42 protein-coding genes and 1 pseudogene (1 of these 43 only partly in view) are annotated in these 57,671 nt (G+C 68.8%); 22 read left to right on the top strand and 21 right to left on the bottom strand.

All coding sequences use genetic code 11. The features are described 5' to 3' along the window. Positions 1-294, top strand: partial view of an alpha/beta hydrolase gene (locus tag ACH413_RS21310; RefSeq protein ID WP_360035332.1) — the 3' end only. Its footprint begins 669 nt before the window's first position; 294 of the gene's 963 nt are visible here — the last part of the coding sequence; its start codon lies off the left edge, out of view; it ends in the stop codon at positions 292-294. Here the strand turns inward: ACH413_RS21310 and ACH413_RS21305 are convergent. Beyond that, positions 278-2,329 (bottom strand): cellulase family glycosylhydrolase, encoded by a 2,052-nt coding sequence (locus tag ACH413_RS21305; protein ID WP_360035335.1) that lies wholly within the window; start codon positions 2,327-2,329, stop codon positions 278-280. The two genes, ACH413_RS21310 and ACH413_RS21305, sit on opposite strands and share 17 nt — an antisense overlap. Positions 2,330-2,547: 218 nt before the next feature. On the opposite strand from ACH413_RS21305, the gene ACH413_RS21300 reads away from it, so the two are divergent. From ACH413_RS21300 to ACH413_RS21265, 8 genes are all read left to right on the top strand, one after another. Then, positions 2,548-5,190: a glycoside hydrolase family 9 protein gene (locus tag ACH413_RS21300; protein ID WP_360035338.1), complete on the top strand. Its 2,643-nt coding sequence runs from the start codon at positions 2,548-2,550 to the stop codon at positions 5,188-5,190. Between the two features lie 112 nt (positions 5,191-5,302). Further along, positions 5,303-6,325, top strand: coding sequence for a LacI family DNA-binding transcriptional regulator (locus ACH413_RS21295; protein ID WP_360035341.1), 1,023 nt, complete (start codon positions 5,303-5,305; stop codon positions 6,323-6,325). Between the two features lie 527 nt (positions 6,326-6,852). Then, positions 6,853-8,133 carry an ABC transporter substrate-binding protein gene (locus ACH413_RS21290; RefSeq protein WP_360035344.1) on the top strand — a complete coding sequence of 427 codons (1,281 nt, stop codon included), beginning with the start codon at positions 6,853-6,855 and terminating at the stop codon, positions 8,131-8,133. Between the two features lie 74 nt (positions 8,134-8,207). Next, on the top strand, positions 8,208-9,092 hold the full coding sequence (locus ACH413_RS21285; RefSeq protein ID WP_396425128.1) for a carbohydrate ABC transporter permease: 885 nt from the start codon (positions 8,208-8,210) through the stop codon (positions 9,090-9,092). Continuing rightward, the gene (locus tag ACH413_RS21280; protein ID WP_360035350.1) at positions 9,092-9,904 is read left to right on the top strand and encodes a carbohydrate ABC transporter permease; all 813 of its coding nucleotides are present in this window, start codon (positions 9,092-9,094) and stop codon (positions 9,902-9,904) included. Before ACH413_RS21285 ends, ACH413_RS21280 begins: the two co-directional genes overlap by 1 nt. Positions 9,905-9,906: 2 nt before the next feature. Continuing rightward, entirely contained in the window at positions 9,907-11,283 is a 1,377-nt protein-coding gene (locus ACH413_RS21275) for a GH1 family beta-glucosidase (protein ID WP_360035353.1), read from the top strand. Beyond that, positions 11,280-12,302: a LacI family DNA-binding transcriptional regulator gene (locus ACH413_RS21270; RefSeq protein ID WP_360035356.1), complete on the top strand. Its 1,023-nt coding sequence runs from the start codon at positions 11,280-11,282 to the stop codon at positions 12,300-12,302. Before ACH413_RS21275 ends, ACH413_RS21270 begins: the two co-directional genes overlap by 4 nt. 103 nt (positions 12,303-12,405) lie before the next feature. Further along, on the top strand, positions 12,406-12,714 hold the full coding sequence (locus ACH413_RS21265; RefSeq protein WP_360035359.1) for a hypothetical protein: 309 nt from the start codon (positions 12,406-12,408) through the stop codon (positions 12,712-12,714). Between the two features lie 3 nt (positions 12,715-12,717). Here the strand turns inward: ACH413_RS21265 and ACH413_RS21260 are convergent, their stop codons facing one another. After that, positions 12,718-13,275, bottom strand: coding sequence for an NADPH-dependent FMN reductase (locus tag ACH413_RS21260; protein WP_360035362.1), 558 nt, complete (start codon positions 13,273-13,275; stop codon positions 12,718-12,720). An 87-nt stretch (positions 13,276-13,362) separates the two neighbouring features. Between ACH413_RS21260 and ACH413_RS21255 the strand changes: the two genes are divergently transcribed. The 7 genes from ACH413_RS21255 to ACH413_RS21225 all read left to right on the top strand — a co-directional run bounded on the left by ACH413_RS21255 (position 13,363) and on the right by ACH413_RS21225 (position 24,870). Then, positions 13,363-13,962, top strand: a complete 600-nt coding sequence (locus ACH413_RS21255) for a helix-turn-helix domain-containing protein (RefSeq protein WP_360035365.1) — start codon at positions 13,363-13,365, stop codon at positions 13,960-13,962. Between the two features lie 122 nt (positions 13,963-14,084). After that, positions 14,085-16,649: a glycoside hydrolase family 9 protein gene (locus ACH413_RS21250; RefSeq protein WP_360035368.1), complete on the top strand. Its 2,565-nt coding sequence runs from the start codon at positions 14,085-14,087 to the stop codon at positions 16,647-16,649. 180 nt (positions 16,650-16,829) lie between these two features. Then, positions 16,830-17,915, top strand: a complete 1,086-nt coding sequence (gene chvE, locus ACH413_RS21245) for a multiple monosaccharide ABC transporter substrate-binding protein (RefSeq protein WP_093589882.1) — start codon at positions 16,830-16,832, stop codon at positions 17,913-17,915. Positions 17,916-17,942: 27 nt separating this feature from the next. Then, positions 17,943-19,445 (top strand): multiple monosaccharide ABC transporter ATP-binding protein, encoded by a 1,503-nt coding sequence (gene mmsA, locus ACH413_RS21240; protein ID WP_360036062.1) that lies wholly within the window; start codon positions 17,943-17,945, stop codon positions 19,443-19,445. After that, entirely contained in the window at positions 19,445-20,659 is a 1,215-nt protein-coding gene (mmsB, locus tag ACH413_RS21235) for a multiple monosaccharide ABC transporter permease (protein WP_360035371.1), read from the top strand. The genes mmsA and mmsB overlap by 1 nt, the downstream gene beginning before the upstream one ends. Before the next feature lie 76 nt (positions 20,660-20,735). Continuing rightward, entirely contained in the window at positions 20,736-23,771 is a 3,036-nt protein-coding gene (locus ACH413_RS21230) for a family 43 glycosylhydrolase (protein ID WP_360035374.1), read from the top strand. A 13-nt stretch (positions 23,772-23,784) separates the two neighbouring features. Further along, complete coding sequence (locus ACH413_RS21225; protein WP_360035377.1) at positions 23,785-24,870, top strand: aldose epimerase family protein; 1,086 nt, start codon at positions 23,785-23,787, stop codon at positions 24,868-24,870. A gap of 1 nt (position 24,871) precedes the next feature. On the opposite strand, the gene ACH413_RS21220 is transcribed toward ACH413_RS21225, so the two are convergent. Further along, positions 24,872-25,204, bottom strand: coding sequence for a hypothetical protein (locus tag ACH413_RS21220; protein ID WP_258951127.1), 333 nt, complete (start codon positions 25,202-25,204; stop codon positions 24,872-24,874). 207 nt (positions 25,205-25,411) lie between these two features. Between ACH413_RS21220 and ACH413_RS21215 the strand changes: the two genes are divergently transcribed. Both ACH413_RS21215 and ACH413_RS21210 read left to right on the top strand, forming a co-directional pair. Further along, positions 25,412-26,929, top strand: a complete 1,518-nt coding sequence (locus ACH413_RS21215) for an AMP-binding protein (RefSeq protein ID WP_360035380.1) — start codon at positions 25,412-25,414, stop codon at positions 26,927-26,929. Beyond that, positions 26,930-27,172, top strand: a complete 243-nt coding sequence (locus tag ACH413_RS21210; RefSeq protein WP_360035383.1) for a sigma factor-like helix-turn-helix DNA-binding protein — start codon at positions 26,930-26,932, stop codon at positions 27,170-27,172. Here ACH413_RS21210 and ACH413_RS21205 read toward each other — a convergent pair. From ACH413_RS21205 to ACH413_RS21185, 5 genes are all read right to left on the bottom strand, one after another. Next, positions 27,159-29,087, bottom strand: coding sequence for a family 43 glycosylhydrolase (locus ACH413_RS21205; RefSeq protein ID WP_360035386.1), 1,929 nt, complete (start codon positions 29,085-29,087; stop codon positions 27,159-27,161). The genes ACH413_RS21210 and ACH413_RS21205 overlap by 14 nt on opposite strands. After that, positions 29,084-30,721: an RICIN domain-containing protein gene (locus tag ACH413_RS21200; protein WP_360035388.1), complete on the bottom strand. Its 1,638-nt coding sequence runs from the start codon at positions 30,719-30,721 to the stop codon at positions 29,084-29,086. Before ACH413_RS21200 ends, ACH413_RS21205 begins: the two co-directional genes overlap by 4 nt. Positions 30,722-30,777: 56 nt before the next feature. Beyond that, positions 30,778-32,241, bottom strand: coding sequence for a non-reducing end alpha-L-arabinofuranosidase family hydrolase (locus ACH413_RS21195; RefSeq protein ID WP_360035390.1), 1,464 nt, complete (start codon positions 32,239-32,241; stop codon positions 30,778-30,780). Positions 32,242-32,447: 206 nt separating this feature from the next. Further along, entirely contained in the window at positions 32,448-33,494 is a 1,047-nt protein-coding gene (locus ACH413_RS21190; RefSeq protein ID WP_360035392.1) for a LacI family DNA-binding transcriptional regulator, read from the bottom strand. Between the two features lie 173 nt (positions 33,495-33,667). Beyond that, complete coding sequence (locus ACH413_RS21185) at positions 33,668-35,002, bottom strand: glycoside hydrolase family 6 protein (RefSeq protein ID WP_360035394.1); 1,335 nt, start codon at positions 35,000-35,002, stop codon at positions 33,668-33,670. A gap of 570 nt (positions 35,003-35,572) precedes the next feature. Between ACH413_RS21185 and ACH413_RS21180 the strand changes: the two genes are divergently transcribed. From ACH413_RS21180 to ACH413_RS21170, 3 genes are all read left to right on the top strand, one after another. Beyond that, positions 35,573-36,943: an endo-1,4-beta-xylanase gene (locus ACH413_RS21180; RefSeq protein WP_360035396.1), complete on the top strand. Its 1,371-nt coding sequence runs from the start codon at positions 35,573-35,575 to the stop codon at positions 36,941-36,943. A gap of 90 nt (positions 36,944-37,033) precedes the next feature. Next, positions 37,034-38,350, top strand: a complete 1,317-nt coding sequence (locus ACH413_RS21175) for a PHB depolymerase family esterase (RefSeq protein ID WP_360035398.1) — start codon at positions 37,034-37,036, stop codon at positions 38,348-38,350. Positions 38,351-38,373: 23 nt separating this feature from the next. Beyond that, positions 38,374-39,669 (top strand): cellulose binding domain-containing protein, encoded by a 1,296-nt coding sequence (locus tag ACH413_RS21170; protein WP_360035400.1) that lies wholly within the window; start codon positions 38,374-38,376, stop codon positions 39,667-39,669. Between the two features lie 63 nt (positions 39,670-39,732). Here the strand turns inward: ACH413_RS21170 and mmuM are convergent, their stop codons facing one another. The 7 genes from mmuM to ACH413_RS21135 form a co-directional block, all read right to left on the bottom strand. Then, complete coding sequence (gene mmuM, locus ACH413_RS21165) at positions 39,733-40,578, bottom strand: homocysteine S-methyltransferase (protein WP_396425127.1); 846 nt, start codon at positions 40,576-40,578, stop codon at positions 39,733-39,735. A gap of 190 nt (positions 40,579-40,768) precedes the next feature. Further along, complete coding sequence (locus tag ACH413_RS21160; protein WP_360035406.1) at positions 40,769-41,791, bottom strand: LacI family DNA-binding transcriptional regulator; 1,023 nt, start codon at positions 41,789-41,791, stop codon at positions 40,769-40,771. A 235-nt stretch (positions 41,792-42,026) separates the two neighbouring features. Next, the gene (locus tag ACH413_RS21155; protein ID WP_360035409.1) at positions 42,027-43,769 is read right to left on the bottom strand and encodes a glycoside hydrolase family 6 protein; all 1,743 of its coding nucleotides are present in this window, start codon (positions 43,767-43,769) and stop codon (positions 42,027-42,029) included. Positions 43,770-43,789: 20 nt separating this feature from the next. Beyond that, positions 43,790-44,242 (bottom strand): hypothetical protein, encoded by a 453-nt coding sequence (locus ACH413_RS21150; protein WP_360035412.1) that lies wholly within the window; start codon positions 44,240-44,242, stop codon positions 43,790-43,792. Continuing rightward, entirely contained in the window at positions 44,242-45,507 is a 1,266-nt protein-coding gene (locus tag ACH413_RS21145; protein WP_360035414.1) for a lytic polysaccharide monooxygenase, read from the bottom strand. Before ACH413_RS21145 ends, ACH413_RS21150 begins: the two co-directional genes overlap by 1 nt. Before the next feature lie 11 nt (positions 45,508-45,518). Further along, positions 45,519-48,395, bottom strand: a complete 2,877-nt coding sequence (locus tag ACH413_RS21140) for a glycoside hydrolase family 48 protein (protein WP_360035417.1) — start codon at positions 48,393-48,395, stop codon at positions 45,519-45,521. 244 nt (positions 48,396-48,639) lie between these two features. Then, the gene (locus ACH413_RS21135; RefSeq protein ID WP_360035420.1) at positions 48,640-49,551 is read right to left on the bottom strand and encodes a right-handed parallel beta-helix repeat-containing protein; all 912 of its coding nucleotides are present in this window, start codon (positions 49,549-49,551) and stop codon (positions 48,640-48,642) included. Between the two features lie 191 nt (positions 49,552-49,742). Here ACH413_RS21135 and ACH413_RS21130 point away from each other — a divergent pair. Continuing rightward, positions 49,743-50,500: pseudogene (locus ACH413_RS21130) on the top strand (pectate lyase). A 33-nt stretch (positions 50,501-50,533) separates the two neighbouring features. On the opposite strand, the gene ACH413_RS21125 reads toward ACH413_RS21130, so the two are convergent. The 6 genes from ACH413_RS21125 to ACH413_RS21100 all read right to left on the bottom strand — a co-directional run bounded on the left by ACH413_RS21125 (position 50,534) and on the right by ACH413_RS21100 (position 57,555). Next, positions 50,534-51,679, bottom strand: a complete 1,146-nt coding sequence (locus ACH413_RS21125; protein WP_360035423.1) for an enolase C-terminal domain-like protein — start codon at positions 51,677-51,679, stop codon at positions 50,534-50,536. After that, positions 51,676-52,944, bottom strand: coding sequence for a sugar ABC transporter substrate-binding protein (locus tag ACH413_RS21120; RefSeq protein WP_360035426.1), 1,269 nt, complete (start codon positions 52,942-52,944; stop codon positions 51,676-51,678). Before ACH413_RS21120 ends, ACH413_RS21125 begins: the two co-directional genes overlap by 4 nt. A 7-nt stretch (positions 52,945-52,951) precedes the next feature. Continuing rightward, on the bottom strand, positions 52,952-53,833 hold the full coding sequence (locus tag ACH413_RS21115; RefSeq protein ID WP_360035429.1) for a carbohydrate ABC transporter permease: 882 nt from the start codon (positions 53,831-53,833) through the stop codon (positions 52,952-52,954). Continuing rightward, positions 53,830-54,705 carry a sugar ABC transporter permease gene (locus tag ACH413_RS21110; RefSeq protein WP_360035432.1) on the bottom strand — a complete coding sequence of 292 codons (876 nt, stop codon included), beginning with the start codon at positions 54,703-54,705 and terminating at the stop codon, positions 53,830-53,832. The genes ACH413_RS21115 and ACH413_RS21110 overlap by 4 nt, the downstream gene beginning before the upstream one ends. Continuing rightward, positions 54,702-56,885 (bottom strand): pectinesterase family protein, encoded by a 2,184-nt coding sequence (locus ACH413_RS21105; protein WP_360035435.1) that lies wholly within the window; start codon positions 56,883-56,885, stop codon positions 54,702-54,704. Before ACH413_RS21105 ends, ACH413_RS21110 begins: the two co-directional genes overlap by 4 nt. A 184-nt stretch (positions 56,886-57,069) precedes the next feature. Beyond that, a complete protein-coding gene (locus ACH413_RS21100) occupies positions 57,070-57,555 on the bottom strand; it encodes a hypothetical protein (RefSeq protein WP_360035438.1) in 486 nt (161 codons plus the stop codon). Positions 57,556-57,671 lie beyond the last annotated feature (116 nt).

Raw genomic sequence — 57,671 nt, 5'->3', positions numbered from 1 at the left:
GGCACCGAACCGGGCGGGGACGACGTCTCGCCGTACGCCGCCCCGGCCCGCGCGACCGACCTCAGCGGCCTGCCGCCGACGTTCGTGTCGACGTGCCAGTTCGACCCGTTGCGCGACGAGGGCGTCGAGTACGCGCGCCGTCTCGCACACGCGGGCGTGCCGGTCGAGCTGCACCTCTACCCCGGCACGTTCCACGGTTCGTCGATGGTGGCGAGCGCGGAGATCTCGACCCGGATGTTCGCCGACGAGATCGCCGCGCTGCGCCGCGGGCTGAAGGTCACAAGCTCCCCGTGACCGCGCTGCCCGACCTGGTGACGTAGTAGGTGACGGTGGCGCCACTCCAGTAGTGGAACGTCAGCGTCACCCGCGCGTTGTCGTTGACCTCGGCGAAGAACTCCGGCGTGAGCGTCGTGGCGCCGGTGGTGTAGTTCGGCGCGAACGCCCGGTCGAACTCCTTGAAGGAAGTCCAGTTGTGCGGGCCGGCGTTCGACCCGTCCGCGTACTTCGCCTCCATCGTGGCGAGCAGGTCGCCGCGGAAGGTGGTCGGGATCGAGAACGCGGCGGTGGTGCCGGTCGCGGCGGACAGCACCGGGACGTCGTGGGTGATCAGGTTGATCCGCCACGGCACTCCGGCCGAGAACTGGGCCGACAGCACGGCGTTCGTGCCGTAGGCCCGTGATCCGCTCAGCCGGGTCATCGCCGCGGCGGTCAGCGTGAGCTGGTCGCCGGAGATCGTGTAGTCGGTGCCGCGCACCAGTTCTGTCGTGCCCTGACGCAGGCCGGTGAACGTGGTTCCGTTGGTGTTCAACGTGATCGTCTTGGCGGTGACGGCACTCGACTTCGCACTGAACACCTGGTCGCTCGACGCCGTGCCGGAACGGGTGGCCCAGCTCGACTTGATCTGCGCGATCAGCTCGGGATCACTCCACTGGAACGACGTGCGGCCGAGGTGCTGGCCGTTGTCCCACAGCATCGTGGTGATCTTCTTGGTGCGCGCGTAGTAACCGAGGTGCTCGAAGAACTTCAGCTTCTCGCCCTGCTCGATCGTGCCGGTGTGCCGGTCGAATCCGAGCAGCCCGTACTCGCCGAGGATCACCGGGACACCGCGGGCGACGAAGGTGTTGTAGACGCGGTCGAACGAGTCGGTCAGGTCCTTCTGGGCGGTCGCGTCATAACGCGTGCCGCCGGCCACGTTCACGCTGAACGGCCAGTACCCGTAGTAGTGCACGGTCGCGATCAGGTTGGGGTCGTTGAACCCGCGCATCGACGTCGCCAGCTCGTCGAGCCGCGCCTGGTCGGACGACGTGTGCAGGGTGGGCAGCACGAGGAGGCGGCTCGCGTTGTTGCCGCCGGAGCGCCGCACGATGTCGCGGAACGACGCGTTCAACTCGTGCAGCAGCTGGGCGCTCTGGGCGTCACCCGAGCTGCCGGTGAACTGCGGCTCGTTCACGCTCTCGAAGACGAGCTTTCCCGGCGAGTCCTTGAAAGCCGCGGCGAGCTGCGTCCAGATCGCGTTGTAGCGGGTGAGCACACCGGTCCGGTCGGACGGCATGGCCGAGATCCACTGCCACGAGTCGTGGTGGATGTTGATCATCACCTGGAAGCCGTCCGCGAGTGCCCAGCCGACGACCTCCTTGACGCGGTTGAGGTACGCCGCCTCGATCGTGTGGTCCGACGCCTGGTGCTGGCCCCACGTGACGGGGACGCGGATGCTCTTGAAGCCCTGCGCCTTCACGTTGTCCAGCAAGGCCTCCGTGACCCGCGGGTTGCCCCAGGACGTCTCGTCGCTCCCGGTCGAGTCCAGCGTGTTGCCGAGGTTCCAGCCCGGCTGCATCGCCGCGACCTGTGCCATCGCGTCGCCCGGCACCGGATTTCCCGTGGTGGTGGTCGTGGTGGTGGTTGTCGTCGGGGTCGGGCCGGTGCCGCCGGTGCAGGTGACCCCGTTGAGAGCGAACGACTCCGGCGCGGTGTTCGTGCCGGACCAGCTGCCGTTGAAGCCGAACGAGACCTTGGCGTTCGGCTCGATCACCTTGTTGTAGCCCGCGTCGGCGGCCGTGACCTGGCTGCCCGACGACGTGACGGTCGCGTTCCAGGCCTGCGTCACCTGCTGACCGGACGGCCACGTCCAGGTCAGCCGCCAGCCGTCGACCCGGTCACCGACGTTGGTCACCGACACGTTCGCGGTGAACCCGCCCTGCCACTGGCTCGGCACCGCGTAGTCCACCTTGCAGCCCGGTGCCGCGGCCGCGGGAGCCACGACCGCCAAGCCGATGCTCGCGGCCACCGACACGAACGCCGCGGTCAGCGCGACGATGCGCCTTCCGGTCATGACACCCACCTCCGCAACCTGGGAACGTTCCCAGTTCGGAGCCGGACTGTAACCAGCATCAACACGCTCGAAAAGTGAGTCGTCGAACTGTGGTCGATGCGCCGTCGAACGAGTTCACACCCCTGTCGGATCGCTTTCATGACCGTTACAGTCCCGATCTGGGAGCGCTCCCAGAAGAGTCCGAAACCCTGTCATCGGAGGCTGACGTGCAGAGTCGCATGTCGAGAGCTGTGGCAGCCGTCCTCGTCGCGGTGCTCGCGGGGATGGCCGGTCCACTGGCGCCACCATCGGCCGCCGCACCCGCGTTCAACTACGCGGAGGCGTTGCAGAAGTCGGTCTGGTTCTACGACGCCCAACGCTCGGGGGCACTGCCCGCGAGCAACCGCGTGAGCTGGCGCGCGGACTCGGCCGTGCGCGACGGCGCCGACGTCGGACTCGACCTGTCCGGCGGCTTCTACGACGCCGGTGACCACGTGAAGTTCGGGCTGCCCTTCGCGTTCAGCGTGTCGATGCTCGCCTGGGGAGCCGTGGAGAACCGGGCCGCCTACGCGGGTTCCGGCCAGCTCTCGCACCTGATGGCGAACCTGAGGCACGGCACCGACTGGATCATCAAGGCGCACCCGTCCCCGAACGTCGTCTACGGGCAGGTCGGCGCGGGCAACCCCGACCACGCCTGGTGGGGATCGGCTGAGGTCATGCCGATGGCCCGTCCGTCGTACAAAGTGGACAGTTCGTGTCCCGGCTCCGACCTCGCGGGCGAGTACGCGGCGGCGATGGCGTCGGCCTCCATGGTCTTCAAGGACACCGACCCGACCTACGCGGCCACTCTGCTCACGCACGCCAAACAGCTCTACAGCTTCGCGGACACCTATCGCGGCAAGTACAGCTCGTGCATCACGGACGCCGCGAACTACTACAACTCCTGGAGCGGCTACCAGGACGAGCTCGTCTGGGGTGCGATCTGGCTGCACCGCGCCACCGGTGACGCGAGCTACCTGACCAAGGCGAAGACGGAGTACCAGAAGCTCGGCACCGAACCGCAGAGCACCGAACGCTCCTACAAGTGGACCATCGCGTGGGACGACAAGTCCTACGGCGCCTACGTCCTGATGGCCAAGCTGACCGGCGAGCAGACCTACGTCACCGACGCCAACCGCTGGCTGGACTTCTGGACCACCGGCTACAACGGCAACCGGGTCCGATACTCCCCCGGCGGCCAGGCGGTGCTCGACAGCTGGGGTTCGCTGCGCTACGCCGCCAACACCGCGTTCGCCGCCCTGACCTACTCGGACTGGCTGTCCACACGCGACAGCGCGAGAGCCAAGACCTACCACGACTTCGGCGTACGGCAGGTGAACTACGCCCTCGGCGACAACCCGCGCAACTCCAGCTACGTCATCGGCTTCGGCACCAACCCGCCGCGCAACCCGCACCACCGCACCGCGCACGGCTCGTGGGCCGACAGCATCCAGGAGCCGACGACCAGCCGGCACGTGCTCTACGGCGCGTTGGTCGGCGGCCCCAGCACCAACAACGACGCCTACACCGACAGCCGCAGCGACTACGTGATGAACGAGGTCGCGCTCGACTACAACGCGGGCTTCACCGGCGCCCTGGCCCGCCTGTACGGCGAGTTCGGCGGCACCCCGCTCACCAACTTCCCGGTGGCCGAGACGCCCGACGGCCCCGAGCTGACCGTCCAGGCGTCGGTGAACCAGAGCGCCGCGCAGTTCACCGAGATCAAGGCGTTCGTGCTCAACAAGAGCGCGTGGCCGGCGCGGACGTTCAACGGCACGCTGCGCTACTACTTCACCCTCGACGGCGCCACCACGCCGAGCCAGATCACCGTCACCACGAACTACAACCAGTGCGGCACACCGAGTGCGCCCACGCAGTACCGCGGCGCGGTGTACTACGTGGAGATCCCGTGCCCCGGCGTGGCTCCGGCCGGGCAGTCCGCGTACCGCAAGGAGGTCCAGTTCCGGATCACCAGTTCCGGAACGTGGGACCCGGCCAACGACTGGTCCCACACGGGCCTGGGCAGCGGCAACACCGTCGCCCAGACCGACCGGATCGTGCTGCGCCAGGACGGCAGGACGGTGTGGGGCGCCGAACCCGGCGGCGTGACCGAGGACAGCGAGGCACCGTCGGTCCCGAGTGGACTGACCGCCTCGGGCGCCACGTCCACCAGCGTCACGCTGAGCTGGGCGGCCTCGACCGACAACGTCGGAGTCGCCGGGTACGACGTGCTCAACGGCACCGCAGTCGCCGGCACAGCGACCACGACCAGTCTGCGGGTCACCGGTCTCACGCCGGACACGCCGTACTCGTTCTCGGTGCGCGCGAGAGACGCTGCGGGCAACGTCTCCGCGGCCGGCACTCCGGTCGCCACGCGCACACTCCCCGGAACCGCAAGCACGCTCTCCGTGCAGCACAAGGGATCCGGCGCGGCCACGTCGAACCAGATCGGCGCCACCCTCCAGCTCACGAACCGGGGCACCTCGCCGGTCAGCCTGACCACCACGACGATCCGGTACTGGTTCACCGGCGACGCACCGGCGGCGACGTACCAGACCTGGTGCGACTGGGCGCAGATCGGCTGCGCCGGCATCCAGGTGCGGGTGGTCAAGCTCGCGACCGCACGCACCGGAGCCGACGCGTACCTGGAGGTGTCGTTCACCTCCGGCAGCCTCGCCACGGGCGCGAGCACAGGCGAAATACAGGTGAGGACCGCGAAGTCCGATTGGTCCACTTTCGTCCAGTCCGACGACCACAGCTACCGGATCAGCAGTGCTCTCACCGACTTCGACCGGATCACCGCCTACACAGGTGGCGTCCTCGCGTGGGGTGCCGAGCCCTGACGACTTCGGGACGGGACGTTCTGCGCGTGCAGGCGTCCCGCCCCGACCCCAGCCGCGTTCATGGCACAGCGTCGTGCCATGAACGCGCTCTCACGGCCCTACGATGGACGTCATGACGGAGATCGACCGGCAACGACGGCCCGGCCCCCGGATCGAGGAGGTCGCCCGACTGGCCGGGGTGTCCAAGTCCACGGTCTCCAGGGTGATCAACGACGAGCCGTACGTGAGCGCCAGGGCGCGTGACGCCGTGCACACGGCGATCACCCACCTGAAGTACAGCCCGAACCAGGCCGCGCGCTCGCTCGCGGGCAGCAAGGCGAACGCCATCGCGTTGATCGTCTCCGAGCAGAGCGGCCGGGTGCTCGGCGACCCGTTCTTCGCCGGGATGCTGCGCGGGGTGCACGCCGAACTGACCGGGCGGCAGATCCAGCTTCTGCTCATGCTCAGCCAGCCGGAGGGCCACGACGACCTCCTCACCTACCTGGCGAGCGGCCACGCCGACGGCGCGCTGCTGGTCAGCCTGCACGGCGACGACCCGTTGCCGCACCGGCTCCAGGAGATCGGCCTGCCGGTCGTCGTGGCCGGACGCCCCCTGGGCGCCGGCTCGGTCCCGTTCGTGGACTCGGACAACTTCACCGGCGGCCTGGACGCGGTGCGGCACCTGGTCTCGCTGGGGCGCACCAGGATCGCGACCGTCTCGGGCCCGCGCGACATGGCGGCGGGCCTCGACCGGCTCAGCGGCTGGCGGCGCGGGCTCGGCGAGGCGAGGCTGCCGGCGGACCTCGTCGCGGAGGCCGACTTCACACCGGAGAGCGGCGCTCGCGCGATGACCGAACTGCTCGACCGCGCGCCCGACGTCGACGCGGTGTTCGTCGCCGCCGACATCATCGCCCTGGGCGTGCTGCAGGTGCTGCACGCACGCGGCAAGCGCGTTCCCGAGGACGTGGCGGTCGTCGGATTCGACGACTCGCTGCTCGCGTCCACCGCCACTCCCCCGCTCACCACCGTCCGGCAGGACGTCGAGCAACTCGGCCGCACGATGACGTGGCGGCTGCTGGGCGAACTGGCGGGCGAGGACGGGCTTCCGCCGTCGCTGTTGCTGCCGACCTCCCTGGTGCGCCGCGCGAGCGCCTGACGCAGTGAGCGCCTGACGCCGTGAGTGCGGGACGCCGTGAGTGCGGGACACGGTGCGTGCCCGACGCGGTGCATGCCCGACGCGGTGCATGCGGGGCACGGTGCCTGCCCGACGCGGTGGGCGCGGGACGTGGTGCGCGCGGACGCCGTGAGTGCCAGACGCGGTGGGCGCCAGACTGCTACGAGCGCCAGACGCGACGAGGCCCTGACGGCTGTGCGCGCCTGACGCGGTGCGTGCCTGACGCGGCGAACACCTGACGTGGCGACCGCCTGAGGCAGCGCGTGCCTGACGCTGTGAGTGCCGGGTGCAGCACGCAGTGTTAACCCTTCGGACACACTTCCGGGAACGCTCCCAGGTTTCCCAACCGTGACCTGAGTCATGAACCACGAGGTCACCCGGCCGAGTGACGTCGAAAACGCCTGGTGCGGGCCGAAGTGTGTCTTGACACACGTTCGAAGCCAGTACGACACTCCTCCGCATCTGGGAGCGCTCCCAGACCTCGCCGCCGAGACCAGAGGAGTTCTCCCGTGCGACACCGTTGGATCAGCGTGCTGATCTGTGCCGCCACGACCGCCGCCGTCACCACAGCGTGCGGATCAGGCGGGGCAAGTCAGACCGCGGACGGAAAGACCGAACTGACGATCGCCACGTTCAACGAGTTCGGCTACGAAGAGCTGTTCACGGAGTACGAGGCGGCTCATCCGGACGTCAAGATCACGCAGCGCAAGACCGGACAGGGCCAGCCGCACCACCAGAACCTGTTCACCAAGCTGGGCGCCGGCTCCGGGCTCGCCGACATCGAGGGCGTCGAAGAGGGCTACCTCAGCCAGTTCATGTCGAAGGCCGGGCAGTTCAACGATCTCAAGGAGATCGGCCCGAAGGTCGAGGACGACCGCTGGCTGAAGTGGAAGACCGAGGCGGTCACCACCAAGGACGGCAAGCTCATGGGCTACGGGACCGACATCGGCCCGCTCGCCATGTGCTACCGCAAGGACCTGTTCGAGAAGGCCGGCCTGCCGTCCGACCCCGAGGGCGTCAAGGCGCTCTTCGCCACGTGGGACAGCTACTTCGCCGCCGGTGACCAGTTCATCGCCAAGTCTCCCGGCGTCGCCTGGTTCGACAGCGCAGCGCAGGTCTACAACGCCATGCACAACCAGCTCGAGACCGGCTACTACGACAAGTCCGACAAGCTGGTCGTCGACACCAACACCGCCATCAAGGCCAACTGGACCACGGTGACCGCGGCCGTCGCGAAGGGACAGTCGGCCCGGCTCGGCGCGTTCAGCAACGAGTGGAACACCGGCTTCAAGCTCGGCAAGTTCGCCACCAAGACCTGCCCGTCGTGGATGCTCGGCGTGGTCGAGTCCCAGGCCGGCCCCGAGAACAAGGGCCAGTGGGCGGTCACCGACGCGTTCCCGAACGGTGGCGGCAACTGGGGTGGCTCGTACCTGACCGTGCCGAAGCAGAGCAAGAACGCGAAGAAGGCCGCCGAGCTCGCCGCCTGGCTGACCGCGCCGGAGCAGCAGATCAAGGCGTTCAAGGCCAAGGGCACGTTCCCGAGCCAGGTGAAGGCGCTCGACGCGCCGGAGCTGCTGGACCAGACCAACGCCTACTTCGGTGACGTCAAGGCCGGCGCGCTGTTCGCCACGCAGGCCAAGAAGATCAAGGCCGCGCAGTACAAGGGCCCGGCCGACGGCCAGATCCAGGAGACGGTGTTCAGCCCGGCGCTGCAGTCGGTCGAGCAGGGCAAGAACGCCGACGAGGCCTGGAAGACCGCCGTCGAGGGCGCGCAGAAGGCGGCCAAGTAGTGACGGCCACTCTTTCCAAGGTGGACCGCGGGCGAGAGCAGGAGTCTCGCCCGCGGCCTCCGCGGCGGTACCGCATGTCCAATGTGGACGCCAGATTCTCGCCGTACCTGTTCGTGGCACCATTCTTCGTGCTCTTCGGGGCGATCGGGCTGTTCCCGTTGCTCTACACGGCCTACGTCTCCCTGTTCGACTGGGAGGTCGGCGCCGACGAGCCGGCGTTCATCGGCCTGGAGAACTACAGGACGCTGTTCGAGGACGACCAGTTCTGGAACGCGCTGTTCAACACCTTCAGCATCTTCGTGCTCTCCAGCGTTCCGCAGATCATCGTCGCGGTGGTGATCGCGGCGCTGCTGAACGCGAACCTGCGGGCCCGCACCGGTTGGCGGATGGGCGTGCTGCTGCCCTACGTGGCCAGCCTGGTGGCGTTGACGATCATCTTCGGCAACCTGTTCGGCCCGCAGTACGGCCTGGTGAACAGCGTGCTCACCACGGTGGGCATCGGCCCGATCGACTGGCAGGCCAGCACCTTCGGCAGCCACGTCGCCATCGCGTCGATGGTCAACTGGCGGTGGACCGGGTACAACGCGCTGATCGTCCTGGCGGCGATGCAGGCGATCCCGCGGGACGTCTACGAGGCCGCGCTGGTCGACGGCGCGAGCGCGTTGCGCCGGTTCTTCAGCATCACGCTCCCGATGCTGAAGCCGACGCTGATCTTCGTGATCGTCACCTCGACCATCGGCGGCCTGCAGATCTTCACCGAGCCGAAGCTGTTCGAGCCGGCCGGCGGCAGCGGCGGCGGCACGGAGCACCAGTACCAGACCGTCGTGCTCTACCTGTACCAGTCGGCCTTCCAGGGCCTCGACCTCGGCTACGCCTCCGCGATCGCGTGGGTGCTGTTCATGGTCGTGATCGCCGTGGCAGGCCTCAACTTCTTCATCACCAGGAGGGCCGTCCGATGATGAAACGTCCCTCCTTCGCGATCTACGGCTTCCTCGCCGCGTTCGTGCTCGGCTCCGCCTTCCCGTTCTACTGGTCGTTCCTGGTCGCCAGCCGCGACAACGCTGTCCTCACCGGCGACTTCACGCTGATCCCCGGCGGGAACTTCTTCACCAACGCGGCACGGGTGTTCGACACCGTCCCGTTCTGGAAGGCCCTGGGCAACAGCTTCATCGTGTCCGGCACCGTGACGTTCTCGGTGGTGCTGCTGTCGACGCTGGCCGGGTTCGCCTTCGCCAAGCTGAAGTTCCGCGGCCGGGGCGTGCTGTTCCTGTTCGTGGTGGCAACGTTGGCAGTGCCCACCCAGCTCGGGATCATCCCGCTGTACATGGCGATGGCCGAGTTCGGCTGGGCAGGCGAACTGGAAGCCGTGATCGTGCCGAACCTCGTCACCGCGTTCGGCGTGTTCTGGATGCGGCAGTACCTGCTCGACGCCATTCCCGACGAGCTCGTCGAGGCGGCGCGGATGGACGGCTGCAGCCTGTGGCGCGCGTTCTGGCACGTCGCACTGCCCGCCGCCCGACCGGCAGCCGCCATGCTCGGCGTGTTCACGTTCATGCAGTCCTGGAACGACTTCCTGTGGCCGCTGGTCGTGCTCAACGCCGACAACCCGACTCTCCAGGTCGCCCTGGAGAAGCTGCAGAGCGGCTACTACGTCGACTACTCGCTCGTCCTCGCCGGAACCACGCTCGCGACGGTTCCGGTGCTCATCGTCTTCCTCGTACTCGGGCGGCAGATCGTCGCCGGTGTCATGCAGGGCGCCGTCAAGGGGTGAAAATGGAGAACATTGTTTTCCCGCAGGGTTTTCTGTGGGGTGCCGCGACCGCGGCGTTCCAGGTGGAAGGTGCGACCGACGTGGACGGCCGCACCGACTCCATCTGGGACGAGTTCTGCCGGCAGCCCGGCAAGGTCGTGGGCGGCGACTGCGGTGAACCCGCCGCCGACCACTACCGCCGGTTCGAGCAGGACGTCGCCATGATGGCGGACCTCGGACTCAAGGCGTACCGGTTCTCGATCGCCTGGCCGCGGGTGCGGCCGGACGGCGGGAAGGTCAACCAGGCGGGGCTCGACTTCTACAAGCGGTTGATCGACTCGCTGCTGGCGCACGACATCGCGCCGTGGCCCACTCTGTACCACTGGGACCTCCCGCAGAAGCTGGAGGAGACCGGCGGCTGGGCGAACCGCGACACCGCGTTCCGGTTCGCCGACTACGCGGCCTCCACCGTCGAGGCGCTCGGTGACCGCGTCGGCACGTGGACGACGATGAACGAGCCGTGGTGCTCGGCGTTCCTCGGTTACGCGGGCGGAATCCACGCTCCCGGTCGCACCGAGCCCGCGGCGGCCGTCGCCGCGGTGCACCACCTGCTGCTCGCGCACGGGCTCGCGGCCGACACCATCCGCGCCGCCCAGCCGGACGCCAAGGTGGGCATCACGCTCAACATGTACCCGATCATCCCCGTGGATCCCGGCAACCCGGCGGACCTCGACGTCGCGCGCCGGCTCGACGGGCTGCAGCAGCGGATCTTCCTGGACCCGTTGCTGCGCGGTGAGTACCCGGCCGACATCGTCGCGGACCTCGAACCGTTCGGGTTCAGCGAGCACGTCAAGGACGGCGACCTCGGCGTCATCTCGGGTCCGATGGACATGCTCGGCGTCAACTACTACACCGAGCACTACGTCAGCTCGTCTCCCAACGGGGAGACTGGCCCGTCGCCGTGGGTCGGCGTGCAGCACGCGTCGTTCCCGCCGCGGGACGCCCCCATGACCGACATGGGCTGGGAGGTCAGGCCGGACGGGCTCACCACCGTGCTGATGCGGGTGCACCAGGACTACCCGCGGCTTCCGTTGTACATCACCGAGAACGGCGCCGCGTTCCGCGACGACTTCTCGGGCACCGGCGCGATCGACGACGTGGACCGCACCGGCTTCATCGCCTCCCACCTCCGGGCCGCCCACGCGGCCATCGAGGCGGGCGTCGACCTGCGCGGCTACTTCTGCTGGTCGCTGCTGGACAACTTCGAGTGGGCAGAGGGGTACGCGAAGCGGTTCGGCATCGTCCACGTCGACTACGACACCCAGATTCGCACGCCGAAGATGAGTGCGAGGTGGTACAGCAGGGTGGCGCGCGACAACGCGCTGGTCGCCGTCTCATGACGGAAGGCAGGAGTCGCCGCCCCGGCCCGCGCATCGAGGAGGTCGCGCGCGTGGCCGGGGTGTCGAAGTCCACCGTCTCCAGGGTGATCAACGGCGAGAAGTACGTGAGCGAGCGGTCGCGCCAGGCGGTGCACCGCGCGATCGCGCTGCTCGGGTACAGCCCGAGCCACGCCGCGCGCACCCTGGCCGGCAGCAGGGCGAACGCGATCGCGCTGGTGATCTCCGAGCAGGGCAGCCGGGTGCTCGCCGACCCGTTCTTCGCCCAGATGCTGCGCGGGGTGCACGCCGAGCTCGCGGGGCGGCACGTGCAGCTCCTGCTCATGATGAACCGGCCGCACGACGGCGAGGACCAGGTCGCGTACCTCACCGGCGGGCACGTCGACGGCGCCCTCGTGGTGAGTCTGCACGGCGACGACCCGCTGCCCAGGACGTTGCACGAGACGGGGCTGCCCATCGTGGTGGGCGGCCGTCCGCTCGCGGGCGGCGCCGTCCCGTTCGTCGACGCCGACAACTTCAACGGCGCGCTGGGAGCCGTGCGGTTCCTCATCTCCCTGGGCCGCGAGAAGATCGCCACGATCGCCGGGCCGCACGACATGGCGGTCGGCATGGATCGCCTGAGCGGCTGGCGGTGCGGGCTCGCCGAACACGGCATGCCGGTGGAACTCGTGGCGCACAGCAGCGACTTCACGCCCGAGAGCGGTGCGCTCGCGATGGAGGAGCTGTTGCTCAGAGCACCCGACCTCGACGCCGTCTTCGTGGCGGCGGACATCATGGCGCTGGGCGCGTTGCGGGTGCTCCAGGCGCGCGGCTACCGGATCCCGGACGACGTCGCGGTGGTGGGGTTCGACGACTCCGTGCTCGCCGCGACGGCCGTGCCGCCGCTCACCACCGTGCGGCAGGACGTGGAGGGGTTCGGCCGGACCATGACCTGGCGGCTGCTGGCCGAGCTGGCCGGTGAGGAGAAGCTGCCTCAGTCCATGCTGCTGCCCACGTCGCTCGTGCGCCGGACGAGCGCCTGAGCACGCTTGCATTCATCCCGGAAGTAATCGCCCGGAATCCTGAACCAGTGCCCCGACCAGGCCGTATTACGACGTACCAGTGAGAGACGGGCGGGGGTTGCGGATGCAGGCGGGCAGATTCTTCGACGAGTCACCGGACGATCCGGAACTGCCGGAAACCGCGATCCTGCGCGTGCTGTGGATGACCGCACAGGGAATGGTCTGGCCGTGGCTGCTGCAGAGCATGTGCCGCCGGGACGCGATCCGACAGGCGCTGGAAGCCGAGCTGATCACGGCACCCGTCGGCGATCATCTGGGCTACCACATCACCGACGCCGGGCGGCGCCGCATCGAGGACTGGTACCAGGACAACCGTCCCGGCACCGGTCCCCACGACGACGCGAAGGAATGGCGCGCCGTCACGATGCGCTGAGCGTCAGACGGTCGCGGCCGTGCGACCGGCCAGGCCCTCGATGACCGCGGCCAGCTTCTCGGTGACCTCCGGGTCGTCGACCGGGTGCAGCTCGGCGAAGCGGATCACGGAGCTGGGGATCGACAGGGTCAGGTCCTCGGCGGGCACGCCACCGGCGATCTTGACGGCCTTGCGCGCCTCGTCCTGCGCCCACACGCCGCCGTACTGGCCGAACGCGGTGCCGACGACGGCGACGGGCTTGCCGGACAGGGCGCCGGCGCCGTACGGACGCGACAGCCAGTCGATGGCGTTCTTCAGCACGGCCGGGATGGTGCCGTTGTACTCGGGCGACACCAGCAGCAGCGCGTCGGCCTGCGCGGCAGCCTCCCGCAGCTCGGCCGCGGCGGCGGGAACGGTGCCCTCGGCGTCGATGTCCTCGTTGTAGAACGGCACGGTCCCCAGGCCGTCGAACACGCCGATCTCGACGTGCTCCGGCGCGATCTGGACCGCGGCCTCGGCGAGCCTGCGGTTGTGCGAGCCCGCGCGAAGGCTGCCGACGAGCGTGAGGATGCGGACGGTCATGGCACGACTCCTGAGTACGCGGTGTGGTTGAACGACTACCACCCTAAACGGGACGCGTCCCGTTTATCTTCCGTCTAGGCTGCGGAGGTGATCGACGGCACATCCGTCCCGCTGACCGGGCCGGGGACGAACCTGCGCGCGGACGCCGTGCGCAACCGGGCCCTGCTGCTCGAAGTCGCGACGCGCATCGCGACCGAACGAGGCGCCGCGGCGATCACGATGGAGACCGTGGCCTCGGCGGCGGGCGTCGGCAAGGGCACTGTGTCGCGGCGCTTCGGCGACCGCAACGGGCTGCTGCGGGCATTGCTGGACCAGTCCGAGATCCGGTTCCAGGAGGCGTTCCTGAGCGGCCCTCCGCCGCTCGGACCGGGCGCCGACGCCGCCACGCGACTCAGGGCGTTCGGCCCGGCCCTGCTGCGCCACGAGCGCGAGCACCGCGACCTCTACCTGGCGGCCGAACCACCGCCGGAACGCCGCTTCGCGGTCCCGGCCGACCAGCTGCGCCACCGGCACCTGGTCGTGCTGCTGCGCGAGCTCCTCCCCGGCGCCGACGTCGAACTGCTCGCCCACACCCTGCTCGCCTCGGTCGACGTCGTCCTGGCCGACCACCTCGTGCGCGACCACGGCATGTCACCCGAACGACTCGAAGCCGGGTGGCACGACCTCCTCGACCGACTCCTGGGCTGACCTCCGCGTCGAATCGTCCGTCGAATGCCGCAGAGGGCTTGCCGCCGTCTGCCGACTCGCCCTACGGTCGCTCTGGGAGCGCTCCCAGACATTCGTCAACGTGGACGGAGAACCTCACGCTCATGAGATCCCCACGCCTGCTCGCCACGACCCTGCTCGTGGCGCTCGCCGCGTTCCCGCTCGCGGCGCCCGCCGCCGCGGCGGACTACGAGCGCGTGCTCAACGGAACGTTCGACAGCGGCTCCCCCGATCCGTGGTGGAGTGGCGCCGGGGTGACCAACCGGGTCACCGGCGGCGAGTTGTGCGCGGCGGTCACCGGTGGCACGACGAACCCGTGGGACGCGCTGATCGGCCAGAACGGCGTTCCGTTCGAAACAGGACAGTCCTACACGTTCTCGTTCGACGCCCACGCCACGACCGCGCAGCCCGTCACGGCCGCCGCGGGCGAGAGCGTAAGCCCGTACCGCGGGATCGCGAGCCAGCAGTTCACGCTCTCCCCTGAGAAGCAACACTTCTCGTTCACCTTCACGTCCACATTGGATTTCCCGGACGCGGGCAACGGCCAGGTCGCGTTCCAGCTGGGCGGCCAGGCGGCGGACAACACGATCTGCGTGGACAACGTCTCGCTGGTCGGCGGCGTGAAGCCGCCCGGTGGTGTCAATCCCAACCCGGCCAAGAAGGTCCAGGTCGACCTGGTCGGGTACGTGCCGGGTCTGCCCAAGCGCGCCACCCTCGTCTCCACGGCCACGACGCCGCAGACGTGGACGCTCAAGAACTCCGCGGGCACGGCCGTCGCCACCGGCCAGAGCACGCCGAAGGGCGCGGACGCCACGTCCGGCGACTCGGTGCACCAGATCGACTTCTCGTCGTTCGACACGGCCGGCACCGGCTACACGCTGTCCGTGGGCGAGGACAGCAGCTTCCCGTTCGACATCTCCGCCGACCCGATCAAGCGGCTGCGCTACGACTCGCTCGCGTTCTTCTACCACCAGCGCAGCGGCACGCCGATCGAGGCGCAGTACGTCGGCGACGAGTACTCCCGCCCGGCCGGTCATGTGAACGTCGCGCCCAACCAGGGCGACAACAACGTGCCGTGCCGCGCCGACCTCGCGTGCGGCTACACGCTCGACGTGCGCGGCGGCTGGTACGACGCGGGCGACCACGGCAAGTACGTGGTCAACGGCGGCATCGCGGCCTGGCAGTTGCTCAACTCCTACGAGCGGGCCACCCGTGTCGGTGACGCGTCCGCGTTCCGCGACGGCACGCTCGCCATCCCGGAGAAGACCAACGGCGTGCCGGACCTGCTCGACGAGGCGCGCTGGGAGGTCGACTTCCTGCTCAAGATGCAGGCACCGGACGGCATGGCGCACCACAAGATCCACGACGCGAACTGGACGGCCCTGCCGACCCGGCCCGAACTGGACGACCAGCCGCGCCGGCTGTCCGCGACCAGCACCGCCGCGACGCTGAACCTGGCCGCGGTCGCCGCGCAGGCGTCCCGGCTGTGGAAGGGCATCGACGCCACGTACTCCGCCACTCTGCTCACGGCGGCGCGCAAGGCGTACACGGCCGCCAAGGCGAATCCCGCCAAGCTCGCCGACCCGAACGACGGCACCGGCGGTGGCGCGTACAGCGACGACACCGTGAGCGACGAGTTCTACTGGGCGGCTTCGGAGCTGTACGCGACCACCGGCGACAGCGCCTACCGGACCGACGTGACCACCTCGCCGCACTACAAGGCGGCGAGCCTGAGCAGGGCGGGCTTCCACTGGGGCGGCACGGCCCCGCTGGGTGACATCACACTCGCCCTGGCGCCCAACGGACTGCCCGCCGCGGACGTCTCGGCGATCAAGGCCGCGTTCGCGACCGTCGCGGACCAGCACCTGACCGCCATGGCCGGGATGGGCTACGCCGCGCCGTACGACAACAGCACGGCCGGGTACGTCTGGGGCTCGAACTCCTCGGTGCTGAACAACGCCCAGGTGCTCGCGCTGGCCCACGACTTCACCGGCGCCGCGAAGTACCGCGACGGCGTTTTCGAGGCGCTGCACTACGTCCTCGGCCGCAACCCGCTGAGCACGTCGTACGTGGCGGGCTACGGCGACCAGGCGATGCGCAACGCGCACCACCGGTTCTGGGCGCACCAGAACGACCCGACGCTGCCGATCGCACCGGCCGGCTCGTTGTCCGGCGGTCCGAACAGCGCGCTGCAGGACCCGGTGGCGCAGCGGTTGCTCGTCGGCTGCCCGCAGCAGAAGTGCTGGGTGGACGACATCGGCGCGTACTCGGTGAACGAGGTCGCGGTGAACTGGAACTCCGCGCTCGCCTGGGTGTCGGGCTGGGCGGCGGAGAAGTCCGGGACCACCACGCCGAAGCCGGACTGCGAGGTCGGCTTCACCGCCGGCCGGTGGCCCGACGGCCTGTCCGCACAGGTGAAGATCACCAACATCGGCACCGCCGCGTGGACGTCGTGGAAGCTCGGGTTCGCGTTCCCCGGCACCCAGAAGGTCACCGCCGGGTGGTCGGCGACGTGGAGCCAGACCGGGCGTGACGTGACGGCGGCCAGCATGCCGTGGAACGGGCAGGTCCAGCCGGGCCAGACCATCCACATCGGATTCAACGGCTCCGGCTCCGGAGCCGACCCGGCCGCCTTCACCATCAACGGGAAGACCTGCAAGAAGGCCTGACCGAACCAGGGATGCGCCCGCTGTCACCTCGGTGGCAGCGGGCGCTCGGCGTTTACGACGTCTGTGAGCGCTAACAGGAACTACCTGCTGTTATCCAGATGAAACTTGACGGGCATGTTGTTAGCGATAACACTCGCCGCCTACAGCACTGTTGCCTGTCGGTGACATCGAGGAGAAGCAATGAGGCTTGCCAGGATCGCGGCCACCACCGCACTCGCCGTCACCCTCGCCGCCTGTGGTTCGGCGCAGAAGACGGTCGACCAGCAGACGAGCTCCAGCGAGGGTGCGCTGGTGGGCGTCACCATGCCGACGCGGTCGTCCGAACGCTGGATCCACGACGGCGACAACATCAAGAAGGCCCTGGAGGGCAAGGGGTACAAGGTCGACCTCCAGTACGCGGAGAACGACATCCCCACCCAGGCCAACCAGATCGAGAACCAGATCACCAAGGGCGCCAAGCTCCTGATCGTCGCCTCGATCGACGGCACCGCGATCACCTCTCAGCTGCAGCAGGCCGCCGACGCGAAGATCCCGGTGATCGCCTACGACCGGCTGATCCGCAAGAGCCCGAACGTCGACTACTACGCCACCTTCGACAACTTCAAGGTCGGCGTGGAGCAGGCGAACTCGCTGCTGGCCGGTCTGAAGACCAAGGGCGAGGGCCCGTTCAACGTCGAGCTGTTCGCCGGCTCGCCGGACGACAACAACGCCACGTTCTTCTTCAACGGCGCCATGTCCGTGCTCCAGCCGCTCGTCGACCAGGGCAAGCTCGTGGTGAAGTCGGGCCAGAAGGACTTCAAGACCGTCGCGATCCTGCGCTGGGACCCCGCGACCGCGCAGAAGCGCATGGAGGACCTGCTCACCTCGACCTACGGCGGTGCCAAGGTCGACGGCGTCCTGTCCCCCTACGACGGCATCTCGATCGGCATCCTCTCCGCGCTGCGCAGCGGCGGCTACGGCTCGGCCGGCCAGGCCTACCCGATCGTCACCGGTCAGGACGCCGAGGTCGCCTCGGTGAAGTCGATCATCGCCGGTGAGCAGTACTCGACCATCCACAAGGACACCCGCCTGCTCGCCGACGTCACGGTGAAGATGGCCGACGCGGTGCTCAAGGGCGGCAAGCCCGAGGTCAACAACACCAAGGACTACGACAACGGCAACAAGGTCGTGCCGTCGTTCCTGCTCCAGCCCGTCCCCGTGGACAAGGCGAACTACCAGAAAGAGCTGATCGACTCCGGTTACTACACCGCCGACCAGCTCAGGTAACTCGACGTGTCCGACGACATCCTGGTGATGCGCGGCATCACCAAGAGGTTCGCGGGTGTCACCGCGCTGCACGAGGTCTCGTTGACCGTGCGGCGCGGTGAGATCCATGCGATCTGCGGAGAGAACGGCGCGGGCAAGTCCACGCTGATGAAGGTGCTGTCCGGGGTCCACCCGCACGGCACGTACGACGGCGACATCCTCTTCGAGGGCGAGCCGTGCGCGTTCGACGGCATTCGCGACAGCGAGCGCCGCGGCATCGTGATCATCCACCAGGAGCTGGCGCTGTGCGGCCAGCTCTCCGTCGCGGAGAACCTGTTCCTGGGCAACGAGAGGTCCCGGCGCGGGTTCATCGACTGGAACCGCACCAACCACGAGGCCCAGGCGCTGCTCGACCGCGTGGGACTGCGGGCGAACCCGACTGCGCCGGTGAACGACCTCGGCGTCGGCAAGCAGCAGCTCGTCGAGATCGCCAAGGCGCTGTCCAAGGAGGTCAGCCTCCTGATCCTGGACGAGCCGACGGCCGCGTTGAACGACGACGACTCCCAGCACCTGCTGGACCTGCTCGAAGGCCTGCGGGACGAGGGCATCACCTCGGTGATCATCTCCCACAAGCTGGGCGAGGTCACCAGGATCGCCGACACCGTCACGGTGCTGCGCGACGGGAAGACCATCGAGACGTTGCCCGCCAAGGGACTCAGCGAAGAACGCATCATCTCCGGCATGGTCGGCCGCGACCTCGAGCACCGGTTCCCGCCGCGCACGCCCGACATCGGCGAGGAGGTGCTGCGCATCGAGGACTGGACGGTGCACAGTCCCGCCCAGCCGGACCGGGTGGTCGTCGACAACGCCACGTTGTCGTTGCGGCGCGGGGAGATCGTCGGTCTCGCGGGCCTGATGGGCGCGGGCCGCACCGAACTCGCGATGAGCGTCTTCGGCCGTTCGTACGGCGTCGGCATCTCCGGGCGCGTGGTCAAGGACGGCCAGGAGATCGACACGCGCACCGTGCGCGGCGCGATCCGGCACGGCCTCGCGTACGTGAGCGAGGACCGCAAGAAGTACGGGCTCAACCTGATCGAGGGCGTGCAGCGCAACGTCTCCGCGGCGGCGCTGGGCAAGCTCGCGAACCGCGGGTGGGTGAACGAGAACGAGGAGTACACCGTCGCGGAACGGTTCCGGAAGTCGATGGGCATCAGGACGTCCGCGGTGTCGACCGTGACCGGCACGCTCTCCGGCGGCAACCAGCAGAAGGTCGTGCTGGCGAAGTGGATGTTCACCGACCCGGACGTGCTGATCCTCGACGAACCGACGCGCGGCATCGACGTCGGCGCGAAGTACGAGATCTACTCGATCATCAACGAGCTCGCCGCCCAGGGCCGCGCGGTGCTGGTGATCTCCTCGGAGCTGCCGGAGCTCCTCGGCCTGTGCGACCGCGTGTACGCGCTGTCGGAGGGCCGCATCACCGGCGAGGTCACCCGTGCAGAGGCGACGCAGGAACGCTTGATGCAGTACATGACGCGAGGACAGAGCTGATGACCACGAAGATCGCGCCCGCTCCCGCCGCCGCCCCTGCGGCCCAGCCCCGGCGGTTCTCGATCAACCCGCGGCAGTCGGGCATCTACGTCGCGTTCGCGTTGATCGTCGTCCTGTTCGCGGTGCTGACCGACGGTGCCCTGCTGCAACCGCAGAACATCTCGAACATCATCGTGCAGAACTCCTACGTGCTGATCCTCGCGATCGGCATGATCCTGGTGATCATCGGCGGGCACATCGACCTGTCGGTCGGCTCGACCGTGGCGCTGACCGGGGCGATCTGCGCGGTGCTGACCGTCCAATGGGGACTGCCGTGGCCGGTGGCGGTGCTGCTGACGCTGCTCTCGGGCGCGTTGATCGGCGCGGCGCAGGGCTACTGGATCGCGTACTTCGGCATCCCGGCGTTCATCGTCACGCTGGCGGGCATGCTGGTGTTCCGCGCGCTCACGCTGACGACGCTGGGCAACCAGGGCATCGGGCCGTTCCCGGACGAGATCCGCTCGCTGGCGAACGGCTTCACGGGCGGCTACCTCGGCAACGTCGCTCTCGGCCCGCTCGGCGGCGCCGACCTGGTGAGCCTGCTCGCCGGCCTGACGTTCGTGGCCGGGTTCGCGTTGTCGCAGTGGCGCAAGCGCGCGGCCCGGCTCGGCTACGGCCAGGTCGTCGAGCCGATGCCGGTGTTCATCCTCAAGATCGTCGGCGTCGGTGTCGTCGTGATGGCCGTCGTGGTGCAGCTCGCCCGGTTCCGCAACCTGCCGTGGGTGCTGGTGCTGCTCGCGGCGCTCGCGCTCGGCTACTCGCTGATGGCCGGAAACTCCGTGTTCGGACGGCACATCTACTCGATCGGCGGCAACCTGCAGGCCGCCACGCTGTCCGGCGTGAAGGTCAAGGCCGTCACGTTCTGGGTGTTCGTGAACATGGGCGCGCTGGCCGCGCTGGCCGGCGTGATCTTCGCCGGCCGGCTCAACCAGGCGGGCCCGACGGCGGGCATGTCGTTCGAGCTGGACGCCATCGCGGCCGCCTTCATCGGCGGTGCGGCGGTGCAGGGCGGTGTCGGCAAGGTCGTCGGCGCCATCACCGGCGGCCTGATCATGGGCGTGATCAACAACGGCATGTCGCTGATCGGCGCGCCCAGTGAACGCGTGATGCTCGTGAAGGGTCTCGTCCTGCTCGCGGCGGTCGCCTACGACGTGTGGACCAAGCGCCGCGCCTGAAATCCCCTCTCTCCACCCCGGAAGGCGAACAACAACGATGTTGTTATCCCTGCGCCGTTTCGGCCTCGTGGTGGCCATGTCGGCTGCCCTGGTCCCCATCACCCCGGCCGCCGCCGAACCGCTCGTGCGGACAGCGGCGAACGCGCTGGACGTGCCGAACCTCGACGACGTCCGCGGGAATCTCACCCTCCCCGCGACCGGCGAGAACGACACGACCATCACGTGGAAGTCGTCCAACGCCAAGGTGATCACCGCGACCGGTGAGGTGAGCCGCCCTCCCGCGGGCGGCAAACCCACCAAGGTCGTGCTGACGGCGAAGGTGAGCCGTGGGCAGCAGAGCGCCACCCGCGCGCTCACCGCCACCGTGACCCCGTTGCCCGTCAAGGAGCCGCTGGCGGGCTACAGCTTCTTCTACTTCACGGGTGAAGGCAGCCCGATCGGCGAGCAGATCTACGCCGCCGCCAGCAACGGGAACAACCCGCTGGACTTCTCCGAGGTCAACGGTGGCCAGCCGGTCCTGAAGTCCAGCCTCGGCGAACTGGGCGTGCGCGACCCGTTCATCCTGCGCTCCCCCGACGGCGACAGGTTCTACCTGCTGGCAACGGATCTGAAGATCAACGGCGGACGTGGCTGGGACGCCGCGCAACGCAGCGGCAGCCGGTCGATCATGGTCTGGGAGTCGACGGATCTCCGGAACTGGTCGCGCCAGCGCAGCGTCCAGGTGTCACCGCCGACCGCGGGCAACACCTGGGCACCGGAGGCGTTCTGGGACGCCCAGCGCGGCAGCTACGTCGTCTACTGGGCCTCGAAGCTCTACGCGGAGACCGATCCCGGCCACACCGGCGACAGCTACAACCGGATGATGTACGCGACCACGCGCGACTTCGTGACGTTCAGTCCGGCGAAGGTGTGGATCGACCCCGGTTACTCGGTGATCGACTCGACGGTCATCGAGCACAACGGCACCTACTACCGGTACACCAAGGACGAACGGAACAACTCGTCGTCCTCGCCGTGCAGCAAGTACATCACCGCGGAGAAGTCGGCGGACCTGCTGAACCCGCGGTACGACTTCGTCGCCGAGTGCATCGGCAAGGCCACCTCGACCAGTCCGGGGCTGAGCGCCGGCGAGGGCCCGACCGGGTTCAAGTCCAACACCGAGAACAAGTGGTACCTGTTCATCGACGAGTACGGCGGCCGCGGCTACGTGCCGTTCGAGACCACCGACCTGGCCTCCGGCAAGTGGACCATGTCCACGGGCGCCCGCCTGCCCACCTCTCCGCGCCACGGCACGGTGCTCCCGGTGACCCAGGCCGAGCTGACCAGGCTCACCGCTCCCCCGGCTCCCGTGAAGGCCGACGCGCAGGGCCTCGTCGCGCACTGGCCGCTCAACGGTTCCGCCGCCGACGCCACCGGGCACGGCTACGACGGCGTGCTCGCCGGCAACGCCACCTGGTCCGAGGGATCCCTGTCGCTCCAGGGCGGACACGTCCAGCTGCCGAACAACATGCTGACGGGCGCTCCAGCCGCCACGATCTCCGCGGACGTGCTGGTGGATCCGGCCCAGCAGACGCCGTACTTCCTCTACGGGTTCGGCAACACCGCGCCGAACGGCGTCGGCAACGGCTACCTGTTCAGCACCGGCGACGGCTATCGCGGCGCGATCGCGACCGGCAACTGGACGACGGAGCAGGGTGTGAACTCCGGCCGCGCACTGCCGCGCGGGGTCTGGAAGAACGTGACGCTGACCGTCGGCAACGGCGTGGAGGTGCTCTACCTCGACGGCGTCGAAGTCGCGCGCAACACCGCCGTCACCATCAAGCCGTCCGACCTCGGCGGCGGCATCACGGCGGCCAACTACCTGGGCAGATCCGTCTACGCGGCCGACAGGACGTTCCTCGGCAGGATGAAGGACGTCCGCCTCTACAACCGGGCGCTCGCGAGCACCGAGGTGGCCGCGCTGCCGTTCAACGCGACGCTGATCCGGTCAGTCGCGCACAACTCGCTCAAAGCACCCGCGGTCATCGAACCGGGCAGCGTGGTGCTGCCCGTGCGGCCGGGCACCGACCTGCGCCGGATCCAGCTCGACTTCGGGCTCGCTCCGGGCGCCACGATCTCCCCCGGCGGTCCGGTCGATCTGCGCAAACCGCGCCAGTTCACCGTGAGGCTGGGCCGGGAGAGTCGCGTGTGGACGGTCGAGGCCCACGAGATGCGCAGCCCCGTGCTGCCCGGCCTGAACGCCGATCCGAACATCGTCGCGTTCGGCGACACCTACTACATCTACGCGACCACCGACGGCTTCGACGGCTGGAGCGGCACGAAGTTCTCCGCCTGGTCGTCGAAGAACCTGGTGGACTGGACGGACGAGGGCGTCGTTCTCGACCTCGGTCCCGGCGTGAGCTGGGCGGACCGCAACGCCTGGGCGCCGACGATCGCCGAACGCGACGGGAAGTACTACTTCTACTTCTGCGCCGAGGCCAAGATCGGCGTCGCGGTCAGCGACTCGCCGACCGGCCCGTTCGTCGACTCCGGCCGGCCGCTGATCGCCCGCAACCCCACCGGCAGCGGCCAGGCCATCGACCCGGCCGTCTTCGTCGACCGCTCCGGACAGCCCTATCTGTACTGGGGAAACGGCGAGGCCTACGTCGTACCGCTGAACAGTGACATGATCTCCTATGACTCGGCCAAGATCTCCCGGCTCACCGGGCTGACGGACTTCCGGGAGGGCCTGTTCATGGTGGAGCGGAAGGGCACGTACTACCTGAGCTGGTCGATCGACGACACCCGCAGCGAGGACTACCGCGTCGCCTACGCGACCGCGCCCAGCCCCACCGGCCCGTTCACGAACCGCGGCCTGATCCTGAGCAAGGACCTGAAGCTCGGGGTCAAGGGCACCGGGCACAGCTCGATGCTGCAGGTGCCGGGCACCGACGACTGGTACCTCGTGTACCACCGCTTCGCCATCCCCGGCGGGGACGGCACGCACCGCGAGACCACGATCGACAGGATGAGGTTCGGCCGCGACGGCTCCATCGTCCCGGTCACGCCGACCCTGGAGAGCGTCGCACCACAACGGATCCGGCCGCAGCACTGCCGGGCCCTGATCAACTGACCCGAGGAGTTCGATGTCGCAGCGGGAACCCGAGCTACGCCGGGAGCAGTTCGGCCGGGTCGGTGACACCGACGTCCACCGGTACGTCCTGGCGTGGCCGGGTGGCCTCACCGTGCGGGTGCTGGACTACGGCGGGGTGATCCAGTCACTGGAGGCACCGGACCGCCACGGTGTTCCCGCCAACGTGGTGCTCGGCTTCGGCTCGCTCGACGACTACGTCGCGAACAGCCGGGCGGACGCGACCAGGGTGTTCTTCGGCGCCGTGATCGGCCGGTACGCCAACCGGATCGCGCGCGGCGCCTTCACCCTCGACGACGTCCAGCACCAGCTTCCGCTCAACAACGGCCCGAACACCCTGCACGGCGGACCGGCCGGCTTCGACACGCGGGTGTGGTCCGCGACCGAACTGCACGAGTCGGACAGCGTGGGCGTGCGGCTCGAACTGACGAGCCCGCACGGGGACGGCGGCTTCCCCGGCGCCGTGGACGCACAGGTGACGTACCGGCTCGACCGGCACAACCGCCTGAGCATCACCTACCGCGCGACAACGGACGCGCCCACCGTTCTCAACATGACCAACCACACCTACTGGAACCTGGCCGGAGAAGGCAGCGGCGACGTGCACCGCCAGTCGCTGATGCTCAACGCGAGCCGGTTCTGCGCCGTCGACGAGGCCCTGATCCCGGTGGGAGGTCCCGTGCCGGTCGAGGCGAGCCCGTTCGACTTCCGGCTGCCGACCGCGATCGGCGCCCGCATCCGCGCGGCCCACCCGCAGCTGCGGATCGCGGGAGGCTACGACCACAACTGGGTGCTGGACTCGTCCGGTGCCTCGTTCGCCGCGCAGGCCTGCGACCCGGTCTCCGGGCGGCTGCTGACCCTGTGGACCAGCGAGCCGGGCCTGCAGTTCTACTCGGGCAACTTCCTGACCGACGACCTGGTCGGCACCGGCGGCCGCCCGTACGGCCGCGGCGCCGGCTTCGCCCTGGAGGCACAGCACTTCCCGGACTCGCCGAACCGCCAGGACTTTCCCAGCACGGTCCTGCGGCCCGGCGACGTCTACCACCAGGAGACGGTGTTCCAACTGTCCACCACGGACTGAGCTACGCCGCGTGTGAGCACGTGGGGCAGCTGCATTCAGCACACGTGCAGTTGGCGCACGAATCAGTGCAGCCGTCGCACGCGCACTGGGCGTGGTTGCAGGTCGGGCAGTCGCATTCCGAGCAGTCGCACTGCGCGCACGAGTCCGCGCAGTGCGCGCACCTGCACTTGTCGCACTCGTCGTAGTGCACGCCGCGATCCGTCACGTGTTCGCGGTGCAGGTGCCCGTCGTGCAGGTAGTCGACGTGGTCGCGGTGCACGAGGGCGTCGTGACCACAGCCGGGACCGTGGGTGTGGCGGTGCAGCTCGGCGGGGGCGTGCTCGACAGTCGTCATAGGACAGATGCTCATATGCGCAGACGACTATGACAAACGCAGAGGCCGATGATCAGCCGCCTGGGTGACGGCCAGGCGGCGGCAGGCCGTGCAAGGCGCTGGGACACAAGGACTTAATCGATTCGACTGCTGAATCGACAACGCGAGAACTTCCGAGGGGTCAATGTCGTTCACGTGACGGCACACCGCTCAAAGGAAGGGCATGCCATGGCAGCCGAGTTCCAGGAATCCGCCCTTCGGGAGCTGTCCGCGGCCGACCGCGCGCTGTTCCGGGCGTTCGGTGCCGGACCGATCCGCACCCCGCCGTTCGACCACGTCCACCACGCCTTCGAGACGCACGCCGCGCGGCGTCCGGACGCGACGGCGGTGGAACACCTCGGCGAGTCGCTGACCTACGCGGAGCTCGACGCCAGAGCCGGGCTGCTGGCCGAGTACCTCATCCGCGGCGGCGTGCGCCCCGGCGACCACGTGGGACTGTTCCTGACGCGGTCGATCGCCATGGTGGTGGGCGTTCTCGCGGTGCTCAAAGCAGGAGCGGCCTACGTGCCCCAGGACGTGAGCACCACGCCGGAGGCGCAGCTGCGGCACGTCGTCCGCACCGCGCGCATCGACGTGGTGCTCACCACGAGCGCGAACGCGGTGCCCGGCCACCTCGCCTCGGTCATCGCGATCGACACCCTGCCCGGCGTGAGCACCTTCTGCCGCACGATCACCGCCGACTCGGACGTCGCCGCCGTCGTCTTCACCGGCACGAGCGGTGTGCGCGTGACCCACGCCAACCTGTGCAACCTCCTGCTCACCGCTCCCGGATCACTGGCCGTCGCACCGGGGACCAGGGTGGCGCAGCTGCAGAACATCGCCTGCGACCTGGCGATGTGGGAGGTGCTCGGCACGCTCGCGAACGGCGGCACGCTCGTGCTCCGCGGCGACGACGCCGAACGGACGGCGCGGTCGGTGGACGTGGTGATCGCCACCCCCGGCGCGCTGGCGTCATTGGACCCTGATGCGTGTCAACGGATCCACACGGTCGTGGTCGCCGGTGAACGGTGCCCGCAGGCGCTGGCGGACACGTGGTCCCGCCGAGCGACCTTCTACAACGCTTGCGGCCCTACCGAGGTCACCGTCGTCAACACCATGCAGCGCCACGAAGCGGGCACCGGACGGCTCACCATCGGGCGGCCGGTGCCGAACACGACCGTGTACGTGCTCGACGACGACCTGCGGCCGTGCGCGATCGGCGCCATCGGCGAGATGTGGGTCGGCGGAACGGGCGTGACCGCCGGCTACGTGGGCGATCTCGACCTGACGGCGCGGCGGTACCGCCCCGATCCGTTCCTCGGCGGAGATCACCTGATGTTCTGGACGCGCGACCTCGGCAGGTGGACGGCCGACGGCGAACTGGAGCACCACGGCCGCACCGGCGACCAGGTCGAGGTGCTCGGGTACCGGTTCGAGCTGGACACCGTCACCGCGGCGCTGGAGGGCGCGGCGGACTGCGAGCGCGCCACGACCCTGGTGCACGACGGCAGGCTCGTCGGGTTCATCAGTCCCCGCACCGCGGCGCCGGAGGTGGCGAGGCGCACCGTCTCCCAGCGGCTGCCGCACTACTGCGTGCCCACGCTGATCGTTCCGGTCGACGCACTGCCGACCACCGAGCGCGGCAGGGTCGACCGGCGCGCGCTGCTGTCCCGGTTGGACGGACTCTCCCCGGCTTTCCGTTCCTAGGTGCGAACCTCCATGGACGCCTTCGGCGAGGAGCGCGCCGGCGACTCGCTGGTCGCCGACGCGCTGTCCACGCTGGAGCCCGAACACCGGGTGGTGATCGTGCGGGCCTTCTACCGCGGTGAGTCCGTGGACGCGCTCGCCGACGCGCTGGATCTGCCGCAGGACACCGTGAAGACGCGGTTGCTCCACGGCCTGCGCGCGTTGAGGCTCGCGTTGCAGGAGAACGGGGTCATGGAGTCGTGAGTTCGAAGCGCTGGACGGTGACCGCGCCGCCCAGCGCCTGCGTGGCGTGGTTGAAGATGCCGAACCGGTAGCCCATGAAGAACTGCCAGTCGTTCTTCAGCGTGAAGCCGCTGCCCAGTGACGTGAAGTTCACGCCGTCCGTGCTGTAGGAGAACCTGGTCTGCCGTCCGCTGCCGGGACGGATGTCGGCGTTGGCGCGCAACCAGATCCGGGTGCCGGTGAGGTTCGCGCTCGCGACCTCGGAGCCGGTGCCGGTGGTGTTCCAGTTGCTGTCCATGGTGAGGCCGTTGACCATGACCACGCGGTTGCGGCCGCTGTCGCGCTTGACTCCGATCCAGGCCGAGGAGTCGCGCAGCATCGCCAGTCCGGTGCGGTCGCCGTCGCGCATCGACGCGAGGTCGAGGGTGACGGTGGCCGTGGAGGTCGGGCCCTGTATTCGGTGGGTGAGGGTGTTGCGGGCGTTGTACAGGTCGTTGGTGACGGTCGCGGTGGACAGCCGCAACCCGTTGCCGACGCTGTACTTCGTGGTGTCCGGGTTGTGGTTCCACTCCCACCGCGGCTTGAGCGCGGTGCCGCCGAAGACGTCCATCCCGGTCATGGGTTCGACCTGGCGCGACGGCAGGTTCGGCATCGGGTAGTTCGCGCCCCAGCCGCCGTTGACGGTCGTGATGCGCGGCCAGCCGTCGGAGGTCCAGGTGATCGGCGCGAGCACCGGCACGCGGCCGCCGGGATAGGCGTCCACGAACGCCATGTAGTACCAGTCGCCGTTCTGCGTCTGCACCATGCCGCCCTGGTGCGGCACTCCCCCGCCCTGGATCGGCGTGGGCATGTTCAGCAGCACCTGCTGGACGGTGTAGGGGCCCCACGGGCTCGACGACTTGAGCACGTACTGGCCGTTCGCGGGCCTGGTCAGCCAGATGTAGTAGTTGCCGTCGCGCTTGTAGAACCGCGCGCCTTCCAAGGTGCCGATGCTGGACGGTGTCTGGAACACCTGCTGCGAACGCACTTCCGACTTCCCGTCCGCCGACAGCTGCGCGACGCTGATCGTGGTGTTGCCGTACGCGACGTACATCGTGTCGTTGTCGTCGACCAGCATTCCCGCGTCGTAGTAGCACTTGTTGATCGTGGACAGCTTCGACCACTGACCGTCCACGGCCGTGGCGGTGTAGATGTGGGTCTGGGCGAAGTCGACGCACCCGCCCCAGTAGAAGGTGTTGTTGCTCTTGCGGTGGTTGAGGAACGAGGCCCAGATCCCCCGCACGTACCCCCTGCTGCCGTTCAGGTCGTACTTGGAGCCGAAGTCCAGGCGTGGCACGGAGTGTCCGGCGAACTCCCAGTTCACCAGGTCGTAGGAACGCAGGATCGGCGCTCCCGGCGAGTAGTGCATGGTCGACGCCGAGTAGTAGTAAGCGTCGCCCACGCGGATGATGTCGATGTCCGCGAAGTCCTGCCACAGCAACGGGTTGCTGAACGACGACGGCCGGGGTGCCGACGTGGTGGTGGTCGGTTCCGCGCCGCCGTCGCAGGTGGTTCCGTTGAGGCGGAACAACACCGGGTCGGGGTTGGCGGAACCGGACGTGGCGTTGAACCCGAACTCCACCTTGCCGCCGGTGGGCACGGATCCGTTGTAGGAGGCGTTGCGCGCGCTGACCTCGCCGCCGCTCTGCGTGATCACGGCGTTCCAGTGCTGGCCGACCTGCTGGCCGGAGGCGTACGCCCACTCGAGCGTCCAGCCGGTGATCGCGTCACCGGTGTTCGTGATGGTCACCGACGCGCCGAAACCGCCCTGCCACTCGGAGGTCCTGGTGTAGGTGACCGAACAGCCGGGAGCGGCCTGTGCGGTCGTGCCGGCGGCGAGTCCCGCGGCCACCAGCGCGAGGGCGGACACGGCCGCCGCGGCGGGAACCCACCTCATGATCGCGACCACCTCTGGTTGGTCTGGCCGTTGCAGGTCCACAGCACCAGCTTCGAGCCGTTGGCGGTCGCGGCCCGTTCGACGTCGAGGCACAGACCGGCGTTCGTGTTGCGCAGCGTCCCGTCGGAGCCCAGCGTCCAGCGCTGGTTCGCCTGGCCGTTGCACTGCCAGACGATGACCCTCGTGCCGTTGGCGGTGCCCTGGTCGTACGCGTCGAGGCACTTGTCACCGAACACGCGGACCTCGCCGTTCGTCCAGGAGGTCCACCGCTGGGAGGCGGGGGTGAGGCAGTCCTGGATCACGGCCGCGGTCCCGGCCGCCGTAGAACCGTTCTCGACGTCGAGGCAGCGGTTCGACCCGGCGCCGCGCAGCCGGGAGGTGGTGTTCGCCAGAGGGCTGCCGCCGGTCACCCGGAACGCGGTGACGCCGTGCGCCGCCACGGTGGCGGAGATCGCGCCCGACGTGCCGGACGTGCCGCCGGTCCAGAGGTCGGTCAGCGTGAAGCCGTTGCCGGACAGGCCGATCTGGGCGGCCGTGGTGGCGACGGTCGCGGTGCCGCTGCCCCGGTTGAACAGGCCGACGGCGACCGAGCCGTCCGCGAGCGGTTTGGCGAACACCTCGGTGGCGCCGTCGTCGCGCACCCGGCGCCCGCCCGCGCCGAGGCCGTCCTGGTTCACGGCGATCAGGCGCTGGTTGCGCAGGACCGCGCTGACGTCGGCGGACATGGTGCGGATGTCGTTGCCCGCCATGAGCGGCGCCGCCATCAGCGCCCACAGCGTGAAGTGCGACCGCGACTCGGTGAGCGTGAGGCCGGGGCGTCCGACGACCAGCATGTCCGGGTCGTTCCAGTGGCCGGGACCGGCCTGCACGGCGAGCGGGGCGGTGATGTCGACGACGTTGCCCACGCCCATGGGGTAGCTGTTGGTGTTGCCGTTCTGCCAGATGTCCAGCAGATCCTCGGTGGTGCGCCACAGGTCGGCGACCTCGCTCCAGTCGTACCTGTCGCCGGTGATCGCGTGGAAGCTGTTGGGGTTGATGCTGTAGACGATCGGCCGGCCGGTGGCGCGCAGGGCGTCCCGCATGATCGTGAACCGCGCGACCTGCTCGTCCCTGCTCCCGGCGCCCGAGCACCAGTCGTACTTCAGGTAGTCCACGCCCCACGAGGCGAACGTGGTCGCGTCCTGGACCTCGTGGCCCTTGCTGCCCGTCGAACCGGGGTGGGCACCGGTGGTCTGCGCGCAGGTGCGTTCGTTCGGCACCTGGTAGATGCCGAACTTCAGGCCGCGCGCGTGGATGTAGTCGCCCAGCGCCTTCATCCCGCTCGGGAACTTCGACGGGTGTGCGCGCAGGGTGCCGCCCGAGTCGCGCTGGGGGTCGAACCAGCAGTCGTCCACGACGACGTACTGGTAGCCGGCGTCGCGCATGCCCGAGGACACCATCGCGTCGGCGGCCTGCCGGACCTGGCCCTCGGTGATGCCGCAGCCGAAGCTGTTCCAGCTGTTCCAGCCCAGTGGCGGGGTCAGGGCCGGGCTGCCGGGCGCCGCGGGTGCGTTGGGGGCGTGGACGGTGAGGGTCGCCAACGCCACCGCCAGCACGGCGGCGAGGTGCGTGAGTTTCCTGGACCGGACGGGCATCGTCGCCCCTCTCTCGCAGGGAAGGCGCCGCCGGGTGTCCGGCGGCGCCTCGAGGATCAGCAGGTCGAGTTGGTCTGCGTCAGCAGGCCGAGCCGCCAGGGCAGCCGGTTGTAGTCACCGCCGGCGTTGGGATCCAGGCCCTGGTAGAGGTAACTGAGCTTGCAGGGACTGATCTCCATCGTCTGGTCGACGTTCGTGCGCACCATCTCGCCGTGGCTGATGTCGCGAGTCCACTGTCCACTCGGGAACGTCACGTTGTTCGCGCGGGCGAACGGGTTCGACTCGCTGTCGGCCAGGGCGGTCCACGCACCGGCGATGGAGGACGCGGTCCACGAGCGGAACCAGCGGCGGCCGTCGGACCCGATCGCCTCGTGCACCAGCAGCCACTGGTTCTTCCCGGCGATCTTGTAGACGTTGGACGCCTCGAACAACCGGTTGCGGTTGCTGTCCTGCATGGCGATCACCGTGTTGGTGAAACCGTTGGGGAACTGCGCGAGGCTGGTCTCCGACCGGTAGAGGTGGCCGTTGTCGTCGGAGGAGAACAGGTAGCACTTCGCGGTGTCGCAAACCATCCAGAAGTCGACCCAGTAGCCGTTGCCGATGTTGTCGCGGATGATCTGCGGCATCCCGTTGGCGTAGAAGTTCTTCGGCGTGGACCAGGACGCGGGGTTGGAGATGTCGGACGTCGTGGAGTACGAGGCGTTCGACCCGGTCTGGTAGACGAGGTACCAGAGGCGTTGCGGAGCGAAGTAGAACACCTGCGGCGCGGCCCGGTAACCGGCGCCGACACCCGAACGGTCGAGGTAGTAGTGCGGTGCCGCCGACGCCTGGGACCAGTCGCTGAAACTGGTGTACATCAGGTTGTAGCCGTCGGTGTACGTGGACGCGAAGACGTGGTACTTGCCGTTGTAGTACACGACACTCGGGTCCTTGACCGCGACGTTCGCGTGCGTGGAGTCCGGCTTCGGGCTGATCAGCACGCCGCTGGAGTTCCAGCGGAAGCTCGACGGCAGACTGCCCACCGGCGGGTTGCCGGTCGTCGTGGTGGTGGTCGTCGTCGTGGTCGTGGTCGTCGTGGGTCCGACGTCGCCGGTGCACAGGGTGCCGTTGAGCGTGAACGCCGTGGGGTTCGGGTTGGTGGTTCCCGTGGAGGAGCCGTTGAAGCCGAACTCGACCCGGCCGCCGGTGGGGATCGTCGCGTTGTAGGAGACGTTGCGCGCGGTCACCTGGCTCCCGGACTGGGTCGCCTCGGCGCTCCAGGCCTGCTTCACCTGCTGGCCCGCGGCGAAGCTCCAGGTGAGCGTCCAGCCGTTGATCGCGTCACCGAGGTTGGTGACGCTGACGTTCGCCGTGAACCCACCGTCCCACTGGGATGGTGCCGAGTACGTCACCGAACAGCCCGGCGCGGCCGCGGCGGGAGGCACCGTCACCGCGGCGAGCGCGGTCACGGCGATCACCGGTACCGCGGCGGCGGCCGCGAGCCGGGCACGCAGGGATGTGAACGATCGTGCGAAGACCATGATCACCCTTCGTCGTCGGAGGGAGCGGCAGCAGGATCACGCACTGGCGCGGGAGATCAGCGACAGGGGCTGCTCCCAGCAATGTAGAAGACCCCGTCCCACAGGGTCAAAGCTAAATGTGAGCGCTAACTTTTAGCGGATCCTGATCCAGATCCGCCAGAAGCGCCATCTGGGCCAATCCGGCTGTTAACGCGAACAACCGGGCCTCAGCGCCGCGGCGGCGCCACCGAGCCGCCGTCGCACAGCGGCATCGGCACCCGGTGGACCAGCGGCGCCCGAACACCGCGAGGCCGCCGTTCCACGATCTCCACCAGGATCCTGACCGCCTCTGCGCCGAGTTCGTGGTGCGGCACGGCGACGGTGGTCAGCCGGGGCCGCATCCACGAGGCGACGGGGTGGTCGCCGAACCCGAGCACGGAGACGTCGCCGGGCACGGAGAGCCCGGCTTCGGAGAGCGCCTGACAGGCCCCGAACGCCAGGCGGTCGTCGAAGCACACCAACGCGCGAGGCAGATGAGTCCCCAGCAGCCGCCGGGTCGCGTCGTAGCCCTCCTGCGGAGTCCACTCCGGACAGCGATGCGCGCCGGCGACCTGTACTCCCGTGGCCCCGAACACCTCGCGCATCCCCGCGAGGCGCTCCACGGCCGCGACGCCGCCGGGTGGGTCGTCGCAGGGACCCACGCCGATCAGGTGCACGCCGCGCACGTGCCCGGCCTCGACGAGGACACGCGCCGCCGAACGGCCGCCCTGCCTCTCGTCGGACATCACCGACGGAACACCGGGGCGGGACGCGGTGGCGTTGAGGAGCACCACCGGCACGTCGCGCAGACCGTCCGGCAGGGCGACCGGCCTCGGGTGCGTGGCGGCGAGGACGATGCCGTCGGCACGCCGGTCGCACATCGCCTCGAACAACGCCCGTTCCTCCACCGGGTCACCCCGGGTCTCCCCCACGAACAGCACCGACCCACGCAGGTGCGCGGCCTCGAGCGCGCCCCTGACCACGTCACCGGCCGGCGCGGACGAGGCGAGGGTGTCGAGCACGAACCCGATCGTCCGCGAGCGTCCAGGACGGGGTCCCGGCACGAGGGCGCCACGCCGATAGCCCAGTTCCCGGGCCGTCGAACGCACGCGCCGCTCGGCCGCCTCGGAGATGCGCAGCTCCCGCGCCCGGCCGGTCAGCACGAGCGACGCGGTCGTGACCGACACCCCGCTCGCCGCCGCGACGTCGGCCAGGGTCACGCGCGTTCGTCCCACCGCGGCTCCGCCTCCCCTACGAGCCCGCCACGTCACGGCCGGAGTGCCGCGAGATGGTCGTGGCCACCCGCTTCACCCGGACCGGTGGCAGTCGTGCGTCCACACAGGACTCCGCCGCGCACGACGCCGGGTCCCGTCACGGCGATGCTGTGACGGGACCCGCTTTCCTCGCCTCAGGAACAGGCGACACCGTTCAGCACCGGCGACGCGAACGGCGGAGTGCCGTTGTAGTTCGCGTTGAACCCGATGCTCAGCGTGGCGCCGGACGCCAGCGAGCCGTTCCACGCCACGTTCGCCACCCGGACCACGTCGCCCGTGTCGGTCCAGGTGCCGTTCCAGCCCTGGGTGACGGACACGCCGGGCGCCGAGAACGTGAAGGTCCAGCCGTTGATCGCCGGTCCGCGGTTCTCGATCACGATCTCCCCGGTGTAGCCGCCGTTCCACTGGCTGACCACGCGATGGGTCGCCTTGCACCCACCGCCGGGATTGCCGCCCGTCGTCGTGGTGGTGGTCGTGGTGGTCGTGGTCGTCGTCGTGATCGGCCCCGCCGCCATCGCGAGGTCGTAGGCCCGCTGCGGCACGAACTGACCGGCCGGCGCGATGCAGCCGTCCGACTCGCCCGGCAGCTTGACCCACAGGAACGCCTCGATCTTCGAGTCACCCGTGTTCGTCGTGCTCGGAGTGCCGATCGCGCGTCCTGCCGGGTCGCACCACTCGCTGCCGGCGGGACCGTTGCCGTTGCGGCTGGTGTCCACGACCGCCTTGAGTCGACTGTCCCCGACGGCGTTGAGGACGTTCTTCGCGAAGTTCACCTCGTCGGACGTGGCGCGGTAGTTCGACACGTTGGTCGAGATGCCGTCGGCGCTGTTGGAGATGTCCGCGCCGCGCAACCGGTTCGCGGCCTCCGCCGGGGCCAGCCACGCGGAGTGCCCGATGTCGAAGTACACCTTCGCCTGGCCGGAACCGGACTTCAGCCGCTTGCCCGCGTAGGCCATCGACGCCTTGGTCTGGTTCTGCTGGTCGGTGTTCTGGCAGGTGGTCATCAACGGCAGCACGTCCGGTTCCAGCACGATCGTCGCCGGACGGCCGGCCAGGCCCGCGGCCACCTCGTCCACCCACGCCCGGTAGGCCTCGTGCGAGGGCGCCCCGCCGCCGCTGGCGCCCCCGCAGTCGCGGTTGGGGATGTTGTAGACCACCAGGATCGGGATCTTCCCGGCGGAGGCCGCGGCACCGACGAAGGAACTGATCTCCGAACGCACCGTCGAGGTGTTGGTGGTGGTGTACCACCGGGCCTGCGGAACCGAGGCGACGCGGTCGCGGATGACCGGCGCCCGCGAGTCTCCGGGATTCGCGGCCACCCACCGCGCGCTCGAGCTCGACGGGTCGACGTAGAACGCCGACTCGGCGGCGCTGACGTTCGCGCCGGTGCCGACGACCAGGGCGGTGACCCCGGTGACGACCGCGCCCGCGAGCACGCACGCGCCCGTTCCCCGCTTCCACCGTGCCATCGTGCTTCCTCTCCGAGTGCTGGTCGACATTCGCGGATCAGACGAACCCGGCGGGGCGGCACGGGTCGACGGGGAAGCACCGGCGCGAGCCGGATCGGTTGCTCTCATTCAGGGTCCTCGCAGCATCGTCGCTGGTGGGCATGAGGGATCACGGCGCATGAGAGCGCTCCCACGATCGGCGTGCGAATTCCACCGCCGAGTGGTCGAGCACCAGGTCCACATCGGACCAGCGCCGCGGAAAGCGAATACGAGTTGCGGCCAATGTAGCCGTGAAACAAAGTTCGGTCAACGCTGAAGTTGTTAGCGCTCACTTTAGCGGAAAGAAGTTTCGAAACTTGTTCGACGAATGTGCTCAAACGGTTTGGAGTTCACACTGGGAGCGCTCCCCTACATTCCTACGCCGATCAGGTCAACCTGCTGTCGAATTCGACAACGCGTTCTTGTGAGCGTGAACAGCCAGCTGCGACACTCGTTGTCGCTCAACGGGATCCGGCCCTGGCGCACCGGATCTCGTGAGCTGACCCTGCCCATCACACCCCGCGACGGGGTGTTCCTGCGAAAGTGTGAATGATGAAACTGACATCGAAGTCAGTGGCCCTGATCCCGATCATTGCCACGGTCGCGACAGCGGTAATCGGCGCCACCCTGATCGCACCACCCGCCGCGAACGCGGCGACCACCCTCGGCGCGGCCGCCCAGCAGAGCGGCCGTTACTTCGGTACCGCGGTCTCGGCGAGCAGACTCGGTGACTCGACCTACACCGGGATCCTGAACCGCGAGTTCGACATGGTCACGGCCGAGAACGAGATGAAGATGGACGCGACCGAGCCGAACCAGAACCAGTTCAGCTACGGCAACGGCGACCGGATCCTGAACCAGGCCCGCAACCAGGGCAAGCGAGTCCGCGGGCACGCTCTGGCGTGGCACTCCCAGCAACCCGGCTGGATGCAGAACATGTCCGGCACGTCGCTGCGCAACGCGATGCTGAACCACGTCACGCAGGTCGCGACCTACTACCGCGGCAAGATCTACGCCTGGGACGTCGTCAACGAGGCCTACGCCGACGGCAGCGGCGGCGGACGCCGTGACTCCAACCTCCAGCGCACCGGCAACGACTGGATCGAGGCCGCGTTCCGCGCGGCCCGGGCGGCCGACCCCGGCGCGAAGCTCTGCTACAACGACTACAACACCGACGACTGGTCGCACGCGAAGACCCAGGGCGTCTACCGGATGGTGCAGGACTTCAAGTCCCGCGGCGTCCCGATCGACTGCGTCGGCTTCCAGTCCCACTTCAACTCGCAGAGCCCCGTTCCCTCCAACTACCAGACCACCCTGCAGAACTTCGCCAACCTCGGCGTGGACGTCCAGATCACCGAACTGGACATCGAGGGCTCCGGTAGCTCCCAGGCGTCGAACTACGACCGCGTGACGCGGGCCTGCCTCGCCGTCTCGCGCTGCACGGGCATCACCGTGTGGGGCATCCGCGACACCGACTCGTGGCGCGCCTCCGGCACCCCGCTGCTGTTCGACGGCAGCGGCAACAAGAAGGCCGCGTACAACTCCACGCTGAACGCGCTCAACGCGGGTGGTGGCACCGACCCGACGACAACGACGACGACCACCACCACGACCACGAGCAACGACCCCGTTCCTGGCGCCTGCAGCGCGACGGTGTCGGTGAACCAGTGGAACGAGGGCTTCGTGGCCACGATCAAGGTCACCGCGGGTTCCAGCGCACTGAACGGCTGGAAGGTCACCACCACCCTGTCGAACGGCACCGTCACGGGCTCGTGGAGTGCCACCCGCAGCGGCAACAGCGGAACCGTCGTCTGGTCCAACGTGGACTACAACGCCAACGTGCCCGCCGGCGGGTCCACCGAGTTCGGCTTCCAGGGCAGCGGAAGCGGGGCGGGACTGAACCCGGCCTGCGCCGCGAGCTGACGTCCCGCACCACCCACCGGACAGGCTCCCGCGGATCGGACGAGACGTCCTCCGCGGGAGCCCGCCTGCCCTCGGGAGACCTTGATGACCTTGACCCGGAAGCTTTGGAGCAGCACCGCCGCCATCATCGCGGCCGCGGCTCTGCTGGCCGCCGCCGTCGCGCTCTCGCTCGTGCCCCAGCCGGCGAGCGCCGCCTCACTCGTGCGCGTCACGAACTTCGGCACCAACCCGACCAACCTGAACATGTACGTCTACGCACCGGACGCGGTCGCGGCCCGCCCCGCACTCCTCGTGATGATCCACTACTGCACCGGTTCCGCGAGCGCGGTGCACAACGGTGGTGGACGCGACTTCGTCTCCGCCGCCGACCGCAACGGCTACGTGATCGTCTACCCGGAAGCGACCAGGGACGGCCACTGCTTCGACGTCTCCACGCAGAACGCGTTGCGCCGCAACGGAGGCAGCGACTCCACCGGAATCATGTCGATGGTGTCGTACGCACGCCAGCGCTACAACGTGGACCCGGATCGCATCGTCGTCGCGGGCATCTCGTCCGGCGCGATGATGACCAACGTGCTCGCCGCCGAGTACCCCGACGTGTTCAGCGCCGGCTCGGCGTTCGCCGGCGTCCCCGCGGGCTGCTTCGCGACGACCGACGGATCGATGTGGAACAGCCAGTGCTCGGGCGGAACCCTCCTGAAGACCCCGCAGCAGTGGGGCGACCAGGCCAGGGCGATGTACCCCGGCTACACCGGCCGCTACCCGCGGATGCAGCTGTGGCACGGCACCAACGACACCACGCTGGCGTACCCGAACTTCGGTGAGGCGCTCGACCAGTGGACGAACCTGCACGGGGTGAGCAGGACGCCGGTGTCCACCGACCAGCCCCAGTCGAACTGGACCCGCACCCGTTACGGCGCCACCGGCACGGCGGCCGTCGTCGAGGGGATCAGCGCCCAGGGCACCGGGCACGACGTGCCGACCGCGGGAATGGTCGGGTACGCCATCACGTTCCTGGGCCTCGATCGCCCGCCCACCAGCACGACCACCACAACGACGACGACCACCACGACCACTCCGCCGCCGTCGCAGGGCTGTTCGGTCAAGGCGTCGGTCAACGCCTGGAACACCGGCCTGACCGAGACGATCACCATCACCAACACGTCCTCGACGGCTGTGAACGGCTGGAAGCTGCAGTTCACGCTGCCCGGCGGGCAGACCATCACGGGCGGCTGGAGCGCCACCTACTCCCCGACCACCGGCCAGGTGACCGCGACGAACGTCAACTACAACGGGCAGATCGCGCCCTCCGCCCAGGTGTCGATCGGCCTCCAGGCCACGCACACGGGCAACAGCGCCGCCGCGAGCGGCTTCACGCTCAACGGAGCGCTTTGCAGCGCGGCCTGAACGCGACGACCGGAGGGACGACGATGTTCCATCGACACAGGTCCGTGGCAGCGGCGGCCATCGCGAGCGCCGTGGTCTTCCTGGGCGCGGCCGGCATCGCCCTCGGTGGTCCGGCCGCCGGCGAGACCGGCGCGGCGGCCGCGACGGCGGGATGCGGCAAGACACCGACGCTGACGAGCGGCCAGCACACCATCAGCAGCGGCGGCCAGAACCGTTCCTACATCCTGCGGTTGCCTCCGAACTACGACAGCAACCGCCAGTACCGGCTGTTCGTGGGCTTCCACTGGCTGGGCGGCACCGCGAACGACGTCGACTCCGGCGGCGGTGACGGCTACAACTGGTCCTACTACGGGCTGCGAAGGCTCTCCGACGCCGCGAACAACGGCACGATCTTCGTCGCCCCGCAGGGCAACAACAACGGCTGGGCGAACCCCGGCGGCCAGGACCTCAGGTTCGTCGACGACCTCGTCGGACTGCTCGACTCGGGGCTGTGCATCGACACGACCCAGCGCTTCGCCGGTGGTTTCAGCTACGGCGGGGCCATGTCCTACGCGGTGGCCTGTGCCCGCGCCACCGTGTTCCGCGCGGTGGTCGTCTACTCCGGCGCGCAGCTCAGCGGCTGCGACGGCGGCACCCAGCCCGTCGGGTACCTGGGCATCCACGGCATCAGCGACACGGTCCTGGGCATCGGACAAGGCCGCGCGCTGCGGGACACGTTCGTGCGCAACAACGGCTGCACGGCGCAGAACCCGCGCGAGCCGAGCGCGGGCAGCCGGACGCACGTCGTCACCGCCTACAGCGGTTGCCGGGCGGGCTACCCCGTGGTGTGGGCGGCGTTCGACGGCGGGCACACACCCGGCCCGATCGACTCGGGCGGCGACGGCTGGCGCACCTGGACCTCCGGCGAGGCCTGGACGTTCATCACCCAGTTCACCGGCGGCGGCCCCACGACCACCACCACGACGACAACGACGACCACCACCACTTCGCCGCCCGGCGGCACGGCCTGCCGGGTGAGCACCGTCGTCAACGCCTGGAACACCGGCCTGACCGCGAACATCACCATCGCCAACACCGGTTCCGCGCCGGTCTCCGGGTGGACGCTGGCCTTCACCCTGCCGGGCGGGCAGTCGATCACCTCCGGGTGGAGCGCGACCTACTCGCCCTCCTCAGGACAGGTGACGGCCAGAAACGTCTCCTACAACCCTGAAATAGCACCGAACTCGTCGATCACCATCGGCTTCCAGGCCACCCACACCGGCGACGCGACGGCACCGGCGTCGTTCAGCCTCAACGGGAACGCCTGCGCAGTCGCCTGACCACCACCCGCAGTAAGCGCGACGGCCTGCCGGCCGGACGGGGGCCGGCAGGCCGTTCGCCTGTCACGACCTCGTGGCAAGACTCTCCGCCAGAACGGCGATCGCGTCCGGCCCGGTCCGGCAGCACCCGCCCACCATCCGCGCGCCACCGTCGGCCCACTCCCCCGCCAGCGCGGCGAAACCGGTCCCGTCGCCCGTCCAGGACCTCTCTCGCGCGTCCCACTGCTCCCCGCTGTTCGGGTAGACCACCACCGGCAGCCCGGTCACCTCACGGGCCACGGCGACCGCGACCGCCACGTCCTCCGGCGCGCAGCAGTTCACGCCGACGGCGATCACCTCGCCGACCCCCGCGACGACCGCGAACGCCTCCTCCAACGGCTGCCCGGCGCACGTCCGGTCACCTCGCACGCTGTAGGAGAGCCAGGCCGGCACGCCGCTGCCGCGCACCACCTCCAGCACGGCCTCGGCCTCGTCGACGTCCGGGATGGTCTCGATCGCGAGCACGTCCGGCCCGGCGGCGCACAGCTCCTCGAGGCGCGGGCGGTGGAAGTCGGCCAGCTCCTGCCGGCTCAGCCCGTAACGGCCGCGGTACTCCGACCCGTCCGCCAGCACCGCCCCGTACGGCCCGACGGACGCCGCCAACCAGCGCGGTCCGTCCACTTCGGACGCGGCGGAGCGGGCGAGCGCGACGCTGGACCGCAGCAGGCGCGCCGTCTCGCTCTCGCTGATCCCGCGCCGCGCGAAACCGGCGAAGCTCGCCTGGTAGCTCGCGGTGATCGCGACCTCGGCACCCGCCAGGAAGTAGGCGAGATGCGCGGCGCGCACGGCGTCCGGATCGGTGAGCAGCAACCGCGCCGACCACAACGAGTCGGACAGGTCGTGCCCGGCGAGTTCCAGCGCCGTCGACATGCCGCCGTCGAGCACGACCACCCGCTGTGTCAAAGCCTCTGCCAGTTCCACCCGGTGAGCCTAAAGGGAGGAGGAGTGCGCGATTACACAGATCGCGCACTCCTCCAGGGCGACCGCCGGGAACATCCGCGTGTGCGCGCCGCAAGTCCACACGCGCGGACGCTGTCCCGGCGTCGCCGGTCCGAGCCGGTCAGGCCGTGCCGCGGTGCGCGGCCTGGTCCGGGGTGCTCGCCCGGCGGGACAGCCTGGGCGGCAACAACATCAGCGGTGGCGGCTGCTTGCCCTCCAGCTTGGCGACGAGCAGGTCGACGGCGTGCCTGCCGAGCTCCTCCGCAGGCAGGCGCACCGAGGTGAGCAGCGGCGAGGTCTGCTCGGCCAGCTCGTCCGGGCAGATCGCGACCACCGCCACGTCACCCGGTACCTGCCGGCCGGCCGCGCGCAGGCAGGTGGTGATCCAGCCGAGCGCCGCCTCGTTGTGCACGACGAGCGCCGTCATCGACGGGTGTGCGCGGATCAGGGCCTTGGTCGCCCTGAGCACCGAGTCGTGGTCGCCCTCGACGGCCAGTGCCGTCGCGGCGACTCCCCTGCGCATGGCGGCCGCGCTGAACCCGTTCATGGTGCGGTGGGCGAAGCCGGTGCTGCGCCGGTAGACGGCGCTCGGCGCGCCGAGGAAGCCTATGGAGCGGTGACCCAGGTCGGCGAGGTGGTCGACGCACTTCGCGCCGGCGGCCTCGAAGTCCAGGTCCACGCAGGTGAGTCCGCGCGCCGCCGCCGGATGTCCGATGAGGACGGACGGTTTGGACAGCTGCCGCAGCAGCGGCACGCGGTCGTCGTCCATCTCCACGTCCATCACGAGGAACCCGTCGACCTGGGCGCTGTTCGCGGCACGGCGCAGGCCCGCCGCGCCGTCGTCCGCGGTCATGAGCAACAGGTCCATGTCGTACCTGCGCGCTGTCGTCACCGCCGCCGTGACGAAGCGCATCACCGCGGGCAGGTGCGTGCCCGCCCGCAGCGGGAGCACCAGCCCGATCACGTTGGTCCGGCCCGCCGACATCGTGCGGTCGGAGGCGTGCGGCTGGTAGCCCAGCGCCCTGATGCTCTCGCGGACTCTCGACTTCGTGTCCGCGGAGATCGACCGCTTGCCCGTGAGGACGTAGGAGACCGTGCTCGGGGCTACCCCGGCGTGCCTTGCGACGTCCGCGATGGTGACCACACAGCCTCCTTTCGCGCTTGCGCTCAGTGAGCGTGTCGACACCATAGGGAGCACCTTCTGATGACATCAAGGGTTATGTGTGCGTTAACATTGCGCAATTCGGGTGGTCCAGACGAATTCAGCACTGTCTGGAAACTTGCCCGACAGAAAACGAGAGCAGGTAGGAAGAGCGCGCCCACACGGCGCGGCCCCGAACGACAGGGCCGGCCGCATGGGCACGTTCACATCCAGTTGCTCACAGCGCCGGGTAGGCGTTGCGCATGAGCTCCTGGAACTGGGCGGAGAACCACTTGCCGGAAAGCGGGGCGTTCCCCAGCGATCCCGACATGTTGTTGCCGTTGCGCACGTTCCCGGTGTAGGTCGGGTCGCACATCCGGTCGAAGCCCTTGCCCTCGTTGTTCGGGATCTCCTCGCTCGCGCCGTCGGACTCGCCCGGGGGCTTCACCCACACGTACGCGTCGATGCCCGACTCCGGTGCCGCCTTCGGGCGCTCACCCAGGCCCGCACCCGACTGGTTGCACCAGTTGCCGAGGTGGATGCGGCGGTCCAGCTTGCCGCCGTTGACGTACGCGTCGACGCTGGTCGTCGGGCCGGGGCCCGTCGGTCGGGCGCTGCCGCCCCAGCCGTTGCGGCTGGTGTCGATCAGCATGCCGACGTTGGCGTCGAAGCCCGCCTGCACGGCCCGCTGCCGGAACGCCTGCGCGTAGGACAGCTCGTCGACGTAGCGGTTCCAGTCCACCCACTTCGACTGGCGCACGGAGGTGCCGTTCACCGAGTCCTCGATCTTGAAGTAGGGCTCCTTCAACGCGCCGTAGTTCGCGGTGTTGGCGATGAAGCCCTGGACGTTCGCCTTGGTGCTGCCGGAGGCGTTCGCCGCCTGGAACAGCAGTTCGGCGGTGGCACCGAAGTTGTCGTCCCAGCCGATCCAGCCGTGGTGGCCGATGTCCAGGTAGTTGTAGACGTTCGGCACGGCACCCAGCTTCGCGAGCGCGTAGCCGACACCGGTGACGTAGTTGCCGTTCGACTTCATCGTGTCGCACGCCGCCACAGCGGTCGGGCGCGGGGAGACGTTGGTGATCAGGTTCGGCAGCGAGTCGATCTCCACCGTCGTGACGATCCGCAGGCCGGAGTACGCCGGCCTGGCCAGGATCGACGCGATCGGGTCGATGTACTCCGACTTGTAGCGGTCGATCTCCGTCGCCTTGAGCTCACCGTTGGAGGCGAGCGCCGAGCAGTCACGACCGGGCAGGTTGTAGATCACCAGCTGGATGACGAGCGGTGAGCCCGCCGCCTGGCGCACCGCCTCGTCCAGGTGCCCGACCAGGCCGCGGGAGTCGGCCGTCCCGGCGATCGCCGCGATGCGGTCGAGCCACACGGCGGTCGGCTGGTTCGCGACCCGGCTACCGCCCGGCTCGGCGTTCGCCTTGGCCGCCCAGTCCGGGTTGATGTACTGCTTCGCGCCCACATAGGCGTTGTCGACGCGGGTGCCGGGGTTCGGGTTGCCGCTCGTGGTCGTGGTGGTCGTGGTGGTCGTCGTGGTGGTGGTCGTCGGCGCACCGGTGCACACCGTGCCGTTCAAGGTGAACGTCGTCGGGTTCACGTCACCGCTGGCGGCGCCGGAACCGTTGAAGCCGATGTCGATGGACGCGTTGGTGCCCAGGCTCCCGTTCCACGACATGCTCGTCGCCGTCACGTTGGCGCCCGACTGCGTCCAGTTCGCACTCCAGCCCTGCGCCACGCGCTGGCTGCCGGGCAACGCGAACTTCAGCGTCCAGCCGCCCGTCACGGCGTCGCCGAGATTGGTGATCTTCACCGCGGCACCGAAACCACCGCCACCCCAGGCGTTAGCCGTGTAGTCGACACGGCAACCGGGTGCGGCGCCCGCGGGTGGTGCGGTCAGCGCCACCGCGATCGTCGCCGCGGTGGTGGCGACCACGACTCCCGCCGCGGCCCACCGCCTCTGTCCGTTGAGCTTCATTGCTCCGGATCTCCTGTCTGTCAATGGTGCTTGATCTCCATGAGCGAACACGCGGTGGGCGTGCACTCAAGTCTTTTCAGGCCGAGGTACTCCATGCCGATCGAGCCGGTGAGCGCGAACCCGTCCCCGAACGCGAGGTCCGGGTCGCCCCGGACCTCGCCGCTCGCGAGCGCGGCCAGCCAGGCCTGTTCGAGGCCCGGCCGCAGGATCAGCAGCCCCAGCCGTTCGTACGGCTGCTTGGCGCAGGTCCCCCACTCCGCGATGAACGGGGCGTAGACCTTCGACCGCACCGGACCTGCGAAGCCGGTGAAGTCGTCGTCCCGCTCGACGCTCGCGCACTCGTCGGTCAGCTCGTGCAGCCACTCGGCGACGCCGTCGACGCCCCTGCTGAGGTCAGGGGTGGGTTCGGCGCGTCCTACGAGGAGGGCGAACGCGACCGAACCCACCACCAGGAGGGCGACCAGGGCCCTCATCACCGGATGGCGCACGCGGATCCGTTGAGCGTGAAGGACGTCGGATCAGCCGGTGTGGACGTCGTCGTGGCGTTGAACCCGAACGTGACCGAACCTCCGGCCGGGATGTCCGCGTTGTACGACACGCCCTTCGCGGTCGCCTGCCCGCTCGCGACGGTGACCGTCGACGACCAGGCCTGCGAGAGCTGTTGTCCCGAAGGGAAAGCCCACACGAGCTGCCACGCGCTGATCGCGCTGGTGCCGCTGTTCGACACCGTCACGTTCGCGGTGAATCCGCCGTTCCACGTGCTCGGCCGCGTGTACGCGACCGAACAGGAACCGGTGCTGCCACCACTCGATGTTCTGACCGCCACGGCCGACGACGCCGTTGACGCGTTGCCCGCCGAGTCCGTCGCGACCACCGTCAGCGAGTACTGGGTGTCCGCGGTCAGACCGGTGACGGTCACCGAGTTGGTCGCGGAGGTCGCGACCACCTGGCTGCCGTTGTAGACCCGGTAGCCCGTCACGCCGATGTTGTCCGTCGACGCACTCCAGTCCAGTTTCACCGAGCTGCTGGTGACGCTGGACGCGACAGGGGTGCCGGGTGCCGACGGCGCGGTGGTGTCGGGCGTGCCGGTGCCTCCGCCGAACACGACGTCCGAACAGCTGTAGAACGCCTCGGGGCTGTCCGAACGCTGCCAGAGCGAGTAGATGACGTGCCGGCCGGACTTGTTGGGCAGCCGGGCCTGCCAGGCGTACTCGCCGTTCGCCAGCGGCGGGTTCGTCACCGAGTTGAACGGCGTCGACTCGAGGTCGGACCACTTGAGCGGCTTCGTCACGTCGAAGCCGTCCTTGGTGACGTACTGCTCCCAGGTGCCGGGGTGCGGCGCCCATGCGTTGTACCGCAACGTGACCGTGCTGTTCGCCTGCACCTGCGTCGACGGCCAGTCGGAGCGGGTGAGGTTGTAGGCGGCGTACTTCGTGGTGGGACCGCACAGGTTGCCGTCGGGGATGATCTCCCGGTGGCGTCCGGCGGCGTTGCTGATCAGGTTGCCGAACCAGTCCCACAACGGTTGCTTCCCGCCCTGGGCCACCGCGGCGACGCACGCCGGGTTGGTGGGCTGGATGTCGCCGCCGCCACTGCCGGCGCGACCGTCCTCGTAGCAGAGATAGGTGCGGCTGCCGGGCCAGACCATCGACCCGTGCGCGACCGCCGTGCCGCCGGTCTGCACCAGAACGGCACCGACCGCGACCGCGACTGTCAGGAGCGCTATGCGTTTCCTCATCTCGGGACTCCTCACCCGTAGATCTCGGCGTGCAGGGAGAACGCCGTGGCGATCTCGGCTTGCGCCCAGAATCGGTGATAGGTGAACGTCGGTGCCGGTCCACCGTCCAGATAGGACTGGACCTTCGGCCACTGCGGGTCGTTGCGGAACATCGACCGCATCGACAGGAACGACGAGCCCTGCCCGATCTGGTCACCGTTCGGCATCTTGCCGGTCCAGCCGCTCGGCACGTACGGGCCTTCGCGCGTGCTGGTGTTGTAGACGTCGTCGAACCGGTTGTAGTCCGTGCGGGTCTCCGGCACCGCGATGCCGAGGCTGTCCTGGTGCGACAGCAACGACGTCAGCAACGACTCACCCGTGGTCTTGGCCTGGGCGTTGCCCGACCTCGCCGCGTAGTTGAGCAGCACCTTGGCGAACGACGCCGTCACGCCGACGTCCTGGCTGTGGTTGAGCACGCGGACCCGCAGGTTCGCGTTCGAGCCGGGGTTGGTGGCGTTCCACGTGTCCGGGGCTCCCGACCACTCGAGGTCCGAGGGGATCTGGAAGTTCGTGCCGGTCGTGGTGTTCGCGATCGCCCAAGGCACCCACTTGTCGAGGATCTTCTTGGCGCGCGCGTCCCCGGTCAGCCGGTACAGCGCCGCCGTCCGCTCGATCCCCCACACCTGGAAGCCGAACCACCGGTTGCTCGGCGGGTCGCGCCACACCGGGTGGGCGTCGTAGTACATGCCGTAGAACGTCGGCGTGCCCGACGGAGGCGAGGCGTACTGCCCCTCCCAGCTGTTCGTGACGCCACCGGCCAGACCACCGTCGGCCGACTGCAGCCACTGCAGCATCTCGAGTTGCCGGCTCAGGCTCGTCGCCCAGTCCTGCTGTCCGCTGGCGGACAACGGCTTGAGCGCGGCCACGTTCGACAACGCGTACGCCGCCAACGGGTTCTGGTAGCCCTGGTGCGAGGCACCGTCACCGATGCGCCACGCCCAGCCCGCGGACGTGTCGGTCGCGCCGCCCCACGCGTAGTACCAGGACATCAGGTAGTGCGCGCTGTTCTTGCCCGTCGCGCCGGGGCACGACGAGGGGCTGGTGCAGTTGCCGATGCGCTTGAAGTACTTGTCGAACATGGCGTACCGCAGGTAGTCGCCCATCTTCGCGGACTTGCCGATCTCGGACGAGATGTCGCCGGCCTTGCCCTGCGCCGTCGCCCACTGCTGGGCGAGCAGCGCCACCTGCACCACGCGGGCGTCCGCGTCCGGCGCGTTGGTGTACTTCCACTGCTTGGCGTAGGAGGAGTCCTTGGTGAACAGGTCCAGGAAGCCGTTGGGGCCACCGTGCTTGAACGTGTCGCACGAGGGTTGCGGGATGGTCTCCCACACCGACTCCGACGAGCCGCGCTGGTAGGTGTTGATGTACGCGGGCGCCGTCGTGCCGTCACCGCACTTGCCGAAGCCGTAGGTGTTGTCGACGTCGATCAGCCAGTGCATGCCGTAGACGTCCGAGTTGCCGTACGCGGACTTCAGTTCCGCCGCGATCGGGTCCTGACCCACCGGAACGGTGCCGTCCAGCGTCGACGGGTAGGCGTCCATCCTCGGGTGCTCGGGCGCGTAGGTCGCCGGCTTCGACGGGTCGTACTTGTCGTTGGTCGGCTGGTCGGCCTTCGCCGGGATGATGAACTTCTCCATCGACGCGAACGCGGACTTGAACGGCGCCCAGTCACCGGTGACGCGGCCGTAGCTCGCTTCCAGCCACAGGTAGTAGCTGAACGCCTCGGACGTGGTCTGGTGACCGTGGTCCGGTGCCTCCACCATCAGCGTCTCGACCGAGTGGTACGGCACGAGCAGGTCGCCGAACTTGCGGAAGTAGCCGCTCGCCGGGTCCTTGATCTTGTTGTACTGGTCGAGGAACGCCTTGTTGAAGTCCGATGTGGACGGATCGATCTCGTTGACCGTGACGCTCGCCGGGCTGTACCCGGTGGCCGACGCGGTGAACGTCGCGGTCCCGAGCGAGCCGCCGTTGTTCGCCGACGTCACCGTGACCGTCTGCTTCGCGGTGCCGGAGAACGTGAGCGTCGTCGGGCTCGCGGTCAGGTCGGAGCTGCCGCTGCGGGCGATCGTGACCGTGACCGGCTGGCTCGGTGCCGTGGCCAGGGAGACGTCGAACGTCCCCGTCTGCCCCTGCTTGACCGAGACCGTGCTCGGCGAGGCCACCACCGCCGGTCCGGACAGGACCTTGACCGCGGCGGGTGCCGAGGTCGTGGTGGCGCCGCGGTTGTCCGTGGCCCGTGCCGTGATGCTGTGATCACCGGCCGGCGCCGACGTCCACGTGCCGGTGTACGGCGAACTGGTGTCGGTCGCGATCAGCGTGTCACCGGCGTAGAAGTCGACCTTGGCCACCGTTCCGTCGGTGTCCTGCGCGGTCGCCGCCAGCGGGATCTGCGCGGGCAGCGTGTAGCTGCTGCCCGTGGTCGGCGCCGTCAGTGCCACGGACGGTGCCTGGTTGGGGCCGGTGCAGGACACGCCGTTCACGGCGAAGTCCGTCGGTGGCCGGTTCGTCGAGCCCTTGCTGCCGTTGAAGCCCACCTGCGCGGTGCCGCCCGAGGGCAGACTCGGCGCCCAGGCCGGGTTGGTCACGCTCACCACCGCGCCGGTCTGCGTGAAGTTGCCGCTCCAGCCCTGCGTGACGCGCTGGCCGTCCGGGAACGTCCAGGTCAGGTTCCAGCCGTTGAGCGCCTCCCCGTCGTTGCGGATCGACACAGCAGCGCCGAATCCGGTGTTCCACTCGTTGGTGATCTGATAAGTGACGGTGCAGGCCACCGCGAGCGGTGCCGCGACGGCGGGAACGCCGCCGATCAACACCACCGCCGCAGCCACCAACGCCACTGTTCGTCGAGTCATGCCGCCGCCCTCTCGACAACTGGGAGCGCTCCCAGAGTTCACGGCACTGTAACGTGGACCACATCGGCCAACTGGCCGCCGGTGCAGTCGACGATCCACCGAAGGGCACTGGGGTTTGGTCCTTGCGGTGCAAAGGCAATTCGTCTGCCGGTTCCTCTTACTGCTCCCTTCGAGTGGAATTCTGGGAGCGGTCCCAGACGAAGGGTGGGGGCGCCCACGCCACTTCGGGCGCCCCCTGGTCTCGTCAGCCGCGCCCGGCTCCCGCACCGGCCGTGACCACGCTCTTCACGCTGCTCGCGCCGTCCAGCGGGTACGAGTAGGGAATGCTCTTGACCGAGCCGCCCTGATCGCCCGTTCCCGAGTTGACGAAGTGGTTGCTGCGCGCCACCAGCGAGCCACCGGGTGAACTGCCCTCACCGCGGTGGAACGGGTCCTCGGTGTTCTCGAAGTAGTTGCCTTCGACCAGGACCCCGGCCTCGACGGTCGACGCGACGCCGTAGTCGGTCACACCGCCGTAATAGTTGTTGTAGACGTGCACCGGGTTGCCGAACCGCACGCGCGGGTGGCGCTGCTGCGTGCCGGCGAACCAGTTGTGGTGGTAGGTCACCCGGAGCTTGCCGCGATCCTCCGAGCCGTTGTCGTCGCTGTGGCCCAGCAGCATCGTCTTGTTGTGACTGGTGAACTTGTTCCAGGACACCGTGACGTAGTCCGAGGCCCGCTTGACGTCGACCGCACCGTCGTAGCCGTTGGAGAAGGTGTTGTGGTCGATCCACACGCGGGTGGAGTACTGCACGTTGACCGCGTCGTCACCCCAGTTGGCGAAGTTGAGGTTGCGCACGATCACGTTCGAGGCGTTGGCGATGTTCAGGCCCTGCCCGATGATCGTCGACGACGAGCCGACACCCTCGATTGTCTTGTTCGAGGCGACCTTCGTCATGCTCGACAGCGAGATGGTGCCGGAGACCCGGATCACCGCCGCGCTCGTCGACTTCGCGGCCGCGACGAACGCGGACGCCGTGGTGACCGTGACCGGCGAAGCGCTACCGCCACCGGTCGTGCCACCGCCCTGGGTTGCCCAGCCGACCAGCCCGAACGGGGCTGCCGCGGCCTGGGGAACTGCAACAGCGCCGGCGACCAGCGCTACTGCGGAAATCAATGCTGCACGCTTTGGAATCATTCCATGCCTTCCAATTGGTGAGCGGCGGTACAACTCACACAACCAGCGCGCGCCGCAGCGGTCAACCAATTCGAAGATATTCGATTCGAACAATCGAAAGAAGTTGACAGGAAAGATCCTCTCCCTACCATCGAATTATCGCCGCATATCCCCCTGCAAGCGGAGCGCACATGAAGAAACTCGCACCATTGGTGTTGGCCGCGGCATTGGCCGCGTTTCTCGCACCTCAGGCCCAAGCCTCCGGCAGCACCTTCCCGACGCCGTCCGGGTCGAAACCGGTCGGCACGACCATCAAGGTCGGGTCGAGCGGCTACGACGGCGGCATGCAGCGGTTCTACGGCACCGGCAGCCTCGGCTCCGGCGGCCAGAACGAGGACCAGGGCCCGATCTTCCAGCTGGCCGACGGCGCGACGCTGAAGAACGTCGTGCTCGGCGCGCCGGCCGCGGACGGGGTCCACTGCCTCGGCACCTGCACGCTCAGCAACGTGTGGTGGGAGGACGTCGGCGAGGACGCGGCCACGTTCAAGGGCACGTCGTCGTCGCAGACCATGACCATCAGCGGCGGTGGCGCGCGCAAGGCGTCGGACAAGGTCTTCCAGCACAACGGGCCGGGCACGATGATCATCCGCAACTTCCAGGTGGACGACTTCGGCAAGCTCTACCGGTCCTGCGGCAACTGCGGCACAAGCGGCACGTCGTGCTGGAGAACATCACCGCGTTCTCGCCGGGCAAGTCGCTGGTCGGCATCAACACGAACTACGGCGACACCGCGCGGTTCTCGAAGATCACCATCGTCGGGGACAGCAGCAAGAAGATCGCGATCTGCGACAAGTACCAGGGCGTCACGAGCGGCGAACCGAAGAAAATCGGCACCGGGGCGGACAGCACGAACTGCCTGTTCAAGTCCTCGGACCTCACCTACCGCTAGAGGAAATGCCCCGGCCACCGGCCGGGGCATTTCTCACCACACTTCAAGAGTGTGAACTCCGATGTGTTCGAAATCCCAGTCGTCGCCAATTCCGGGAATCACCGGCAGCGACACGCACCCGTTCTCGTCCAGCGGATCGGCGATGGCGTTCCGGTGCGGCGGGACGCGGTCGAAGTCGACGTGCGGGTGCAGCAGACCGCGTTCGTACCACCGGCCGGCGTCGGTCGCCCCGAGCACGGTGAGGCTGCCCGACCCGTTGCCGTGGATCTCGCAGTCCATGTTGAACGACTCCGCGAGGTGCACGGTCTTGAGCACCGGCGTGATGCCGCCGCTGCCCGCGGGGCCCGCCCGCAGGATGTCGCAGGCCCCGGCGGCGATCCACTCGGCGCGGGTGAGGTGCTTGCCCCACGCCACCTCCGGGCCGATCACCGGGATGTCGAGCTGCTCGGCCAGCCACCGGTAGGAGCTGATCGACGCCTCCTCCATCGGCTCCTCGAACCAGTAGAAGTCCAGCTCCTGCAACGCCCTGCCGAGCCGCAGCGCCTCGGTCCGCGAGTACCAGTGGCTCGCGTCGAGCATCAGCGCCACGTCCGGCCCCACCGCGTCCCGCACCGCCTGGCACGCCTCGACGTCACGGGAGACGCTGGGCGCGCCGGGCACCGGCGGCATCCACGTGTGCAGCTTGATCGCCCGGTAGCCCACCGACACGAGGTGCTTCGCGAAGTCCGCGTAGTCGCCCGGTGTCGCGAGGCCGTCCGTGTCGCCGCACATCGTGCTGGCGTAGGCCGGGATCCGGTCGCGGGCGCCCCCGGCGATCTTCCACGCCGGGAGCCCCGCCTTGCGTGCGACGAGGTCCCACAGCGCCTGGTCGACGAACCCGAGCGCACGGTCGGTGAACCCGCCGTGCGCGCCCCGCTGCCGCCGAGCGAGCAGCCGCCACAGCCGTTCGCGGTCCCACGGGTCCTGGCCCAGCAGCACCGGCCGCACGTGCTTGTCCAGCACCGCGGGCCGCAGCTGGTCCGGCTGCACCTGGCAGTACCCGGTGGCGCCGTCGGCGTCGGTGATCTCCAGCAGCGCCTCGGTCACCTCGTGCTCGGGCGCCGGATGGCGATGCCCCTCCGGATCGACGGACGTGGCCGCGGTGGTTGTGAACGTGCGCACGACCACCCGTTCGATCATTTGCGCTTCTCCCAGTCCTGCTGGGCGGTGGTGAGCTTCGCCGCGAGCTGGTCGAGGAACTCCTGCGCGGACATCTGTCCCAGCAACACCTTCTGGTACAGCGGTTCGGTGTCGGTCTTGGTGATCGAGGAGTACTCGGGCAGGTAGACCGGCGCGGGCACGAGCACGGTCGCCGGGTCCTCCAGCACCCCGAGCGCCATCTTCACAGCCGGGTTCTTCTGGATCCACTCGGCACCGCGCACGTCGGTGTTCGCCGGGATCTGGCCGACCTTCTCGTTCCAGTAGCCGTTGCTCTCGGCCGACGTCAGGAACTCGACGAACTTCCAGGACGCCTCCCGGTTCTTGCCGCCCTTGAAGACCGCGAAGCCGTCGGTCGGGTTCGGCACCACCGTGCGCTTGCCGGACGGCCCCTTCGGCAACGGCATCGCGGCGACGCGTTCCGGGCCGAGCGCCTTCATCACGTCCGCGGTCGAGCCGAGGTTGTGGTGCATCATCGCCACCGTGCCGCCGGTGAACTGCGCGACCATCTGCGTGTAGCTGTTGTTCACGTCGGCCTCGGGCGTGGCCTTCTTGTACAGCTCAGCCACCTTGCGCACGAGCTCGGCGTTGCGCGGGTCCGCGACCGTGCTCTTGCCGCCGTCGTAGAACTTGTCGACAGCGGAGTAGGAGTAGGCCTCGGACAACAGCTGGAAGACCGACCCGGCACCACCGCGAATCGTGAAGCCGTACTGGTTGTCCGCCGGCTTCGTCAGCTGGGTGGCGGCCTTGGTCAGATCGTCCCAGGTGGACGGTTCCGCGATCTTGGCTTCCTCGAACCGGTCCGACCGGTACCAGATGATGTCCATGTTGCCCGACGCCGGAACCGCGTAGAGCTTGCCGTCGGGCGCGGTCTGCCGCACGGTCTCCAGCAGGCCGTTCAGCAGCTTTCCCTTCAGCGCACCGTTCTCGACCCGGTCGTCGGCCGGTTCGAGCGCGTCCTGGCCGATGAGGTGCGCGAGGTAGGACGTCGTGACGCCGCCGACGTCCGGAGTGGACCCGCCGGCGATGGCGGTGTCGTACTTCTGCTGCACCGACGCACTGGGAATGCCGACGTACTCGACCTTGACGTCCGGGTTCGCCGCCTCGAACCGCTTGATCAGCTCCTGGTAGATGGGGGTGCGGCCGGGGCCGCCGTTGTTGTCCCAGAACGTGATCGTCGTGGGCCCGTCCTGTCCAGCGGAACACGCGCTCAGCACCAGTGCCAGCGCGACCAGCAGTCTTCTCATGTCTCCCTCATCCTTTGACCGCGCCTGCGCTGAGTCCCTGCACCAGGAACCGTTGCACCACGGCGAAAACCAGCACGACCGGCACCGCGGCGACGACGCCGCCCGCCGCGAGCGCCCCGAAGTCGGTGTTGAACTCCCCCAGCGCGTAGCTGAGCCCGACCGGCAGCGTGAACTTGTCCTGTCTGCTCGCGAACATCAGCGCGAACAGGAAGTTGTTCCAGGCACCGATGAACGCGAACGATCCGACGGCCACGATCGCGGGCTTGAGTTGCGGCAGCGTCACCGCGAAGAACGCGCGCAGCCGCGAGCAGCCGTCGACCATCGCGGCCTCCTCGAGCTCGACCGGGACGTTGCGCACGAACCCGCTCATCAGGATCAGCGCGAGTGGCAGCTGGAACGCGGTGTCCGCGATCACCAGGCCGGTGAGGCTGTTCAGCAGCCCGGCGGACTTGAAGATCACGAACAACGGGATCAGCATCATCGCGCCGGGGATGAACTGCGTGCACAGCAACGCCAGCAGGAACACCCGCTGGCCGCGGAACTTGAAGCGCGCCAGCGCGTAGCCGCCCATGAGCGCGAACACGGTGACCACGACCAGCGTGCCGACCCCGATGATCAGGCTGTTCTGGAAGAAGAGCCCGAAGCCGATGCCGTTCCACACGGTGTCGAAGTGCTCGAACGTGATCGGCCACGGCACGAGCGCGGTCTGTCCCGTCGGCCTGAAGGCGAAGACGAGCATCCAGTAGAACGGGATGAGCGTGAACAACAGGTAGAGCACCAGCGGCAGGTGCAGCCGGAAGTACCGGCTCGGATCGCGGTGCCGCTTGCGTCGAGGCGGTGCCGGCGGCGGTTGCAGGACCGTGGCCGGGCGGGTGAGCGTCTGGGTCATGCCCGGCTCCCGAACTTGGACAGCCTCAGGTAGAGGATGGAGAAGAACAGCAGGATCACGAAGCCGGCCATCGTCAGCGCGGATCCGTAGCCGAAGTCGTGCGAGTCCACGGCCTTGCGCGCGACGTAGAGGGGCAGCGTGGTGGTCTGGTTCGCCGGTCCGCCGCCGGTGAGCGTGTAGATGAGGTCGACGTTGTTGAACTCCCACACCGCGCGCAGCAGGGTGGACAGCACGATCGCGTCCCGCAGGTGCGGCAGCGTGACGCTGACGAACCGGCGCCATCGCCCGGCGCCGTCGACGGACGCGGCCTCGTACAGGTCGTTCGGGATGGTCTGCAGGTCGGCGAGCAGCAGGATCGCGAAGAACGGCACGCCGCGCCACAGTTCGGTGACGACGGTCGCGGGGAACACGGTCGCCGGATCGCCGAGCACCGACGTGCCGGGATCGCCGATGCCCCACTGGGCGAGTTGCTGGAAGATCCCCGTCGACGGGTTGTAGAGCAGGATCCAGATGCCGGTGGTGAGCACCCCGGACACCGCCCACGGCGAGAACACCAGGGACCTGGCGAGCGCACGGCCGACGAACGTCTCGTTGACGATCAGTGCGAGAACGAGCCCCAGCACCAGTTGCAGTCCCACTTCGACGGCGACCCACTTGGCGCTGAACGTGAGGCTCTGCCAGAACAGCTGGTCCTCGAACAGCATCCGCCGGAAGTTCTCGAACCCGATGAAGCCGTTCTTCCAGGGCTGGGTGACGGTGTGCTGGCGCAGGCTGAACCACCCGACGCTGGCGATCGGGTAGACCAGGAACACCGCCATCAGCGCGAGCGTCGGGGCGATCAGGGCGTACGGCGCCCACGTGCGGGTTTTCACGCGGGGTTCCACCCGCTCAGGTAGGCGTCCTTCGTGTGCAGTCGTGCCTGCTCGGCGGTGAGCTGCGGGCGATCTGTTCCGGTGCCCGCGCCGGGGCCGGTGTTGCGGTACTCCGCGAACCTCGCGCCACGCCAGGGGAATCCGGACATGTCGGTCCACGGCGCGGCCTTGATCGCGGCGGGCAGCGCGGTGTCGCGGACGACGACCTGGGCGATCGCGTCGGGGTCACCGCCGGGGTGCCACGGCCTGCCGAGGAAGTACGTGCCGGCCGGGGCGTCGCTGAGGATCTTCGAGTTGACGATCAGGAAGCCGTGCGGGTTGTCCTTGCGGGTGCTGGCGGCGGTCACGTAGCCGTTGGGGTCGCCGCCGCGGTTCAGCGCGGTGATCGTCGCCCGTTCGAAGACCGCTGTGGCCCGGCCGAAGAGGAAGTCGACGTCGCCGGTGATCGCGCAGTCCCGGTAGTACTGCCGCGACCGCGTGGCCACGTCCGGGGTGTCGGCGTACAGGGTGTCCTGGTGGCCTTCGAAGCGCACCCGGTCGAACAGCATTCGATCGCCGGTGGCCTTGACCGCGACGGCCTGCGTGGCCGTGATCTCCGGATGCTGCTTGCGGTCGAAGGAGTTGCGGAACGTGACGTCGCGGGCGGTGAAGCCGTTGGCCGCGATGGTGGCGGTGGCACTGCCGGTCGTGCCGTACGTGGTGCCGTCGGGCTTCTTGGTGCCGCTGGCGTTGTCGAAGTCGATCACCACGTCCTGGGCGCGTCCGGTGGCGCCCCGCAGCGTGAGGTTCTGCTTGGTGGCCGGGATCTTGACGACCTCCCGGTACACGCCCTTCGGCAGGGTGATCACGCCTCCGGCCGGCGCCGCGTCGATCGCGGCCTGCACGGTGGCGAAACCCTGGCCCACCACCAGGTGGTTGCCCGCCGGTGGCGCGCCCGCCTGGAGGTGCCTGACCCGGTGCGCGGGTTCGAGACCGCGGTTCAGCGTCGGCGTCCATCCGGCGTCCGTACCGAGGGCCTTGTCCGGGAACGCCGCGTTGTGAGCGTTCACCAGGCTGACCGGCCTGCCGTCCACCAGGTTGCCGGTGTCGGTGATCGCCGTGCCGCCCCAGTTGTAGACGACCTCCTGCGGCGCGATGCCCTTGACGAAGTTGTTCTGCGCGTAGATCTGGGACTTGACGCCGACACCCCAGCTGTACGTCTGCGCGCCTTCGTACAGGTTGTTGTAGACGTGCACCTGGCCGAACCGCACGCGCGGCGCCCGTTCCAGCACGTCGCGGAAGACGTTGTGGTGCAACGAGACCCGCAGCTTGCCCGGATCGGTCGTGGAGCTGTTCGACGAGCCGATCAGCATGGTCTTGCCGTGCTCGGCGAAGACGTTGCGGGACACGGTGACGAGGTCGGACCCGTTCGTGATGTCGAGCTGGCCGTCGTGCACCTGGTACGGCCGTCCGAAGTGGAGCGGCTGGGTGCTGTCGACGTTCGGCTCGTCGGTGAACGTGCTGTGGTCGACCCACACGTTCTCGGACCGCTGCAGCGAGACCGAGTCGTAGAGCGAGTTCCAGTTGCCGGGAGGAGAGGCGGGGCTGTTGTCGTTGGGATCCCACTGCGGGAAGCAGTCACGGGTGTCGCGGAAGGTCAGGTCGCGCACGATCACGTTGCGCACGCCGTGGATCCGCAGGCTGCCACCGGTGATGCCGGCGCCACGGCCGACTCCGACGATCGTCGTGTCCGCCTGGACGTTCAGCCCGATGACCGCTTCCTGCTTCTTCGCCGACGCGACCCGCGCGTCCTCCAGCGCCCCTTCCGGTTCGCGCTCCCATCCCCAGACCGCCGGGTCGTACGCCGCGAGATAGCCCGCCAGCGTGTAGCCGTCGGTCGCGTAGTCCTCACACCGCAACGGTTTCCCGTCGTCGCCGGTGTTCGCGTCGATCACGCCCCTGACCTTGATGATCCGCGGACCCGGAGAGGCCAGCGCCGCGACGAGCTCAGCCCGCGTGCGCACCTCGTGCACGTGAGCGGCGGGCGCCGCCGCTCCCCCGGTGGTGCCCGGCCCGGCCGACGCCCAGCCGTCCCCCGCGGGCAGCACCTGCCGCGCCGGGTCGTGACCGGCGTGCGCCGAAGGGCTCACCACCCCGGCGGTCGCGCAGGCCAGAACCAGCGCGCCAACGAAAAGCCGCATGACGGAATACCCTTCGGAAAGGAGGATTCACATTCTTGAACAAGGTCCACGATCGTGAACCGAGTATTACGAATGCTTCCGGCACGCGTCAACGAAGTGAATTCATTCGACGATTCGGCACGGCGTTCGACGATTCTTCGAATCGAATACCGTCGATTGTTCGAAGCGCTGGATCAGCGGTTGATCAATTCTTGGCGCTCGGGGTGCCGTCCAACTCGCGCAGCCGCGCCATCAGCCGCGGCGCCAGTTCCTCTGGAGTGAGCCGGTGCGCCTGCCAGCGATCACGGCTGCCGTCCTTCATCGAGGCGTAGAAGCGGAACCGTCCCTGAGTGACCGACTCCGTTGCCAGCTCGGCGAAGATGACACTCGGAACCAGCCATGCGGCGATGATCGCGCCACGGTCCACATCGACGGCCACGAACAAGAGGTCCAGCGCCAGTCGCGGCCGGAAGGTCTTGGTGCCGACGAACGCCACGAACGTGTCGGACCGCAGGCGCTTGCTGGTCGACATCCGCGCTTTGACCTGCACCGCCAGGATCGCCTCGGTCCCGGCACCGTTGAACAAGAGATCGATGCCCTCGTCGTCGACCAGCGGAGTGGCGACGTTGAGTTTGCCGCGCGAAGCCAAGATGCACGTCGCCGCCACCAGATGCTCCGCCGCCTTGCCCATCCGTCCCGCAGGCGACGGCTCGACGAGATCCGAGGTGCTCATCGCGAGCTTCTCGGCGTGCGACGGAGCTGGTCGCCGCTCAACTCGGTCAGACTCATCCGCACAGCTCCGATCGC

This window comes from Lentzea sp. NPDC020367, from assembly GCF_044387305.1.
Classification (GTDB): Bacteria; Actinomycetota; Actinomycetes; order Mycobacteriales; family Pseudonocardiaceae; genus Lentzea.
Note: the sequence above shows the minus strand (reverse complement) of the source record. Positions and strands in the feature narration are given on the sequence as shown.

Coding starts and splice junctions, on each gene's coding strand:
- ACH413_RS21170 (WP_360035400.1), top strand. CDS start 38,374: ATGTTCCATCGACACAGGTCCGTGGCAGCGGCGGCCATCGCGAGCGCC.
- ACH413_RS21300 (WP_360035338.1), top strand. CDS start 2,548: ATGTCGAGAGCTGTGGCAGCCGTCCTCGTCGCGGTGCTCGCGGGGATG.
- ACH413_RS21250 (WP_360035368.1), top strand. CDS start 14,085: ATGAGATCCCCACGCCTGCTCGCCACGACCCTGCTCGTGGCGCTCGCC.
- ACH413_RS21280 (WP_360035350.1), top strand. CDS start 9,092: ATGAAACGTCCCTCCTTCGCGATCTACGGCTTCCTCGCCGCGTTCGTG.
- ACH413_RS21285 (WP_396425128.1), top strand. CDS start 8,208: ATGTCCAATGTGGACGCCAGATTCTCGCCGTACCTGTTCGTGGCACCA.
- ACH413_RS21145 (WP_360035414.1), bottom strand. CDS start 45,507: ATGAGGAAACGCATAGCGCTCCTGACAGTCGCGGTCGCGGTCGGTGCC.
- ACH413_RS21155 (WP_360035409.1), bottom strand. CDS start 43,769: ATGAAGCTCAACGGACAGAGGCGGTGGGCCGCGGCGGGAGTCGTGGTC.
- ACH413_RS21225 (WP_360035377.1), top strand. CDS start 23,785: ATGTCGCAGCGGGAACCCGAGCTACGCCGGGAGCAGTTCGGCCGGGTC.
- chvE (WP_093589882.1), top strand. CDS start 16,830: ATGAGGCTTGCCAGGATCGCGGCCACCACCGCACTCGCCGTCACCCTC.
- mmuM (WP_396425127.1), bottom strand. CDS start 40,578: ATGTCGACGGCGCTGGAACTCGCCGGGCACGACCTGTCCGACTCGTTG.
- ACH413_RS21180 (WP_360035396.1), top strand. CDS start 35,573: ATGAAACTGACATCGAAGTCAGTGGCCCTGATCCCGATCATTGCCACG.
- ACH413_RS21185 (WP_360035394.1), bottom strand. CDS start 35,002: ATGGCACGGTGGAAGCGGGGAACGGGCGCGTGCGTGCTCGCGGGCGCG.
- ACH413_RS21200 (WP_360035388.1), bottom strand. CDS start 30,721: ATGCCCGTCCGGTCCAGGAAACTCACGCACCTCGCCGCCGTGCTGGCG.
- ACH413_RS21275 (WP_360035353.1), top strand. CDS start 9,907: ATGGAGAACATTGTTTTCCCGCAGGGTTTTCTGTGGGGTGCCGCGACC.
- ACH413_RS21150 (WP_360035412.1), bottom strand. CDS start 44,242: ATGAGGGCCCTGGTCGCCCTCCTGGTGGTGGGTTCGGTCGCGTTCGCC.
- ACH413_RS21105 (WP_360035435.1), bottom strand. CDS start 56,885: ATGCGGCTTTTCGTTGGCGCGCTGGTTCTGGCCTGCGCGACCGCCGGG.
- ACH413_RS21270 (WP_360035356.1), top strand. CDS start 11,280: ATGACGGAAGGCAGGAGTCGCCGCCCCGGCCCGCGCATCGAGGAGGTC.
- ACH413_RS21120 (WP_360035426.1), bottom strand. CDS start 52,944: ATGAGAAGACTGCTGGTCGCGCTGGCACTGGTGCTGAGCGCGTGTTCC.
- ACH413_RS21115 (WP_360035429.1), bottom strand. CDS start 53,833: ATGACCCAGACGCTCACCCGCCCGGCCACGGTCCTGCAACCGCCGCCG.
- ACH413_RS21205 (WP_360035386.1), bottom strand. CDS start 29,087: ATGAGGTGGGTTCCCGCCGCGGCGGCCGTGTCCGCCCTCGCGCTGGTG.
- mmsB (WP_360035371.1), top strand. CDS start 19,445: ATGACCACGAAGATCGCGCCCGCTCCCGCCGCCGCCCCTGCGGCCCAG.
- mmsA (WP_360036062.1), top strand. CDS start 17,943: ATGCGCGGCATCACCAAGAGGTTCGCGGGTGTCACCGCGCTGCACGAG.
- ACH413_RS21265 (WP_360035359.1), top strand. CDS start 12,406: ATGCAGGCGGGCAGATTCTTCGACGAGTCACCGGACGATCCGGAACTG.
- ACH413_RS21125 (WP_360035423.1), bottom strand. CDS start 51,679: ATGATCGAACGGGTGGTCGTGCGCACGTTCACAACCACCGCGGCCACG.
- ACH413_RS21220 (WP_258951127.1), bottom strand. CDS start 25,204: ATGACGACTGTCGAGCACGCCCCCGCCGAGCTGCACCGCCACACCCAC.
- ACH413_RS21140 (WP_360035417.1), bottom strand. CDS start 48,395: ATGACTCGACGAACAGTGGCGTTGGTGGCTGCGGCGGTGGTGTTGATC.
- ACH413_RS21305 (WP_360035335.1), bottom strand. CDS start 2,329: ATGACCGGAAGGCGCATCGTCGCGCTGACCGCGGCGTTCGTGTCGGTG.
- ACH413_RS21100 (WP_360035438.1), bottom strand. CDS start 57,555: ATGGGCAAGGCGGCGGAGCATCTGGTGGCGGCGACGTGCATCTTGGCT.
- ACH413_RS21230 (WP_360035374.1), top strand. CDS start 20,736: ATGTCGGCTGCCCTGGTCCCCATCACCCCGGCCGCCGCCGAACCGCTC.
- ACH413_RS21215 (WP_360035380.1), top strand. CDS start 25,412: ATGGCAGCCGAGTTCCAGGAATCCGCCCTTCGGGAGCTGTCCGCGGCC.
- ACH413_RS21295 (WP_360035341.1), top strand. CDS start 5,303: ATGACGGAGATCGACCGGCAACGACGGCCCGGCCCCCGGATCGAGGAG.
- ACH413_RS21195 (WP_360035390.1), bottom strand. CDS start 32,241: ATGGTCTTCGCACGATCGTTCACATCCCTGCGTGCCCGGCTCGCGGCC.
- ACH413_RS21260 (WP_360035362.1), bottom strand. CDS start 13,275: ATGACCGTCCGCATCCTCACGCTCGTCGGCAGCCTTCGCGCGGGCTCG.